The 57,671-nt window shown below is 40.7% G+C and carries 56 protein-coding genes (2 of these 56 only partly in view); 32 read left to right on the top strand and 24 right to left on the bottom strand.

What is annotated here, in order from left to right; all coding sequences use genetic code 11:
• The 3 genes in view from cobO to ung are tightly spaced (at most 1 nt apart) and all read left to right on the top strand, a layout consistent with a single transcriptional unit that may run on beyond the window.
• On the top strand, positions 1–487 hold the 3' portion of the coding sequence (gene cobO / locus NH454_RS02445) for a cob(I)yrinic acid a,c-diamide adenosyltransferase (RefSeq protein ID WP_135923708.1). Its footprint begins 113 nt before the window's first position; only the last 487 of its 600 coding nucleotides appear in the window; the start codon falls outside the window, past its left edge; it ends in the stop codon at positions 485–487.
• A gap of 1 nt (position 488) precedes the next feature.
• Positions 489–1,346 carry a cobalamin-binding protein gene (locus NH454_RS02440; RefSeq protein ID WP_253038126.1) on the top strand — a complete coding sequence of 286 codons (858 nt, stop codon included), beginning with the start codon at positions 489–491 and terminating at the stop codon, positions 1,344–1,346.
• A complete protein-coding gene (ung, locus tag NH454_RS02435; RefSeq protein ID WP_199526182.1) occupies positions 1,343–2,017 on the top strand; it encodes a uracil-DNA glycosylase in 675 nt (224 codons plus the stop codon). Before NH454_RS02440 ends, ung begins: the two co-directional genes overlap by 4 nt.
• 36 nt (positions 2,018–2,053) lie before the next feature.
• Here the strand turns inward: ung and NH454_RS02430 are convergent, their stop codons facing one another.
• Together NH454_RS02430 and tal are read right to left on the bottom strand one after the other, a co-directional pair.
• Positions 2,054–2,245 (bottom strand): DUF3545 family protein, encoded by a 192-nt coding sequence (locus NH454_RS02430; RefSeq protein ID WP_135923711.1) that lies wholly within the window; start codon positions 2,243–2,245, stop codon positions 2,054–2,056.
• A gap of 186 nt (positions 2,246–2,431) precedes the next feature.
• Positions 2,432–3,382, bottom strand: a complete 951-nt coding sequence (tal, locus tag NH454_RS02425; protein WP_135923712.1) for a transaldolase — start codon at positions 3,380–3,382, stop codon at positions 2,432–2,434.
• A gap of 221 nt (positions 3,383–3,603) precedes the next feature.
• Between tal and yaaA the strand changes: the two genes are divergently transcribed.
• Together yaaA and NH454_RS02415 are read left to right on the top strand one after the other, a co-directional pair.
• Positions 3,604–4,383, top strand: coding sequence for a peroxide stress protein YaaA (gene yaaA, locus NH454_RS02420; RefSeq protein ID WP_253038125.1), 780 nt, complete (start codon positions 3,604–3,606; stop codon positions 4,381–4,383).
• Between the two features lie 129 nt (positions 4,384–4,512).
• Positions 4,513–5,448 carry a mechanosensitive ion channel family protein gene (locus NH454_RS02415; RefSeq protein WP_253038124.1) on the top strand — a complete coding sequence of 312 codons (936 nt, stop codon included), beginning with the start codon at positions 4,513–4,515 and terminating at the stop codon, positions 5,446–5,448.
• A 445-nt stretch (positions 5,449–5,893) separates the two neighbouring features.
• On the opposite strand, the gene serA is transcribed toward NH454_RS02415, so the two are convergent.
• The 5 genes from serA to NH454_RS02390 form a co-directional block, all read right to left on the bottom strand.
• The gene (gene serA, locus NH454_RS02410; protein WP_135923716.1) at positions 5,894–7,123 is read right to left on the bottom strand and encodes a phosphoglycerate dehydrogenase; all 1,230 of its coding nucleotides are present in this window, start codon (positions 7,121–7,123) and stop codon (positions 5,894–5,896) included.
• A 14-nt stretch (positions 7,124–7,137) separates the two neighbouring features.
• The gene (gene rpiA / locus NH454_RS02405) at positions 7,138–7,791 is read right to left on the bottom strand and encodes a ribose-5-phosphate isomerase RpiA (protein WP_135923717.1); all 654 of its coding nucleotides are present in this window, start codon (positions 7,789–7,791) and stop codon (positions 7,138–7,140) included.
• A 53-nt stretch (positions 7,792–7,844) separates the two neighbouring features.
• Positions 7,845–8,441, bottom strand: coding sequence for a 5-formyltetrahydrofolate cyclo-ligase (locus NH454_RS02400; RefSeq protein WP_235384140.1), 597 nt, complete (start codon positions 8,439–8,441; stop codon positions 7,845–7,847).
• Between the two features lie 13 nt (positions 8,442–8,454).
• A complete protein-coding gene (locus NH454_RS02395; RefSeq protein ID WP_135923719.1) occupies positions 8,455–9,006 on the bottom strand; it encodes a hypothetical protein in 552 nt (183 codons plus the stop codon).
• Positions 9,007–9,124: 118 nt separating this feature from the next.
• Positions 9,125–10,642, bottom strand: a complete 1,518-nt coding sequence (locus NH454_RS02390; RefSeq protein WP_253038123.1) for a carboxypeptidase — start codon at positions 10,640–10,642, stop codon at positions 9,125–9,127.
• 244 nt (positions 10,643–10,886) lie between these two features.
• On the opposite strand from NH454_RS02390, the gene NH454_RS02385 reads away from it, so the two are divergent.
• The 4 genes from NH454_RS02385 to NH454_RS02370 all read left to right on the top strand — a co-directional run bounded on the left by NH454_RS02385 (position 10,887) and on the right by NH454_RS02370 (position 14,197).
• Positions 10,887–12,116, top strand: coding sequence for a response regulator (locus NH454_RS02385; protein ID WP_253038122.1), 1,230 nt, complete (start codon positions 10,887–10,889; stop codon positions 12,114–12,116).
• A gap of 181 nt (positions 12,117–12,297) precedes the next feature.
• A complete protein-coding gene (locus NH454_RS02380; protein ID WP_054554260.1) occupies positions 12,298–12,636 on the top strand; it encodes a P-II family nitrogen regulator in 339 nt (112 codons plus the stop codon).
• 9 nt (positions 12,637–12,645) lie between these two features.
• Positions 12,646–13,875, top strand: a complete 1,230-nt coding sequence (locus tag NH454_RS02375) for an ammonium transporter (protein WP_135923722.1) — start codon at positions 12,646–12,648, stop codon at positions 13,873–13,875.
• Positions 13,876–14,035: 160 nt separating this feature from the next.
• Positions 14,036–14,197: a YqaE/Pmp3 family membrane protein gene (locus NH454_RS02370; protein ID WP_135923723.1), complete on the top strand. Its 162-nt coding sequence runs from the start codon at positions 14,036–14,038 to the stop codon at positions 14,195–14,197.
• On the opposite strand, the gene NH454_RS02365 is transcribed toward NH454_RS02370, so the two are convergent.
• A complete protein-coding gene (locus tag NH454_RS02365; RefSeq protein WP_253038141.1) occupies positions 14,154–14,444 on the bottom strand; it encodes a hypothetical protein in 291 nt (96 codons plus the stop codon). The genes NH454_RS02370 and NH454_RS02365 overlap by 44 nt on opposite strands.
• A gap of 4 nt (positions 14,445–14,448) precedes the next feature.
• On the opposite strand from NH454_RS02365, the gene mrcB reads away from it, so the two are divergent.
• A complete protein-coding gene (gene mrcB, locus NH454_RS02360) occupies positions 14,449–16,605 on the top strand; it encodes a penicillin-binding protein 1B (RefSeq protein WP_253038139.1) in 2,157 nt (718 codons plus the stop codon).
• Between the two features lie 402 nt (positions 16,606–17,007).
• Here mrcB and NH454_RS02355 read toward each other — a convergent pair whose 3' ends face one another.
• The 7 genes from NH454_RS02355 to NH454_RS02325 form a co-directional block, all read right to left on the bottom strand.
• The gene (locus NH454_RS02355) at positions 17,008–19,935 is read right to left on the bottom strand and encodes a TonB-dependent receptor (RefSeq protein WP_135923725.1); all 2,928 of its coding nucleotides are present in this window, start codon (positions 19,933–19,935) and stop codon (positions 17,008–17,010) included.
• A gap of 501 nt (positions 19,936–20,436) precedes the next feature.
• On the bottom strand, positions 20,437–21,717 hold the full coding sequence (hemL, locus tag NH454_RS02350; RefSeq protein ID WP_138557275.1) for a glutamate-1-semialdehyde 2,1-aminomutase: 1,281 nt from the start codon (positions 21,715–21,717) through the stop codon (positions 20,437–20,439).
• A gap of 72 nt (positions 21,718–21,789) precedes the next feature.
• A complete protein-coding gene (locus NH454_RS02345) occupies positions 21,790–22,806 on the bottom strand; it encodes an aspartate carbamoyltransferase (RefSeq protein WP_138557276.1) in 1,017 nt (338 codons plus the stop codon).
• A gap of 104 nt (positions 22,807–22,910) precedes the next feature.
• Entirely contained in the window at positions 22,911–23,345 is a 435-nt protein-coding gene (locus NH454_RS02340) for a CopD family protein (protein WP_135923727.1), read from the bottom strand.
• A 20-nt stretch (positions 23,346–23,365) separates the two neighbouring features.
• Positions 23,366–25,048: a chloride channel protein gene (locus NH454_RS02335; protein WP_235383911.1), complete on the bottom strand. Its 1,683-nt coding sequence runs from the start codon at positions 25,046–25,048 to the stop codon at positions 23,366–23,368.
• An 88-nt stretch (positions 25,049–25,136) separates the two neighbouring features.
• Positions 25,137–25,700, bottom strand: a complete 564-nt coding sequence (locus NH454_RS02330; RefSeq protein ID WP_253038120.1) for a hypothetical protein — start codon at positions 25,698–25,700, stop codon at positions 25,137–25,139.
• A gap of 288 nt (positions 25,701–25,988) precedes the next feature.
• Positions 25,989–26,477, bottom strand: a complete 489-nt coding sequence (locus tag NH454_RS02325; RefSeq protein ID WP_253038119.1) for a hypothetical protein — start codon at positions 26,475–26,477, stop codon at positions 25,989–25,991.
• A 234-nt stretch (positions 26,478–26,711) separates the two neighbouring features.
• Here NH454_RS02325 and erpA point away from each other — a divergent pair, with 234 nt between their 5' ends.
• Positions 26,712–27,050 (top strand): iron-sulfur cluster insertion protein ErpA, encoded by a 339-nt coding sequence (erpA, locus tag NH454_RS02320; RefSeq protein WP_135923730.1) that lies wholly within the window; start codon positions 26,712–26,714, stop codon positions 27,048–27,050.
• Between the two features lie 1,002 nt (positions 27,051–28,052).
• Complete coding sequence (locus tag NH454_RS02315) at positions 28,053–28,292, top strand: helix-turn-helix transcriptional regulator (protein WP_054562310.1); 240 nt, start codon at positions 28,053–28,055, stop codon at positions 28,290–28,292.
• Between the two features lie 109 nt (positions 28,293–28,401).
• Here the strand turns inward: NH454_RS02315 and NH454_RS02310 are convergent, their stop codons facing one another.
• Genes NH454_RS02310 through NH454_RS02295 form a run of 4 tightly spaced genes read right to left on the bottom strand, consistent with a single transcriptional unit; the run spans position 28,402 to position 32,147 of the window.
• A complete protein-coding gene (locus NH454_RS02310) occupies positions 28,402–29,790 on the bottom strand; it encodes an MFS transporter (RefSeq protein ID WP_253038117.1) in 1,389 nt (462 codons plus the stop codon).
• A gap of 38 nt (positions 29,791–29,828) precedes the next feature.
• Positions 29,829–30,446 carry a peptidylprolyl isomerase gene (locus tag NH454_RS02305; protein WP_135923732.1) on the bottom strand — a complete coding sequence of 206 codons (618 nt, stop codon included), beginning with the start codon at positions 30,444–30,446 and terminating at the stop codon, positions 29,829–29,831.
• 2 nt (positions 30,447–30,448) lie between these two features.
• Positions 30,449–31,000, bottom strand: coding sequence for a YajG family lipoprotein (locus NH454_RS02300; protein WP_235383914.1), 552 nt, complete (start codon positions 30,998–31,000; stop codon positions 30,449–30,451).
• Between the two features lie 13 nt (positions 31,001–31,013).
• Positions 31,014–32,147 (bottom strand): methyltransferase, encoded by a 1,134-nt coding sequence (locus NH454_RS02295; RefSeq protein WP_199526190.1) that lies wholly within the window; start codon positions 32,145–32,147, stop codon positions 31,014–31,016.
• Between the two features lie 42 nt (positions 32,148–32,189).
• Between NH454_RS02295 and NH454_RS02290 the strand changes: the two genes are divergently transcribed.
• The 11 genes from NH454_RS02290 (at position 32,190) to nqrM (ending at position 42,364) form a co-directional block, all read left to right on the top strand.
• Complete coding sequence (locus tag NH454_RS02290; protein WP_235383915.1) at positions 32,190–32,777, top strand: alpha-ketoglutarate-dependent dioxygenase AlkB; 588 nt, start codon at positions 32,190–32,192, stop codon at positions 32,775–32,777.
• 73 nt (positions 32,778–32,850) lie between these two features.
• Positions 32,851–33,162 carry a BolA/IbaG family iron-sulfur metabolism protein gene (locus NH454_RS02285; protein WP_135923735.1) on the top strand — a complete coding sequence of 104 codons (312 nt, stop codon included), beginning with the start codon at positions 32,851–32,853 and terminating at the stop codon, positions 33,160–33,162.
• A 167-nt stretch (positions 33,163–33,329) separates the two neighbouring features.
• On the top strand, positions 33,330–34,523 hold the full coding sequence (gene fabV / locus NH454_RS02280; protein ID WP_138557282.1) for an enoyl-ACP reductase FabV: 1,194 nt from the start codon (positions 33,330–33,332) through the stop codon (positions 34,521–34,523).
• A gap of 349 nt (positions 34,524–34,872) precedes the next feature.
• Positions 34,873–36,216, top strand: coding sequence for a Na(+)-translocating NADH-quinone reductase subunit A (locus tag NH454_RS02275; RefSeq protein WP_135923737.1), 1,344 nt, complete (start codon positions 34,873–34,875; stop codon positions 36,214–36,216).
• Between the two features lie 4 nt (positions 36,217–36,220).
• Positions 36,221–37,423, top strand: a complete 1,203-nt coding sequence (locus tag NH454_RS02270; RefSeq protein WP_235383917.1) for an NADH:ubiquinone reductase (Na(+)-transporting) subunit B — start codon at positions 36,221–36,223, stop codon at positions 37,421–37,423.
• Positions 37,416–38,168 carry a Na(+)-translocating NADH-quinone reductase subunit C gene (locus tag NH454_RS02265; protein ID WP_138557283.1) on the top strand — a complete coding sequence of 251 codons (753 nt, stop codon included), beginning with the start codon at positions 37,416–37,418 and terminating at the stop codon, positions 38,166–38,168. Before NH454_RS02270 ends, NH454_RS02265 begins: the two co-directional genes overlap by 8 nt.
• Positions 38,168–38,800 (top strand): NADH:ubiquinone reductase (Na(+)-transporting) subunit D, encoded by a 633-nt coding sequence (locus tag NH454_RS02260; RefSeq protein ID WP_054554281.1) that lies wholly within the window; start codon positions 38,168–38,170, stop codon positions 38,798–38,800. Before NH454_RS02265 ends, NH454_RS02260 begins: the two co-directional genes overlap by 1 nt.
• A gap of 10 nt (positions 38,801–38,810) precedes the next feature.
• Entirely contained in the window at positions 38,811–39,419 is a 609-nt protein-coding gene (gene nqrE / locus NH454_RS02255; protein ID WP_016708692.1) for an NADH:ubiquinone reductase (Na(+)-transporting) subunit E, read from the top strand.
• A gap of 19 nt (positions 39,420–39,438) precedes the next feature.
• Positions 39,439–40,665, top strand: coding sequence for an NADH:ubiquinone reductase (Na(+)-transporting) subunit F (gene nqrF / locus NH454_RS02250; RefSeq protein ID WP_135923740.1), 1,227 nt, complete (start codon positions 39,439–39,441; stop codon positions 40,663–40,665).
• Positions 40,666–40,778: 113 nt separating this feature from the next.
• Positions 40,779–41,810, top strand: coding sequence for an FAD:protein FMN transferase (locus tag NH454_RS02245; protein ID WP_138557284.1), 1,032 nt, complete (start codon positions 40,779–40,781; stop codon positions 41,808–41,810).
• 341 nt (positions 41,811–42,151) lie between these two features.
• Positions 42,152–42,364: a (Na+)-NQR maturation NqrM gene (nqrM, locus tag NH454_RS02240; protein WP_036966498.1), complete on the top strand. Its 213-nt coding sequence runs from the start codon at positions 42,152–42,154 to the stop codon at positions 42,362–42,364.
• A 117-nt stretch (positions 42,365–42,481) separates the two neighbouring features.
• On the opposite strand, the gene NH454_RS02235 is transcribed toward nqrM, so the two are convergent.
• A complete protein-coding gene (locus NH454_RS02235; protein WP_235383918.1) occupies positions 42,482–43,825 on the bottom strand; it encodes an alpha-L-fucosidase in 1,344 nt (447 codons plus the stop codon).
• 245 nt (positions 43,826–44,070) lie between these two features.
• On the opposite strand from NH454_RS02235, the gene NH454_RS02230 reads away from it, so the two are divergent.
• Complete coding sequence (locus tag NH454_RS02230; protein ID WP_235383919.1) at positions 44,071–45,048, top strand: transposase; 978 nt, start codon at positions 44,071–44,073, stop codon at positions 45,046–45,048.
• Positions 45,049–45,261: 213 nt separating this feature from the next.
• Here NH454_RS02230 and NH454_RS02225 read toward each other — a convergent pair whose 3' ends face one another.
• On the bottom strand, positions 45,262–46,617 hold the full coding sequence (locus NH454_RS02225) for a M14 family zinc carboxypeptidase (protein ID WP_253038115.1): 1,356 nt from the start codon (positions 46,615–46,617) through the stop codon (positions 45,262–45,264).
• A 415-nt stretch (positions 46,618–47,032) separates the two neighbouring features.
• On the opposite strand from NH454_RS02225, the gene NH454_RS02220 reads away from it, so the two are divergent.
• The 6 genes from NH454_RS02220 (at position 47,033) to cyoE (ending at position 52,612) form a co-directional block, all read left to right on the top strand.
• The gene (locus NH454_RS02220; RefSeq protein ID WP_135923745.1) at positions 47,033–47,452 is read left to right on the top strand and encodes a hypothetical protein; all 420 of its coding nucleotides are present in this window, start codon (positions 47,033–47,035) and stop codon (positions 47,450–47,452) included.
• Positions 47,453–47,688: 236 nt separating this feature from the next.
• A complete protein-coding gene (cyoA, locus tag NH454_RS02215) occupies positions 47,689–48,603 on the top strand; it encodes a ubiquinol oxidase subunit II (protein ID WP_054562298.1) in 915 nt (304 codons plus the stop codon).
• 2 nt (positions 48,604–48,605) lie between these two features.
• Positions 48,606–50,594: a cytochrome o ubiquinol oxidase subunit I gene (cyoB, locus tag NH454_RS02210; protein ID WP_054554289.1), complete on the top strand. Its 1,989-nt coding sequence runs from the start codon at positions 48,606–48,608 to the stop codon at positions 50,592–50,594.
• Positions 50,591–51,226: a cytochrome o ubiquinol oxidase subunit III gene (gene cyoC / locus NH454_RS02205; protein WP_054554290.1), complete on the top strand. Its 636-nt coding sequence runs from the start codon at positions 50,591–50,593 to the stop codon at positions 51,224–51,226. The genes cyoB and cyoC overlap by 4 nt, the downstream gene beginning before the upstream one ends.
• Positions 51,226–51,585: a cytochrome o ubiquinol oxidase subunit IV gene (cyoD, locus tag NH454_RS02200; protein ID WP_175080008.1), complete on the top strand. Its 360-nt coding sequence runs from the start codon at positions 51,226–51,228 to the stop codon at positions 51,583–51,585. The genes cyoC and cyoD overlap by 1 nt, the downstream gene beginning before the upstream one ends.
• A gap of 142 nt (positions 51,586–51,727) precedes the next feature.
• The gene (cyoE, locus tag NH454_RS02195; protein WP_054554292.1) at positions 51,728–52,612 is read left to right on the top strand and encodes a heme o synthase; all 885 of its coding nucleotides are present in this window, start codon (positions 51,728–51,730) and stop codon (positions 52,610–52,612) included.
• Between the two features lie 80 nt (positions 52,613–52,692).
• On the opposite strand, the gene NH454_RS02190 is transcribed toward cyoE, so the two are convergent.
• The 3 genes from NH454_RS02190 to ettA all read right to left on the bottom strand — a co-directional run bounded on the left by NH454_RS02190 (position 52,693) and on the right by ettA (position 55,831).
• On the bottom strand, positions 52,693–53,601 hold the full coding sequence (locus NH454_RS02190) for a histone deacetylase (RefSeq protein ID WP_235382510.1): 909 nt from the start codon (positions 53,599–53,601) through the stop codon (positions 52,693–52,695).
• A 53-nt stretch (positions 53,602–53,654) separates the two neighbouring features.
• Positions 53,655–54,020, bottom strand: coding sequence for a PilZ domain-containing protein (locus tag NH454_RS02185; protein WP_135923750.1), 366 nt, complete (start codon positions 54,018–54,020; stop codon positions 53,655–53,657).
• A gap of 137 nt (positions 54,021–54,157) precedes the next feature.
• Positions 54,158–55,831 (bottom strand): energy-dependent translational throttle protein EttA, encoded by a 1,674-nt coding sequence (gene ettA / locus NH454_RS02180; protein WP_135923751.1) that lies wholly within the window; start codon positions 55,829–55,831, stop codon positions 54,158–54,160.
• A 246-nt stretch (positions 55,832–56,077) separates the two neighbouring features.
• On the opposite strand from ettA, the gene metA reads away from it, so the two are divergent.
• Together metA and NH454_RS02170 are read left to right on the top strand one after the other, a co-directional pair.
• On the top strand, positions 56,078–57,025 hold the full coding sequence (metA, locus tag NH454_RS02175; protein ID WP_135923752.1) for a homoserine O-succinyltransferase: 948 nt from the start codon (positions 56,078–56,080) through the stop codon (positions 57,023–57,025).
• Positions 57,015–57,671, top strand: partial view of a homocysteine S-methyltransferase family protein gene (locus NH454_RS02170; RefSeq protein WP_235382511.1) — the 5' portion only. The gene runs 411 nt beyond the window's last position; 657 of the gene's 1,068 nt are visible here — the first part of the coding sequence; the start codon lies at positions 57,015–57,017; the stop codon falls past the right edge of the window. Before metA ends, NH454_RS02170 begins: the two co-directional genes overlap by 11 nt.

Below are 57,671 nucleotides of genomic sequence, written 5' to 3'. Positions count from 1 at the left end.
TGGTAATGGTAAGGGCAAATCTACCTCTGGATTTGGTACTGTCGCACGCGCTGTTGGTCACGGAATGAAAGCAGCTGTGTGTCAGTTTATTAAAGGGACTTGGGAGTGCGGTGAGCGTAACCTACTCGAAAAAGCAGGGGTTGAATTTGTTATTATGAACACCGGTTTTACCTGGGAGACACAAAACAAAGAGTCAGACACCGCAGCTGCACAAGTGACATGGCAAGAAGCGAAAAGAATGCTCAAGGATGAGTCGATTAACCTCGTTATGCTAGACGAAATAACCTATATGATCACCTACGGCTATATTGACTTAGACGAAGTACTAGAGGCAGTAAGCTCTCGACCAGCCATGCAATCGGTCATTATTACAGGACGTGGTGCACACCGAAAATTGACCGACTTGGCTGACACAGTCAGTGAAGTTAGAAATGTAAAACATGCTTTTGATGCTGGCATTAAAGCGCAAAAAGGGTTCGATTATTAACATGAAAACCATCAAGTTTGCACTCTTAGGTTTTTTATTAAATTTACCCGCACTTGCACACGCTCATGAAATTAAAGAGCCACAGCGTATTGTTGCTTTAGCACCGCACATTGTTGAAAACCTGTTTGCGATAGGTGCTGGCGATCGTATCGTTGGTACGGTTGATTTTGCTGATTACCCAGCACAAGCGAATGATATTGAACGTGTTGGAGGGTATTACGGCGTCAATATGGAAAAGTTACTGTCACTTAAGCCAGATCTTGTTTTAGCGTGGAAGACAGGAAATAAAGCTGATGACCTCGCTTATATCGAAAAGCTAGGCATTCCTGTTGTTTATAGTAATCCGGATCAAGTTGATAATGTTGCTGATGAATTACGTAAGCTCGGCACGCTTACGCATTTACAAACTAAGGCAGATAAGGTGGCCAATGAGTTTGCAGCTAAACTCAATGCAATTCGTGCCTCTCAGCAAGGTAAAAAAGCCGTGCCTGTTTTTTATCAATTATGGCCAGAGCCGATGATGACAATTGGCGGAAATACCTGGATCAATCAGCTTTTAACTATTTGCCATGCTGAGAATGTGTTTGCTAATAGCGATACTGATTACCCGCGCATTAGTATTGAAAATGTATTGGTTGCTAAACCTGAGGCGATTATTATTCCAGACGAAAAAACTAAAAAGCCGCAACCGAAGATAGACTGGCGTCAATGGCCTGAACTGCCGGCAGTGCAGCATAACCAGTTTATTAGTGTGAACGCAGATCTATTGCATCGTTTTACAACCCGTATGCTAGATGGTTTAAGCGATATGTGTGGTAAAATAGACATTTCTCGTCAGCAAATACAGGCTTCAAAATGATCGATTGGCAAACATTTCTAGATACCGAGCTTGCTAAACCCTACATGCAAGAAACCTTGCAATATGTAGCTGATAGACGCGCAGCAGGTGTGACCGTTTATCCAAAAGATGAGCAGGTATTCTCAGCTTTTGATGCCACACCACTGAGCGAAGTCAAAGTGGTTATTTTAGGGCAAGACCCTTATCACGGAGAAGGCCAAGCCCATGGTTTGTGTTTTTCGGTATTGCCGCAGGTTAAAAAACTACCGCCATCATTAAAGAATATATACAAGGAACTAGCCACAGATATTGATGGGTTTGAGATACCCCACCACGGTTACTTGCAAAGTTGGGCAGAGCAAGGGGTGTTTTTACTTAATACCGTACTTACTGTTGAACAAGGGCAGGCTCATTCTCATAAGCAGCTTGGCTGGGAGCAATTTACCGATGCAGTGATTGCGCTTATTAATCAACACTGTGAAGGTGTGGTGTTTATTTTATGGGGCGCACATGCACAGAAAAAAGGTAAACACATTGATACCTCGCGTCATCATGTGATCCAAGGTCCGCATCCGTCACCGCTTTCTGCTCATCGAGGTTTTTTTGGTTGTCAGCACTTTTCTAAGACAAACCAAATGCTTATTGATCAAAACAAAAAACCGATCAATTGGTCATTACCACAAATTTTATAACAAAAACGTAAAAGGCCCATAATAAGGGCCTTTATTTTACAAAAAATCTAATTCGTCTATGTCAATACTATCAGTAAAGTAATCAAGCTCCTTTAGTTCTTTACGTAATCTGTGTTTATCTTTTAACGCTTCGATTTCGCGCCATTTTCTTTTTTTATTTTTTGTGGAGGTCTTTTTTGTTTTACCAGGACCTTCTAATATTTCTAAAATATCGTCTAGGCTATCCATGAACTTCTCCCATTTATTTTTTGAACCTCGGAAATACGTATACCATAGGCAAGGTAAAAATAGAACAAAAAAGTGACGATAATGTTACAGAACTGTGATTGATAGATGAATCGATCAAGGAATTAGTTATTTCAGAAACAAAAACGCCACCGGGAGGTGGCGTTTTAAAAAATGCTGTAATTTGAATTACATTGCTTTAAAACGAGCTTCTAATTCAATTTGTGCTTCTGCGAACGAGCGAATACCTTCAGCGAGCTTTTCTGTTGCCATTGCATCTTGGTTATGTAACCAACGGAACTGGCTTTCAGTCAGTGGTGCTGGTTTTTCTTCAACAGTAAAGTCGTTATCTAGCAGGTATTCTTGTGCATCAGTTAGTTGACCTAGCTCTTCTAAAAGTGCAGGGCTAATGGTTAACTTATCACAACCTGTAAGCGCGATGATTTCGCCTGTATTACGGAAGCTTGCGCCCATTACCACTGTTTTGTAATCGTGACGTTTGTAGAATTCGTAGATACTACGAACCGATTGCACACCAGGATCGTTCAGTGGATCAGTTGGCTTTTCCATACCGTTAGCAACATGCCAGTCTAGGATACGGCCAACGAATGGTGAAATTAAAAATACGTTCGCATCGGCACATGCGCGAGCTTGTGCTTCAGAGAATAACAGCGTTAAGTTACACTTAGTGCCTTCTTTCTCTAATTGCTCAGCGGCTTTGATGCCTTCCCACGTTGATGCAACTTTGATCAGGATTTTATCTTTGCTCACACCTTCTTTTTCGTACAGGCTCAATAAAGTGTGGGCTTTATCGATTGTCGCTTGCGTATCAAATGATAAACGCGCATCTACTTCTGTTGAGATATAACCTGGAACAATTTCACTGATTTCTTTACCAATTAAAACAGCAAAGTAATCACAAGCTAGCTCAAGTTGTTTAGCTGCATCTTGCTCGGTTTCTTTGGCATATTGCCACGCTTTATCTAAATAAGGCTTGTACGCTTCAATTTCACTGGCTTTTAAAAGTAAAGACGGATTAGTTGTCGCATCTTCTGGTTGGTGCTTTTTGATAGCTTCGATATCACCTGTATCTGCAACAATAGATGAATGCTGTTTAAGCCTTTGTAGTGCTGAAGTCATTTGCTTTCCTCATTCCAAGCAAGTTAAAAGAATATCCATTATAGCCACCTTTATGCTGCAACACTATGACAGTGTTTAATAGGTCAAATGTCCTTAATATAGAAAACTAGAACATTATGTATGAAAGAGCAGCGGATAAAGGCAGGACGAAACAAAACGTGCATTTTGATTCAATTAATGTTGAAATTGACATCAAATAAATTACAAGTCAATAGCTAAGTATGATCACTGTTATTTCACCTGCAAAGAATTTAGATTACGAAACCCCAGCCACGACCGATAAATTCACTCAACCTGAATTACTCGAGCATAGCGAAGAGTTAATGTCAGTTTGCCGTGATTTAACACCAGCGCAAATTGGTAGCCTAATGAAAATCAGCGATAAATTAGCTGGTTTAAACGCAGCACGATTCTCTGAGTGGTCGCAGCCATTCACGCAAGATAACGCAAAACAAGCCGTGTTGGCTTTTAATGGCGATGTGTACGGTGGTTTAGATGCACAATCATTAACCAGTTCAGACCTCGATTACGCGCAGTCACACTTACGTATCTTGTCTGGCCTTTACGGTGTGCTGAAGCCGTTAGATTTAATGCAGCCTTACCGTCTTGAGATGGGTACTAAACTTGAAAACCCACGTGGTAAAAACTTGTATCAGTTTTGGGGCAGTGTCATCGCCGAAAAGCTTAATACGGTACTTGCTGAGCAAGATAGTAAGTATTTAGTAAACCTTGCTTCGAACGAGTATTTTAAAGCAGTTGATAAAAAAGCGTTAAATGTGCAAATCATTACGCCGCATTTTAAAGACTGTAAAAACGGCCAATATAAAGTGATCAGCTTTTATGCGAAAAAAGCCCGCGGCATGATGGCGCGTTACATCATTGAAAATAAAATTACCCAATTGAGTGATTTAAAAGATTTCACCGTTGCAGGTTATTACTTTAGTAGCGATGCAACAGCAAAAGAATTAGAGCCTGTTTTCTTACGCGAAGAGCAGAACTAATTTTTAGCAAAATGAATTAGAGAAGCCGTGCTTAGCACGGCTTTTTTTATGGTTTTAATACACCCAATTAGAAATGGCGCTTATCTTGCAAAATACCCTGTTGTGTAATTAATTCATCAAGGTATAAAAATGTTAAAAATTCCGACAGTAAGTGAAGCTGAAAAGCTAATAGAAGAAAAACTCGGTGGCTGGATTGATATCATCATAAGCCATATTCCAAACTTTATTGTCGCAGTAGTTATCACCATTGTATTTTCATTGCTGGCGCGTCTTGTTGGTTCAATGCTCAGAAAGCTATTACGTCGCTCATTAGAGTCTTCGCAAATAGCAGACTTAATGTCATCAATAGCAAAGGTTATTGTGCTATGTGTAGGCTTATTTGTAGCCCTTGATTTCTTGGGTCTCAGAGGCACAGTCACCTCTTTACTTGCTGGTGCTGGTATTGTTGGTCTTGCGATTGGTTTTGCCTTTCAGGACATGACAGAGAACCTTATAGCGGGTATTGCTATGGGTATTCGCAAACCATTTAAAACTGGCGATGTTATTCGCACCGAAAGCGTGTTTGGTACTGTACGGGCGATTAACCTTAGAAACACCCTCATTGAGAACTTTTATGGGCAACTTATCTTAGTCCCTAACAAGATTTTATTTAGGAACATACTCAGTAACTACAGCACCTTAGGTGTGCGTCGTATCGAGGTGCCTGTGGGTATTTCATATGCCGACGATCCCGAGCAAGCCGCTGAGGCGATTGTTAAAAAAATCAATGAGTTTGATTTTGTTATTAAGCAAGAAGAAACCGCCGTTTACGCCGAAAGCTTTGGTGATAGCAGCGTCAACTTACTGGTTTGGTTTTGGATTAAATACCCCGGCGAAGCGGATTTCATGACCGTTCGTCACAAGGCTGTTGTGGCAGTTAGAAACGCCCTAAGCGAAGCTGACATGACCATCCCATTCCCAATCCGCACATTAGATTTTGGCATCAAAGGCGGTGAGAAATTAAACGCCATGATAAGCGAAAAACAGCAGAATAAAGACACTGAAAAACCGCAAACCGATGAGTAAAATTTACTGACTCATCGGCGTGATTTACACAGGGAAGTGTGGTTGTGAGAAGGAGAGAAAAGAGGACTCTCAGATCAATCACCAAGTCAAATGTTAGCTAGTTTAAAGGAAGAAGCGAGTAAGGATGGGAAATTATAAACTTAATATTCAAGCCGAGGCTGATTTGAGCATAGTGATGCATTATGTCGATATCTGAGAATTAACATAAATAACCTGAACCTGTTAAATAATTTAAAGGAGGTTGGGAGTGTAAATTCGCGCGAAATAAATTTTACGCCTACGGTAAGCTATTTATGGCTTAGAGCTTGAAATTTACGGTTTAAAGCTGGGTTCCCGTGTTGGGTTTCGCAGCGCTCAAACCAACCTACCTTAAAGTTTTGTCCTACAAAAAAAGCGCAAGCAGTTTAACTGGTTGCGCTTTTTTATTTATTCGATATGCCAACGATTAGTGAAGGATACGTGCTCTGATTGTACCTTCAACAGCACTTAGCTCTTTAAGAGCGACTTCTGATTGGTCTGTATCGACATCAATTACTACGTAACCAATCGCTTCGTCAGTTTGTAAGTACTGGGCTGCGATGTTGATACCGTGCTGTGCGAACGCTTGGTTAATTTGCGTTAGAACACCTGGGCGGTTGTGGTGTACGTGTAACAAACGGCTGCGGTTTGCAAGTTCAGGCAGTGATACTTCAGGGAAGTTAACTGCAGTAATGGTTGAACCATTATCTGAGTATTTAGCAAGTTTGCCCGCTACTTCAATACCGATATTTTCTTGTGCTTCTTGTGTTGAACCACCAATGTGTGGTGTCAAAATCACGTTATCGAACTCGCGTAACGGTGATACAAACTCTTCATCATTTGATTTTGGCTCTACAGGGAATACATCGATTGCAGCACCGCTTAGCTTGTTTTCACGAAGTGATTCAGCCAGTGCATCAATATCAACAACTGTTCCGCGAGAAGCGTTAATTAGAATTGCGCCTTGCTTCATTACTTCAAGCTCTGCCATACCAATTAGGTTCTTCGTTTGCGGTGTTTCTGGTACGTGTAAGCTAATAACATCAGCACGCTGTAATAACTGAGTTAGGTTATGAACTTGCGTTGCGTTACCGAGTGTTAGTTTGTCTTCAATATCATAAAACTCAACGTTCATACCGATATTTTCTGCCATGATACCTAGCTGTGTACCAATGTGGCCGTAACCAATAATACCTAAGGTTTTACCACGCGCTTCAAATGAACCGTTGGCTGATTTTAACCAACCGCCACGGTGTGCAAGGGCATTACGCTGTGGAATACCACGAAGTAATAATAAGATTTCACCAAGTACTAATTCTGCAACAGAACGAGTGTTTGAGAATGGTGCGTTAAATACCGCAATACCACGCTCACGGGCACCTTGCAGGTCGACTTGGTTAGTACCGATACAGAAGCAGCCGATAGCGACTAGCTTTTCAGCTGCTTCTAATACCGCTTCACTAATATGAGTGCGAGAACGAAGGCCTACAAAGTGCACATCTTTAATGCGCTCGATGAGCTCGTCTTCAGGTAAGGAAGTTTTTACGTAATCAATATTACTGTAGCCATTACGTTTAAGCGTTTCTACAGCACTTTGGTGCACGCCTTCCAGCAAGAGAATTTTAATTTTGTCTTTTGCTAACGATACCTTACTCATATCCTCATTCCTATTTACTTTATTTGCGGCCCATTTTTGGTGCCGATAATGACTTTATCTGCACCGCGATGGGCAAATAAGCCGTTTGTTACTACACCAACAATCTGGTTGATTGTTAGCTCTAATTCTTTGGCATTGCTGATGTCTAAATTGTGCACATCTAAAATGACGTTGCCGTTATCAGTTACAACACCTTCACGGTAAACTGGATCTCCACCTAGTTTTACAAGCTCGCGGGCTACATAACTGCGTGCCATTGGGATCACTTCAACCGGAAGTGGAAATGCGCCTAATGTTGCAACTTCTTTTGATTCATCAACAATACAAACAAATTGTTTTGCTACCGCTGAAACGATTTTCTCGCGTGTTAGCGCAGCACCACCGCCTTTGATCATTTCGTTATGTGGGTTGATTTCGTCTGCGCCATCAACATACACATCAAGGCTTGATACGTCGTTTAACTCAAACACTTCAATACCGAGTGCTTTTAACTTTTCAGTAGAAGCTTCAGAGCTTGAAACTGCACCAACAATGGTGTCTTTTACTGTACCAAGTGCATCAATAAAATGATTCACTGTAGAGCCTGTACCTACACCAACAATGGTGTTTTCATTTACAAACTCGAGTGCTGCCCAGGCAGCGGCTTTTTTTAATTCATCTTGCGTCATAATTATGTGCTCAGTTAGCTATCAGAGAGGTCTATAGTATACAAAGAGTTTGCTTACCATTGGTAGATTTTCTCTGGGGTTATAATGTGTTTTAACGGTACATCCCACGATTCAATAGGTAATGCAGCTACATGCTGACATTGATGCGCAAGACCGATTAATATCGGTTTTTGCCAATTTTCTTGGTAATACCGAGCCAACGTTTTGTCATAAAACCCACCGCCCATTCCTAAACGGTTACCTTGATCGTCAAATGCCACTAATGGCATAAGTAAAATATCAAGCTTGTCTAAAGGACATATTTGACTGCAATTCAACTTGGGCTCCAAGATACCATAGCGATTAACAGTCATGGGTGAATTTTCTTCATACCTCTGAAAGTATAAAGTTGTACCGTTGAAGGGATGAATAATAGGTAGGTATAAAGAGTGTTTTTTTTGCCATAAATCTTTAATTAACAATGATGTGTCAAGCTCTCCATCATTGCTGAAATAGATGCCTATACGCGCTTTTTGAGGAGTTTCTAATGATTTTATGTGTTGAGTAAATTTCATTTTAAGCGTAATTGCTGCATTTTTTTGCTGCTCTTCGGTCAGTGAATTACGCTTTTTTCGGATGGATTGTCTAATTTCTGTTCGTGTGTTGCTCATGTCAATATATACATCAACTTTCTAAGAAAGAGAAAAGCTCTGGGAATAACTCCACAATACCAAGAATGATCAATAAAACAATCACCATCGCAATCAAAGAGTAGAGTAGGGTATTTGAGCGTTTTTTTACAGGTTCAGCGAGTTCTTCATCAAGTAGAAGCTCATCATCTTGCCAGCTTTCATCTTGATCGCTATTACTGCTCTTTTCAACATCAGGTAAACGTTGTTCTAAGTCATCGAGCTTTTCTTCTAGGCGGATCAAACTACTAGTGATGTAATCAAGCGCATCAAATATACGTTCATCACGTTGCTTTGCATCTAGGCTGCTAGTGGATTGCGATTGGCTAAGAGGTTGTAGCTTTGCTTTTATACCTACACTGGCTAATAGCTTCGCTTGCTTAAGAGCCTTTTCTTGCTCGCAAGGAGCGAATATTGGCTTATGCTCGAAAAATCCAGCTACTTTGTTTGTGCTGGTTTTAAGCTTGCTAGCTAGTTGCTCTGTGGCATGTGTTTGATCAATACCAGCCTCAAGTCCTGCAAACATCACACGAAATTTGTCTGCCATCTTTTAGTTATCCTAATCCTTAATGTAGATAACAAAAGTATAAACCTAAATAGATCAATGGATAAACAAAAGCCCGTACAAAACGGGCTTTTTCTTTATAAATGAACAAAATATTTATTTAGTATTTTGCTGCTTTGCCTTCAGCTGGCAACGAGTTAAGGATAAACTCGCGTAGATCATTATTTGAAGACTCAAGATCTGCATGACGTAAATACATCATGTGTCCGCTGCGATAACCCTTAAAGCTTAGGCGATCTTTCATTTTACCACTTGGGTCTAATTGCCACATTGTGTACTTAGCATCAAAGTAGTTAGTTGCACCATCATAGTAACCTGATTGAATCATTACATTTAAGTAAGGGTTTTGCGCCATTGCTAAACGTAAGTTTTCACCGGTATTGTTGCCGCTGCGATCCCACGGGTGAACATTACCAAATAGGTTATATTTGATATCTGTTTTGTAGTTAAGCTCTTCACGTAGGTAATAGTTAATTGCTGGCGTGAATGAGTGTAACCATGAGGTAAGCTCAGCCCAGTAATCTGGTGACTCACCAGCATCACGTTTATCAATACCTAGATAACGAGAGTCTAAACGGCCCACAGTTTGGCCGCGCTCGCGTAATAGCTCTTTCCAAAAGAAGTTAGTTGGAATATCAAGGTTGTTTTGTTCAACAAACTTCTCTGATAAGCCTGCGTATTTTGCTGCTTGTTTGATAATTGCACGCTTTTCATCTGCAGGTAAAAAGCCACCTTTAGCAATTGCTGGTAAGAACTTATTCACGGTGAATTGTTCTACTTCAGGAAGTAACTCGTCTAAGTCTTTTGCTTGTAAATCTGCGCTGAGGGCTTTGTGGTACCAAGCTGTTGCTGCAAAGTAAGGTAGGCGGTTAGCTGCTTCTACCGGGCCTTCACGTTTAATACCAATCTCAGTTGGTGAAACTAAAATAACGCCGTTGATATACATCCATTGGCGGTTTTGTAATTCGTGCGCAAGACCTGATACACGTGTTGTACCATAGCTCTCACCAATTAAAAACTTAGGTGAGCGCCAGCGCTCGTTGCGAGAAACAAAGGTATTTAGCCACTCTGCTAAGTATTTGATGTCAGCGTTAACACCAAAAAACATTTTTTGTTGTTCAGATTTACTAGGCAGCTCACCCTTTTCGTTTTCAAGTACACGTGAATAGCCGGTATTAACCGGGTTGATATAAACAATATCTGCTACGTCTAAAATTGAATAAGGGTTATCTTTTACGCCATAAGGTTGAACAGGGTAGCCTTCGTCATCAATTTTTAATACACGTGGTCCAGTATAAGCAAGGTGCATCCACACTGATGCAGAACCTGGGCCACCGTTGAACGAAAATACCAGAGGGCGTTTTGTTCTATCGTCTACTTTGTCACGGGTATAATAAGTATATTGCAACGTTGCAACGGCATTGCCTTGCTCATCCCAAACGGGTTGCGTACCAGTGGCGGCGGTATATGAAAAGCGCTCGCCGTTAATGCGTGCTTTATGCTCTGTGACTACTTTGCTGTCGACATCAATGCGACGTGCGTTATCTGCAAAGCTAGGAGTGCTAAAGGTCAGTGTCAGTGCTGTTACCGATAAGCCAATAAAACTAACTAGTTTCATGTTGATTCCTTATTATTCGATTTATAGCTATTAAAAATTAAAGCTAACTCGATGACAAACTAATGAGACTAGTGACCAATATTCGCTGTTGAAGTGGAAATTAACCGAAAATCATGAGCAAATAACAAAAAAATCCTTTTTTTTACTAAAGATAATTTGCTTAATTATTTAGCTAGATTGAAAAATGGCGTATATTTAGCGTGTTTATAATCTGTGCACGTGCGCTTAGAAAAGAGAAGTTATAATGCAAAGAGTGTTAGTTGTTGAAGACAGTAAGGTGGTGCAGCAAGTGTTACGTCACTTGGCTGCTCACTATCTCGATGTCGCTGTCGACTTTGCGTGGTCCCTAAAAGAAGGGATAAATTTAATTGCTGAACACGATTATACTTTAGCATTGGTCGATTTAACCTTGCCAGATGCAATGAATGGTGAAGTGGCTAAGTACACGCTTTCAAAGAATATTCCGACCGTTGTTCTGACTTCTAAAATTGATGAGTACATCCGCCAACAAATGTTAGAGCTTGGTGTGGTTGATTATGTCGTTAAAGATAATCGTGATTCGTACCATTACGCAATAAAGTTAGTTGCACAATTACTCAGAAACGATGGTAGTAAAGCGCTGGTGGCCGATGACTCAGTATTGAGCCGCACTTTAATGAAGCAAATGCTCGAAAAGCAATTATTTGCAGTGAGTGATGCCCAAGACGGTGAGCAAGCGTTGCAAATGCTCAAAGACGACCCAGAAATTAAATTGTTACTTACTGACTATGCAATGCCAACAATGGATGGTTTTGAGTTGGTTAAAGCGGTGCGTAATTTCCGCGGCCGCGATGACTTAGCCATTATTGGTTTGTCGGGGGCTGGTAAGCATGGTTTATCGGCGCGCTTTATTAAATACGGCGCAAATGACTTTTTAACAAAGCCATTTATGAATGAAGAGTTTCATTGCCGTGTTATGCAAACCATGGAACAACTCGCTCTAATAGCCGATATTAAAGAAAGTGCATATCGCGACCATTTAACAGGCTTACACAATAGACGCTATTTTTATCAATACGCCGAAAAAATATTAAAGAATGTTGAACAAGAGAATGTTTTAGCCTTGCTTGATATTGATTACTTCAAGAATGTTAATGATCAATTTGGTCACGAAGCGGGTGATCAGGCGCTTAAGCAAGTCGCATCATTCTTAAAAGCAAAGTTTGATGATTTTACCGTGGCACGTATTGGTGGTGAAGAGTTTGCAGTTGTGCTCAATAATATGGATCTAAAAAAGGCAGAGCAGCGATTAAATATATTCAGAGAGCAGTTAGCCAGCCATGCCTTTTCTATTAATGGTGAGCCTTATTCATTGACCATGAGTATTGGTATGACTCCATTTCAAAAAGTGTCGTTAACAGCTGCTATGCGTATTGCAGATAAAGCGCTATATCAAGCCAAGCAACAACAGCGAAATTGCTTAGTTATTCAATAATTGAGTAAATTGCACCAGCTCAGGTTAATTGTTAAGAAAATGCACCATATGGGTGCATTTTTTTTGTTTAAAAACCAATATTAAAATATAAATCATTGAATATTAATAATAAAAAATAGTGGCACAAAGGTTGGATTACATACACCAACAGGATAACAATAAGCGTCCGAAGGGGGCCACTATGAAAATGATTAGTGCAATAATAAAGCCATTCAAACTTGATGATGTGCGTGAAGCACTGGCTGATTTAGGCATTGAGGGGATGACAGTTGTCGACGTTAAAGGCTTTGGCCGTCAACGTGGTCACACTGAACTATATCGTGGAGCTGAATACCAAGTCGATTTTATTCCAAAAATCAAACTTGAAATTGCAACTCGTAGCGAAAATTGTCAACGCGTTGTTGAAACCATCACAAAAATTGCTTCAACAGGCAAAATTGGTGACGGCAAAATTTTTGTTTACGACCTAGACCAAATCGTCCGTATTCGTACAGGCGAACTTGATGAAGAAGCAATTTAAGGGGGAATTATGGAAAACACGATTGTAGAGTTGAAGTTCTCGCTCGACACATTTTACTTTTTGATGTCGGGTGTTTTAGTAATGTGGATGGCGGCTGGTTTCGCTATGCTAGAAGCAGGTTTAGTGCGTGCAAAAAATACAACAGAAATACTAACCAAAAACGTAGCACTATTCTCTATTGCCTGCACTATGTTTTTATTAGTGGGTTACAACATCATGTATGTTGATAACGCAGAAGGTGGTTTTATCCCTTCATTTGGTGCATTAATTGGCACTCAAGCTGCTGATGCAGATCACTCTTTAGAGTCTGATTTCTTCTTCCAAGTTGTGTTCGTAGCAACGGCTATGTCAATCGTATCTGGTGCGGTTGCTGAGCGTATGAAGTTATGGGCATTCTTAATTTTCACTGTTGTTTTAACTGGTTTCATTTACCCAATCGAAGGTTACTGGACTTGGGGCGCAGGCTTCTTATCTGAAATGGGCTTTGTTGACTTTGCTGGTTCTGCAATTGTTCATGGCGCAGGTGCAGCAGCCGCTCTTGCAGGTGTGCTTTTCCTAGGTGCTCGTAAAGGTAAATATGGCAAAAACGGTGAAATCTACCCAATTCCTGGTTCTAACCTACCGTTAGCAACACTAGGTACATTAATCCTTTGGATGGGTTGGTTTGGCTTCAACGGTGGTTCACAACTGCTTATCTCTGACGCTGAAAATGCAACAGCAGTAGGTAAAATCTTCGTTAATACTAACGCTGCCGCTGCGTGTGGTGCAATTGCTGCACTTATGGTGTGTAAAGTACTTTGGGGCAAAGCTGATCTAACTATGGTGCTTAATGGTGCATTAGCTGGTCTGGTAACTATTACTGCTGAACCTGCATCACCAACACCGTTACTTGCTTGTTTACTTGGTCTTCTTGGTGGTTCTTTGGTTGTATTTAGCATCGTTGCACTTGATAAAGCTAAAATCGATGACCCTGTAGGTGCTATTTCTGTACACGGTGTATGTGGTGCTTTAGGTATTATGTTAGTACCACTTTCAAACTCAGATGCAACCTTCGTTAATCAGTTGATTGGCTTAGTATGTATCTTAGGATTTGTGTTCATCGCGTCATCAATCGTATGGGCAATTCTAAAAAATACTATGGGTATCCGCGTTACCGAAGAAGAAGAACTAAACGGTATGGATCAACATGACTGTGGTATTGATGCGTACCCTGAGTTTGTATCAGTTCGCAGTAACTAATCTTTGTGCGTGTTTTTACACGCACAAAAACAAATCATTGTGTGTTCAAATCAAAGCTCTACTTAGGTAGGGCTTTTTTGCAATTAAATAAGTCTTTTCTGATAGGCGATTTAGTCAATTATTAGCTATGCTTTAGGTTCCAATCTAACAAGGAAAAATTATGGATAACAAACTGTTGCTTATTATTATCTCGCTATTTTTACCGCCTGTTGCGGTATTTTTAAAAGCGGGAGCAGGTAAAGATTTAATCATTAACATTATTTTATGTTTTATCTTTTTTATTCCTGCCGTAATTCACTCGCTATGGTTGTGCACACGCTAACCGAGTTTAAGTGACTGTTAATTTTACAGGTGTTAATATTGCCTAGCTTGTCCTGTAAAATTAACTGATCAATAGCGAACTCAATGGCTGATAAAAAAACACCTGCAAAAAAGTCGTCATCAAAAACTAAAGCGGCATCTTCACGCTCTTCTTCTAAGCGTAAAAATTCACCTAAAAATGCTACTAAAGCGGGGATACTAAGAAAGCTTTGGTCAATATTTTGGAAGCTTTCTTTAGCAGTTGTCATTGCTATGACACTGTACCTTATTTACCTTGATGCCAAAATTACCCGCCAATTTGAGGGGAATAAGTGGCAGTTACCAGCCCAAGTCTATGCGCGTGCAATGAGTTTTTATCCTGGGCAATATTTATCCCAGCAAGAAGTTATTTGGGAGTTAAACCGCTTAAATTACTCTTCAGTAAATAAACTCAGCCGTACAGGTCAGTATGTTAAATCTGCTAACAGCATTAAAGTGTATCGCCGTGAATTTGAATTTTATGACGGCCTTGAAGATGCACACGTTATTGAGTTGCGTTTTTCGGGACAAAAGTTAGCAACCATTAAAGATAAATTTGGTCGCCGTTTGAATAGCGCACGGTTAGAGCCAGTACAAATTGCACGTATCGGCAATGACTCAAAGCAAGATCGTGAGTTTGTACCGCTTGATAAATTTCCGCCAATGCTAAAAGACACCTTGCTGGTGGTTGAAGACCGTTATTTCTATGACCATCACGGCGTATCGGTGTGGTCAATTATGCGTGCTTTGTATAGCAATATCAAAGCAGGGCGTACCGTACAGGGCGGCAGTACTTTAACTCAGCAGTTAGCAAAAAATATCTACTTAACTCGTGAGCGCTCTTTGGTACGTAAATTTAATGAGGCGCTAATTGCCTTAATTCTAGATTACCGCTACAGCAAAGATGAAATTTTAGAGGCCTACCTCAATGAAGTGTATTTAGGTCAGTCTTACAATCAAGGTGTTCATGGTATGGGCCTAGCCGCTGAGTTTTATTTCTCAAAACCTGTGGATGAACTTGAATACGACCAAATTGCGTTGTTAGTTGCTATGGTAAAAGGGCCATCGTATTACAATCCGCGCCGTTATAGTGAGCGCGCAATGGAGCGCCGTGATTTAGTGCTGCGATTAATGGTTGAAAACAAGCTTATTGATACACGTGAATATCGCGCGGCATTAAAGCGTCCTATTGATATTGCACCAATGAAAGACAGCCTGCAAAAGTCGTATCCGGGTTACTTAGAATTAGTTAACCGAGAATTAAAGCGCCTACTACCAGATCAGCAAGTGTTAGATGCCGGAGTACGTGTCTTTACCTATTTTGACTTACAAAAGCAAACGGCTATGGAAGAGTCGATTGAAGCAAGCTTGCCGTATCTTGAAAAACGCCCTAAAACAGAAGAGCTTGAGGCAGCGATGATCTCTGTTAATGTTGAAAAAGGTGGAGTGTCGGCGCTAGTTGCAGGCCGTGACGTACGTTATTTTGGCTTTAACCGTGTACTAGATACCAAACGTAATATTGGCTCATTAGTTAAGCCAGCAGTTTATTTAACGGCATTTGAAAGTGGTCAGTTTAATGTTGCCACTTTAGTAGATGACTCACCGCTGCAAGTGACTAACGAACAGGGCAAAGTATGGCAACCAGAGAACTTCGATAAGCAGTTCCGCGGACCAATGCCACTATACAAAGCATTTAGTAACAGTATAAATATTCCTGCGGTTAACACGGGTCTTGATGTTGGTGTAGATAAAGTGGCTGATACTTTGAAGCGTTTAGGTGTAGAAGGGCGTATTGATCAATATCCATCATTACTTTTAGGTGCACTTGAGCTTTCTAGCTTTGAAGTCGCGCAGCTTTATACAACGCTTGCTGCAGATGGTCAGTACCGCGAGTTAACGTCTATTTCAGCACTGACAGACTCAGTAGGTAAAGTGCTTTATAAACATGATGTCACCTCACAAAAACGCTTTGACGATGCATCAATCTACATGACCAAATATGCAATGAAACGAGTGACCAAAGACGGTACAGCAAAGCGTTTAAATGCCCACTTTCCATCAATTCAGCTTGCTGGTAAAACAGGCACCAGTAATGACTTGCGCGATAGTTGGTTTGCAGGTTTTGACCAAAACACAGTTACTGTTGCATGGATTGGTCGCGACGATAACAAGAGCACTGGTTTAACAGGCAGTGTTGGTGCACTAGAAGCCTATATTCGCTACCTTAAACCACTCAATCCTGAAGCTATAGCTGATACACGCCCAGCTTCTATTCGTTGGGCCTTTATTAACGAAGAAACCGGCCTGCAAGCGCCTCCTGGATGCGGCAAGGTTGTACAGCTCCCCATTCGTGCCAGCGAGTTTGAGCCAAGGCCTAATTGTCAGCGTTAAACTTGGCCCTGAAACTATTTAGCTCAATGTATAATTGAGCTAAATTTTGTATGTTGTAGATTGCCATGAATGCACTTCCTTCAGTGTTTCTGGCAAGCGAACTGACGTTTATAGAGTTTGAATTGCAGTACTTTATTGGATGACTTGTAGAATAATTAATTATTCTTGTATGCCTAAATCAGACATTGATGCTGTGAAAGCTATTAACCTACCATTAGTATGATTTTATTTTGAAGTCTTGCTCCTTCCTCATGCTTTCACTTGTATTTTATAAGGTTGCTTGATTTACTTCAGATAAATATCGACTAATTATTGCAGCACTACTAGTTGTAAATATTAAAAAATAAAAGCCTCATAATGAGGCTTTTAGAATCGTTGCTTATCTTACTAATTTAATCGAAATTAAAAGTCATAAGAAGCAGATAGTTGGACTCGACGAGGAGATTGATAACTTTCCGCTAAACCAAATGTTGCACTGTCATCACCAGCCGCTATTTCAGCAACTTCGTCATAACGAGTTGCTGTAGCTGCATCAAATACATTGAAAATATCTAATGCGAAGCGTACTTTTTGGTCATTAAAATGCAGGTTGTACGTAAAGTTAAGATCTAATCGCGCTGTCCAGGGAGTTGTTCCCATGCTGCCGCGAGGGTAGCGTTTATCACCAACATAATAAGTATCGCCATAATCATATAAGTCTGGGTTTGGTGTATAGCCCGCACCTAATGCTGTCCAAGGACGACCAGAAGCAACATTTAGATTTGCGCCTACTAAGAAGTTTTCAGTAACTGCGTATGCACCGTAAACTTTAATATTGTGACGACGGTCTGCTGGTAAGTTACCGTTAGCACCATCCATAAGATAAGGGTAATCCCAGTCTTGTGTTAAACCAGCATCATCTTGACCATTATCAGATTTAACAAAACCTTCTGTGTTACCGTAGTTATGTGACCAAGTGTATAGTGCTTTTAAAGACCAAACCTCATCCCAACTTTTCTCAATTGAAAGGTCAACGGCAGCGTAACGACGTTTAGCTTCAGGATAACCTAGCTCTTCAGCTGTGAAGCTATACTCTTCAGTTACACCGTCACCATCTAAGTCAAAATTAAATGTTGCGCCATTACCTGGGTTGAATAAGAACCAGTTTTCACCAAGATATTCACCATTTTCATCTCTAAAGATGTATGAGCCATCATCAATTTGATTACCAAGTGTGCGGTATGTACCTTTGATGCTCCAAGACCAGTCATCATTAATCGCTGCTTGATAACCTACAATGATTTCATCATTATACATAGGCTCAAGGTCTTTATCTGCTAGGGTGTTTGAAGGTTTTGCAGTTCCGTCACCACCATTTGAAATAGCGATATCACCTAATTGATTGCTCAAACCTACAGGAGTACCGTCAGCATTAAGACCCTCATACTCATACCAAGTGTGGATATAAGTTTCGGCACCTGCAAGGCGAATGTTCGTATTTGCAGCAACAGGTAAGTAATATCGACCTGCGGTAATAAATAATTTACTGTCACCGTCACCATTGATATCCCAAGATGCACCTAATCTTGGCGCAATTTGGTTATCAATAGATACAAATTCATCACCATCAGCATTGTAGTTTGTGAAACTGTCATTACGTAGACCTAAAGTTAACGTTAAGTTATCTGTAACAGCCCATTGATCTTCGATATAAATCGCCCAGTTTTCAACTTCAAATGCACCACCATTCTTATAGTTACGTACACGAGTTGTTTTCATTTCTTCTGGAAGAATATAACCGTTTGGAAGGCGAGCACCTTCTTCGTATGTTCTGTAGTAGTAGTAAATACCACCAGAGTTAATCGTAGTTGCATCTGATGTATTGGTTTCTGAGTCATAACCAAATCTTAATGTATGCTCATCATTTAAGTACCAATCAAAGTCAACGCGCAATTGCTCGCGCTTATCTTCATTGGCGCCTACAGTGAAGTTTACATAACAGGTAGTATCAACACCTAAGTCTGCGTCATAGCCAGTAGGGCAGTCATCAAAGTCAGAATAATCAGTTTCTGAGAATTTAACTTCACCATACATAGCAGACATGCTTAAGTCATCAGTTAGGTTACCTGTATAACGTACTGCAAAACTTTCACCACCGCGTTTGTGATAAGCTGTACCACCATCTACTGTGTAGTTCCCAACGCCATTAGGATCTTCGATTGTGCTTTCTGAGTATGTGCGTTCATCGCTAAAACCCCAAAGCATTAATTGATGATCATCATTAATGTTCCAGTCAATACGCGCTAGATAGTAAGGGTCATCATCTTTTTCTTTTGTTAGAGAGGTTTGAGAAGCGTTACCGTACTCTTCTTCGATATCACGGAATGTATAAATTCCGTAGAAGAAAAGCGTATCTTCAATTAGTGCACCTGAAGCATAAATATTTGTTTCAAATGAGTTTACATAGTCATCTTGGTTGTTAACAAATAAATCACCAATACAGTGACCATCAGCAGCCTCACAACGATCATTTTGTAAGTAAACTGAATTTGGTGCTTGTTCTCTTAATGAATCAGGAGAGTAAATTGACTCAACACCAAAGTGAAAGTCATTCGTACCTGATTTTGTTACTGCAGAGATCAGGCCACCAGTTGTTCGACCAAACTCAGACGAATAACCACCAGTCTTAATTTGGAAGCTATCATATGCTGAGAATGGAATGGTTGCGCCACCTAAACCGTTACGGAAGTTAGTCATATTAAGACCATTTACGTAATATGCGTTTTCTGCGACAGATGAGCCACCGAATGATGCTTGATCACCAAAGCGACTATCACCTTCAGTTGCACCAGGGGCTAGTAAAGCAACTGATGTTAATGAACGAGCAACTGGTAATAATTCAAGTTCTTCTGAACTAATGTTCAATGATGATTCCGTAACCGAAACGTCAACAGCACGAACTGCGCCACCAACAACTGCAATACGTTCTATATTACCTTCAACCAATGGAATCTCGAGTAGTGCAGTTTTACCAACACCGATAATTACATCGTTGATCTGTGCTTTTTCAAAACCAGCTTGTGACACTGTTACATTATATTTACCAACAGGTACTTGGTTAAGATTAAACTGGCCATTTGCATCTGCAATGAGAGTTTTTTCATAACCTTTTGACTTATCGGTAATGGTGATTGTTGCACCAGCTAAAGAAACACCAGACTGAGTAATGATGTTACCTTTGATTGCACCATTAACATTGTCAGCCATAGCAGGCATTGCTGCACTTAAGGTCATAGCAACAGCTGCAGCTGTGAATGAACGCTTAAATGTTTTTGAAAAGTTGTTTTTCATTGAGCTTTCCCTGTGAAATTTTAGATTTTTGATTTGTTATTGTTTGTTAATAACTATCACGCTTTGTTTTTTATTTATTTGGAGTTTTAACCATTAAATAAAGCGTGAAACAAATTGGTAACACATTAGGGACATACAGATCAATTTTTTATATTACAAATACGATAAACTTACAAAAAAACGCCTTGGAACGATCTAAAGTTGATATTTTTTGCTTGTTTATACAAAAAATACACAGATGTAACTTGATGTAATTGCGTTAAGTAAATTTTAATTCTACTTTTAATTCTTATAAAACAGTTTGTTGGGAATTTTATGTCGTTTTCGTTACATTTTAAAATATAAATGCAGGAAAAAATCATTTGGTTTGTATAAATGATGTTTTAATTATAATATTTTTGGTTTTAAATTTTCGAAAATAATCTGATCTATTATTTTCTGAGGGGGTAAACGTTTGGAAGTATAGGCCACCGATTAAAGTGACCTATTTTATTTTTTAGATTAAAGCTTCGCGAATGCGCGCTCTGCGGCTGCAATGGTGTCGTTGATCTCTTTTTCAGAGTGCTCAGCACACACAAAGCCAGCTTCGAAAGCAGAAGGAGCTAGGTAAACGCCTTCTTCAAGCATTAAGTGGAAGAACTTTTTAAAACGCTCTAAATCACACTCAGTCGCTTGTTGATAGCTAGTTACTTTTTCTTTATCAGTAAAGAAGAAGCCGTACATTCCACCTGCGTAGTTTGTTGTAAGTGCAATGCCTGCTTTTTTCGCAGCGGCTTCAAAGCCTTCACAAATTGCTTTACTTTTAGCTTCTAGTTCATCGTGTAGACCTTCAGCGCATAATAATTCAAGCGATTTTAAGCCTGCTGCCATGGCAATTGGGTTACCTGATAATGTACCCGCTTGATAAACAGGGCCGACAGGTGCGATGTAATCCATGATTTCTTTCTTACCACCAAATGCACCCACTGGCATACCGCCGCCTATTACTTTACCTAAGCAAGTAAGGTCTGGTTTGATATTGTAGTAAGCTTGTGCGCCACCTAAAGCAACACGGAAACCTGTCATTACTTCATCAAAAATAAGCACAGATTTGTATTCATCACACACCTCACGTAAACCTTCTAAGAAGCCTGGTACAGGTGGAATACAGTTCATGTTGCCAGCAACTGGCTCAACGATGATACAAGCGATTTCGTCAGCGTATTTTGCGAAAATGGCTTTTACTTCATCAAGATTGTTAAACGACACCGTTAATGTGTGCTTAGCGAAGTCTTCAGGAATACCTGGTGAGTTAGGTACACCCATAGTCAGCGCGCCTGAGCCTGCTTTTACAAGTAGTGAGTCAGCATGACCATGGTAACAGCCTTCAAACTTTAAGATTTTGTCACGACCAGTGAAACCACGTGCTAAGCGAATCGCACTCATGGTTGCTTCAGTACCTGAGCTTACCATACGTACTTTTTCGATTGATGGTACCAGCTCTTTTACTTTCTCGGCCATTAAGATTTCAGTTTCGGTTGGTGCACCATAGCTTAAGCCATTTTCAACGGCTTCTAATACCGCTTGTTTAATAGCAGGGTGGTTATGACCCATGATCATTGGTCCCCATGAACCAACGTAATCGATATAACGGTTACCATCAGCATCAAAGGTAAAAGGACCTTCTGCTTTAGTGATGAATAAAGGAGTACCGCCAACGCCATTGAAGGCACGAACTGGTGAGTTTACACCGCCTGGGATTGATTCTTGCGCGCGATTAAAAAGATCTTGGCTAATTGTCATGAATAGTCCTATTGGGTTGTCACGTTAAATGAGTTGGTTTGTAAGGGCTCAAAGAGCCCAAAACGAAGCGAGTTAACTATTACGTTTACGGCTAAACCAAGGCACGTCGACTTCATATTGCTCAACTTTGTCGGCAACATCTAAGGTTAGAGCAAACAACGCCATGCGGATTAACACGCCATTTTGAACTTGGCGGAAAATTGCTAGGTTGTCGTTGCTATTTAAATCGTTATCAAGCTCGTTTGCTTCTAAACGGCTATCACGAGGCAGTGGGTGCATCAGTACTGAGTTTGGTTTACAGTGTGCATTGTAAATTGCTTGGCTGATACGAAAACCACCACGGTATTTGTTCGCTTCTTCTTGTGAAGGGAAGCGCTCTTCTTGAATGCGGGTTTGATATACAATATCAGCCGCTAAGTTGCCTTCCATTTTATCTACTAGTTGAATTTTATGACCGGCGTTATCAACAGCATCTAAAATGTAGTCTGGCATTTGTAAGCCATCAGGTGCCACCATAGAGAATTTTACGTCTTTATAATGACACAGTAACTTAGATAAAGAGTGCACAGTACGGCCGTATTTTAAATCACCCACAAGGGCAATGTGCATACCGTCGATACTTTGGTTGAAACGGCCAAGTTCACGTTCAATCGTTAGTAAGTCAAGTAGGGCTTGAGTTGGGTGCTCATTTGGGCCGTCACCGCCATTGATTACTGGTACATCACACCCAGTGGCAAACTCAGCAACGGAGCCTGCATCAGGGTGGCGCATTGCGACTGCATCTGCATACGCAGAGATAACACGAGCGGTGTCATATAACGATTCACCTTTTGCTAGCGCAGAGCTTTGCATGCCTGTTGTTTCGCGGACTAAGCCACCTAGTAAGTTAAATGCGGTACCAAAGCTTACGCGAGTACGCGTGCTTGGTTCAAAGAACAAGTTCGCTAAAATTGCGCCCTCTAAAACATTGGTGCGCTTTTGCTTTTTAGCATAAGGCTCCATTTTCTTAGCAACTGCAAAAATACGTTCAATACAATCTCGATCAAGCTGATTGACCGACAGGATATTTTCACCTTGGAAACTTAGCATGGGGTTTGTTCCTAATCACATTTATAGGGCGCTGGCACTCGGTATGGGAGGCCGCATAAATTTGCGCAGTACTATAGCAAATTTTTAGCGTACACAGCAGCAAATTATAAGTTAGGTTTAATAATTGCCAGTGCCACTATAGCTAAAAGGATGAGTACCGGAACTTCATTAAAAATACGGTAAAAGCGATCGCTACGTTTATTGCGATCATGCTTAAAATCAGCCAGTAATTTAAAGCAGTAGCCATGATAGATATAAAGAATAATCACTAATACCAGTTTGTAGTGCAGCCACATGCTGTATCTAAACCAATCACGACCATATTCAAAAATCGTTAATACGCCAAACACGAGTGTTAATACGGCAAACGGCGTAACGAAATAAAGTAAACGTCGCTCCATGACTTTTAGCATTGAGTTACAGGCTTTTTCTTCACTCATTGCGTGGTAAACGAATAGCCGAGGCAGGTAAAAAATACCGGCAAACCAAGCGATCATAAAGAACACATGAAACGTTTTATAAACTAATAGCGCAGTCATTTAAGTATCCATTTTAATTGTTATAACAAACTGTTGCGTATGGTAAGGATATGCCTGATTTGATCCCAACGCAAAAGACCCATAATTTGTTGGTTATCAAGTAGGTTGTATATATACACCGCACCGCTGCGTTTATCTTTCAGTAAATCAAAGGCATCGGCTAACGTTGCTTGGCTACTTAGCCCAGTAAGGTTGACGTATTTGATATTACTATTTTGATCAGACATTAGACTTAAATCATATTCAGCAAGACGATAGCCGTTTTCTTCATCATGCACAATAAGCGGCGTTTGGCTATCAAGGGCATCAAGCGATTCTTTGATTTGCTGTTTGTCATCACTGTAAAGTAACTTGAATTGTTCATCCATTTCAGCCATTACTCCGACTTTTTGTAACGCTTCGGTAGCTGGCGATATTTGATACTCAAGCCCTTGGAAATCAAGTTGCTGCATAAAAATAGAGCGGTTACCAAAAAACTGCAGTGCCGTGACATAAGCCGTTGAGATCACCAGCATGGCTGGCACAATAATCTCTGGACTTGAGGTTAACTCCATAACCGTAGTGAGTGCAGCAAGTGGTGCGTGCAATGTAGCTGCCAATAATCCTGCCATGCCAAGCATGCTGTAGGTACCAGTAATATCAACTCCCGGGCTAATAAACTGAGCAAAAAAAGCCATTAAAGTGCCCATTAATACCCCAAGCCCAATTACAGGACCGATGATCCCGCCAGGAATACCCAAGCCAATAGCAAATAAGGTGGCGAGTAATTTGGCAATCAAGATGGTAGTTAAAAACTGCACATCATCTGGTGATTCAATGGCAATAGTGATAGCGCTCATACCTGAGCCCATTGCATGGGGAACCATATAAGCAATTAAGCCTGCGATTAAACCTGCCAGTAATAGGCGAGGGAACATGCTTAGCGGTTTAAAAGTGCGGATTATAAGCATCAAGTTTTGGTTAAATGCATAAGCAACAGCACCAAGTGCCATACCAAAGATGATTAAAAATGGGTAATGCCAACCACTCAATGGATTCATAGTAATAAGTGCAAGCTCAGAAGCGTCACCAAATACAAATTGAGTCGCTAATGCGCCAGTTACCGCAGCGAGCATGATGGGCACGAAAATATGCACTTTATATTCTCTAAGCACCACCTCCATTACGAAAATAACGGCTGCAAGCGGGGTGTTAAATGAGGCGGCGATACCGGCTGCAACACCACACCCTGTTAGGGTACGCATTGCATTGTGTGGAAGGTGTAATTTATCGGCCAGTAAGCTGGCGCCCGTTGCACCCATATGTACCGAAGGGCCTTCTCGACCTACCGAAAAACCACTTATCAGGGCTAATGCTCCACCGACAAATTGGTTCACCGTGTTGTAAAGCGGCATATGACCATAATGTTTTTTAATGCGGTGTATTACAAATGGAATGCCAAGGCGATAATGCTTAAAGCCAGTTAGAGCTGCAAATAGAGCAATTAATAAGGCGGCACTGACCGGAAGAAGAACTCGTTCAAGAGTGGGTAGTGTTGAGAAGTCATCAGGCTTCTCAAGAAATAAACTCTGGAAAAACATGATAGTGAGGCGAAAAAGAATGATTAAAACTGCCGCAATTAACCCTGCACTTACACCAAGTAAGCACAACTGCACAGATGTTTTAGGCTTTGCTAAACGACGTCTTAGTCTTTCAAGCCACATGCATATTTCCTCACAGCACTTTTGAGCCGCAGTTTAGCAAATCAAATTCACTAAGTCCTTGTGATTTTGAAATTAATAAGTAATTTACTCAATGAAGGTTATCGGTACGGTTACTATTCAGCTGATCCGTAAGAGAAGGTAAATGTGCTTTAATTGCATGAGATAGTTCGGGGACGAGCCCAGCATGTTTTTTATGTACAACAGTATTGACTGTCATTTGTCTAAGTACAACAACTTCAAATTCTTTTCGCAAGTTATGAATATCAATTTCAAGTGCAGGGTAGAGCACATTGTCAACTCGGCCTTTCTTTAGCATTCTTAATATATGGTTTAAATCTTCATTTAGAATTACACGCGCTTGAATATTAAACTCCTTGAGCAATTCAAGGTCTCCCATCGAGCTCATAATACTAATGTTTTTATCGTCTAAGTTAGTACGGTTACATGTTTCAGATTTACGACATATTAAGACAATATTTACGGTACCTAAGCTTGGTTCAACGACGATAATATCATCGAACTTACTTAGGTTGCTTTTTGAACGAACTATATCCCCATCGACTATCCCAGCATTAAGTAATAGCACGCCTCTGCGTGAGGGCACGGCTTGAAGTTGAGTTTTGATATTTAATTCATCATAAACAGTTTCCATAAACTGTTTGAATGGCGCTATATGAGGGATATCTATATAGGTAAATAATAACTTTTTGGGTTTTATATAGTGTGTTGTCGATTGTGAATTGTCATCAAATAAGCTCTGTAGTTGAGCTAGTTTGCTTTGATTCTCTGGTGTGTTTTTAATACCAATAACGAGTGGGAAATCTGTAAATTGTCTGACTATTTTCGGTTCAGGTAACCCCTTTTCAATAGCAAAATAACCTAAAATCTCAGGAGCTGAAATGACAAACTTAACCTGATTAGTCGTTAATAAGATGAATAACTACTCATCGGTGGCGACTCGAATGATGCTGTCATCATAAGCTTGAATTATGTTCTCAATATATCCAGGATAGACATAAGAGTCGACTACAGCCACTTTATTATCATTAAAGAGCTTTTCTAAATTATCAAATGCTTGTTCATTCTGTTGATTTGTTAACACAGCAAGTTGTGAGTTAAAAATAGTAGGAGAAGCGATAAAGCCTGGTTTTATTTCCGAGAGCCAAGCTGGGTAGTAACCTAGATACCCCGGTTGTTCGGCCTTTTCGATTGCATCTTGCCATGGTAAGTATTCAACATTAAGCTCAATTCCTTGTTTTGCAAGTGTGTTTCTCAATGAAGCAATCGCATTACCGCCATTTGCCATTTTACTGCTGGCATAGGGAGGAACTTCTAAAGATGTAATTTTCCATGTTTCATTATCAGCAGCAGTGACACTACCCGACATACCCAGCATTAATAGGATGAGTGGCAACAAATAGGTTCGCATAAAACAATATCATCATTGATCGTTCAGTAATTATACGCCTAAATTACAACCTTTTTGTATTTTTATTGGTCTTTTTAGCTAAAACTCGGGCAATCCTATTATCTAAGATGATGAGTTTAAAGTGTATAGCCTACCCGTGCTGTTATTAAGTACGGATATTGCTCCCTTGAGATACTTGATTAAAACACTCGGGTATTAGATAATCGCCACATTATAGGTTTTGAGGGTCTCGGTATGTCTGATGAGTTGCCAATTAAGTTCAGCGATGCAGCAGCTGTTCGTGTTAAACAGTTAATCGAAGAAGAAGAGAATCCGGATCTAAAGCTACGTGTTTATGTAACAGGTGGTGGTTGTTCTGGGTTTCAGTACGGTTTTACTTTTGATGAAAAAGCCAACCCTGGCGATTTAGAGATTGAAAAAAACGGTGTTACCTTAGTGGTCGACCCGATGAGTATTCAATACTTAGTCGATGGTACGGTAGATTATACTGAAGGGTTAGAGGGCGCACGTTTCTTCGTTAACAACCCTAACGCAACAACAACTTGTGGTTGCGGAGCTAGCTTTAGCGTTTAAAAATTTTTTGAAAAAGCCACTTTATGTGGCTTTTTTATTGTTCATACTCTCTTAATCCCTTCATTAATGCACTCACGCATCAGCAGAAGTAAGTTTTAGCTTCTGAGTTTAAGAATAACAAAAGAATAGAAACCTTAGTTGTTAGCAGTTTTATCGTAACGGTAATTTAGTTGCTTTCGGGTAATACCAAGTAATCAGCAGCTAGCTGAAAATACACATCAATCAACCTGTTCAGATCGCATTGCCAAAGTTAAGGGCTGAGTTTGAAAGCTTGGTTGTTGAGTAAGAACTTATAAAAGGAATAGGTTCATTTTGAGGTTCTAGGCATGCATCTATATAAGGGTATTGTGTTGTGGTTCAGTCAGTAAACGTCGTTGCTGCAATTAGTTATTGCAGTAATTGGCAGATTGGTATTCGAGACCATACGACACAGTTCTCCTTGCTTATTAGTGCTAAGAAAACGAAATCGTTAGCTCGTTTAGGTAACTTCGTTGCGCCTTGATTAATAATAAGTGACTCTAGTGTTGAGTCACTTTAATCATCAGTAAAAAAAAGCCCAAAACGAATACAGAGGCGATTAATATATATACAAATCCTTTTTTCCCCTGCTTAATTGGTACACGATTGTGTCTAAGAAACAGGTACCACGCTACACAGAGTACAATTGGCAACAAAAATAATATACGAAACATTTCTTAACCTTTTTCAGTATTTACATACACTTTAAGCATAAATTTACAGTTTATAAAGCGATAATTTAAGTGTGATAAGGTTTCAATTGATTAATTTTTTGGTACAGTTAACAACTGGCAATAGAGCACATGCTTTAATTTTAGCTACAATTAAGTTTGTTTAACTATGCGGTCCATTCCTAAAAGAAGGACATTTGTATAATTATTCATCCAAAGCATAAGTTATTAGTATATAATGTGTTCAGGAGTGAGACGGGCAAAATTTCACTCTAAATTTTTAATTTAAATCATCTAGTAGGAGATGTATTTTATGATGGGTAAAACAGTTTCTTCTGAAGAAAACTCAAAATTAACGAAATGGCTTAAGACGAAGCGCCATGAGAAAGGTCACACAATGCGCAGTCTTGCACAAGTGTTAGGTACGCCTCACTCTTTTATTGGTAAAATTGAAAACCAAGAGCGTCGTTTAGATGTTATTGAGTTTATGCGTTATTGTGATGCGCTAGAAGTTGACCCATACGAAGGTCTTAACTTATTAAAAGACGCATAATTGTTGACTACCCAGAAGTTTTTAACTTCTAGCATATAGTATGAATAGTGCATGGATGCACTATTTAAGCCCCGCTATTGTAATCCCTATACTTTATTTACATACGTTTTTATTTTGTTAATTTTTTTTTGTGGTAGTTGTTTTCTAACGCATAAAGCTTATGGCGAATTAAGAACAAAAATACCAATGATGGAATAACCATAAGTGCTGTTAGCACAAAAAACATGGCCCAGTTACCATCTAACCAATCATCAATTACAACGCCGCTGTAACTTGAAAGCAAAGTTCTACCTAAATTACCTAACGAGGCAAGAAGCGCGTAGTGCGTTGCACTAAATGCTCTGTCGCAGAGCATAGATATAAATGCCACCATAGCAACGAGAGACCATGCTTGGGTAAAGCCATCAACGATAATGGCAAAGGCATACAGACTCAATTTAGGGCCCGCAATAGCAATCCAAGCAAAAGCTAAGTTTGAAGCAGCCATCGCAATACCACTAATAAACAAGCCCTTTACAATGCCATAGCGTTGATTAAATAGACTCCCTAAGAATGTGAAAGCGATGGTAAGCACTGCAGTGCCCACTTTCGAGAAGGTGGCAATGTCACTATTCGAAAAGCCTACTTCTTTATAGAACACAATAGACATTCGTCCTAAAAAGGCTTCACCAATTTTAAATAAGAAGATAAAAGCTAATAATGCGAGTGCTGTTTTAACACCATTACGCGCAAAGAAGGTTTTGAATGGATCAATAACAGTTACAGCAAGCCATGCGATTATTTTTGTCAGTTTGCTTTGTTTGGCACCAGCTAACTTTTGTTGGTAAGTGCGTTCAAGTTCAGCTTGCACAAGTTCGCGGTTAGAATCAGGCTCTTTTGCCCAAAAAACACTGCTCATCAGTAATAACATGACAACAGATAAGAAAAAATAAACTTCAGGCCAGTCAATTGATGGAATGTCAGCTAAATAAAAAGGCATGGCACCAAGTAAAGCATAGCCACTCCACCAACCTGATGTTGCCATCGCTGCTGCAGCGGTAGCTTTATGGCTTTCATTCTCGGCTAAGGTATCAATACGAAATGCATCAATAGCAATATCTTGGGTCGCAGATGCAATAGCAATGACTAAACAAATTGCCGCTGCAAACCAGAGGTTAGCTTTAATATCTAAACCTGCAAGTGCAAAGGTGCCAATAAAAATGACTGACTGACACAATAAAATCCAGCTGCGGCGCTGACCAAGCCAATTGAATAAGAATGGTAACTTGACGCGGTCAACTAATGGAGACCATAAAAAGTTAATACTGTAAGCACCGAAAACTATACCAAATAAGCCGATCATGCTTCGGCTTAGGCCCTCATCTTTTAACCATGCCGACAAAACAGAGCCAATCAACACCCATGGAAAGCCACTGCTGATACCAAAGATAAAAATGTTGATTAAACGTTTGTCTTTGAAATACGAAAAGTACTCTGAAATTGAAAGAGGGTTTGTCATAGTATTGCCAATTGATGGGGCTAAGAAGCCCCTAATTATTATTGATTAGCGTCAAGCACTTTAACGTTTAAAATAACGATAGGTGTTTTTGGTACAAAGCTGTAACCAATTTTTTCGTTGTATGCGGTTTCTGTACGCATAATTTTATCAAGTGTTTCATAGCCATCCATAACCATACCAAAAACGGCAAAGCCCCAATCGCGGCCCGGGTTTAAATGGTCATTGTCGTCCATGTTAAAAAAGAATTGGCGAGTGCCTGAGTGCGGCTTACGGTCTTGGTACGCCATAGCGATACTGTACATATCATTTTTTAAGCCATTACCACTTTCGTTAAAAATAGGGTCGTATTCGTGCAAGCCATCGTAGTCTTTGTCATAACCCCCGCCTTGGATCACAAAATCGCGTTCGTTATCGTCGTCGCGTTCTACACGGTGAAAAACACTGCCTTGGTAACTGCCATCAGCAACGTAGGTTAAAAAGTTATTCACGGTAATCGGCGCACGAGAGCGGTCCATTTCAACCACGATGCTGCCAAGTGTCGTGACAATTTCAACACGTGGAAACATATTGTCTTTTTGAATAAACTTACCTTCAGTTGCTGCAAATGAACTGTGAGCAAATAATAAAATAAAACTGAGTAAGAGAATGCGCTTCATAGTTACCCCTCTAAATAAGCGATTAATTCTGGGTCAGATACAATGCGGGTAATTATTTGTTCAGTCAACTTATTAAGCTGACTTTCAATTTTCGCACGGTCATGACTTAAAGGCCCTTCTAAATTAGCACCACCTCGATACACCTTACTAAAGTTGCTGTTATTTCTAATCACACGAACACCTAACTCAATACTGGCAACACTTGTGTGTGTCATCAGTTTTTCAGTTACGACGGCTTGTAGTTTATGAATGTCAACTTCAAAGCGAGTTGTTGCAAGGTTAGAAATATTGGCTCCATTTCTACTCAATGCGCTATCGAGGGTACTCTTGAGCGAATCTGCTATTCCTGGGCTGGCTAAAGTCTTCACTTTACCGGATTCAATGATTTTTAGAGTGACATTATCACCTCTTAAATCAATAACACTGGTACTTACGTTGCTATCTATATGGGTGATTTTACCACTTTGATAAACAGGGTTTAAAATTAGTTGATTAGGCTGATTACTACACCCAGCAAGCGCTAATAATGCACATAAAGAAAGTAACTTTCTCATCTAGATTGCTCCATCAATGATTTTTAGTTGCACTAAGTACGACAAACTTTTTGTTAGAACCTAATAGTTTGCAATTGCCGAACATGCGCTTTAGTTTTTCATGGTAGTCGAGGTGGCGATTACCGATAATCCTTAATTCACCACCTTGTTTAAGAGTATGTTTGGCTTGTTTAAACATTTGCCAAGCGATGTGATCAGTCACAGCTTGTGCTTGGTGAAACGGTGGGTTACATAAAACAAGATCAGCACTGTCAGGTTCAAAATCGGTTAAGCAATCGTTTTGTATAAACTCACATTGCTCAAGTTGTTCAGGTAGATTGTGGGTAACATTTAGTTTTGCTGATTCAACGGCCATATACGATTCGTCAACAAAAGTGACATGGGCTTTAGGGCAGCGTTTTAAAGTCATCAAGCCAACTACGCCGTTGCCACAGCCTAAATCAATAATACGACGAGCTTTGCTAGTTTGTGGTAAATAGTTAAAGAAAAAACGTGCGCCAATGTCTAACGAATCTCTAGAAAATACATTCGCATGGTTTTGAATTTCAAATTCACTGCCTTCAAGTGGCCAACTTACAGGGAAGGGGGCTTTTTTATCAAAGCCACTGGTTTTACTGATTACTAAGCGAGACTTTTTAACTGCTAAGCTGGTTGAGGTATCACCAATATACTGATTAAAGGCTTTAATTGTTGAATTATGGATATCTTTGGTCTTACCTGCGGCAATAACTGCAATGTCTTTAGGAAGAGCTGCGCTAATAGCTGCAAGCTGATGCTGTAAATAGCCTAAATTACGGGGCACTTTTAAGATCACTAAATCAACCTGGCTTGGTAAAGCTTGTAATGAATGAAGCTGCTTAACTGAATCAATCGTTAACTCATTGGCTTTTAAATTGTAACGTGTTGCTTGATGACCAATATACGAATCGTTAACTGAATAAACTGTTAATGAACTGAATGCGCAAGCAAGTGCGCCAAAGCTGTCATTCAAAATGAGCACTGAATTTGCGTCAGGATGATGTTCTTGTACATAATTGACAAGGTATTCATCACCAGAATCCCAGGCTTGAAGACTGCGATTTTTTTGATCTAAAGGAAAACGTTCTAGGGTATAGGTGTTATCACCGAGCTGTGCTTGGGTGGTCATCATGATTTTACGATAAGTATTTAAGTATAGGTAAATTCTAACATGCAACAGCCAAACGCCAACCCTAATCATTTACCTGAGGGGTTTTCTTATCAAGCGAAGGCTTTAAGTGCGCAAAAAAGTCTCGATTTATTTTATTACCTACAGCAACATCTTAATTGGCAGCAGCCTTCTATTAAAGTTTATGGAAAAAGTCATGTGATCCCCCGTTTGCAGTGCTTTATTGCTGATCCGAATGTTAATTATGGCTATTCAGGGTCCCAGCTAATTGTTGAACCTTGGCCAGCGGTGCTTGATGCCATGCGTAAACGTTTAACAGCGCAATTGCAGATACCTTTTAATGCATTATTGGTAAATTTATACCGTGATGGTCAAGATTGTATGGGCTGGCACAGCGATGATGAAAAAGAGCTCGGTCAGCAGCCGACTATTGCATCAATATCTCTGGGGGCTGAGCGGAAATTCAAAATAAAGCATAAACACACTAATGTGCAACACGATCTTATTTTACAAAGTGGTAGCTGCTTAATTATGAATGGCCATAGTCAGCGTGATTACCAGCATTGCTTGCCCAAACAACAAAGGTTAAAACATCCTCGAATTAATCTTACCTTTCGCTCAATACGATAAAATCATTGGTAAAATGAGCCACGCCCTTGATATAGTAACGGCCAATTATTTTGCAATTAAAGGTCTATGACACATGTCAATGCAACAACAAATTGAGGAAAAGCTCGCTGCGGGTATCGAATGTAAACACCTGAATGTTGTCAATGAAAGCCATATGCATAGCCGTGGAACAGAATCGCATTTTAAAGTGGTGGTTGTGAGTGAAGAGTTTGCAGGTAAACGCTTACTTGCCCGACATCGTCAAATTAATGAGCTATTAAAAGATGAATTAGCAAACCACATTCATGCATTAGCGATCCACACATTTACTCCTGAAGAGTTTAGTGAACAACAAGGACAGGCACCTGAATCACCTAAATGCTTAGGCGGCTCAAAGTTCGACTAAATTAGCAGGACAGTCACCCAAAGTTAAGTGGACAGTCACTCTAAATGGGTGCTTACCCCAGAAAGATTTCAGTGGGTCTGAACAGTTTTATACTGATCAGACCTGTATTTTAACTATTAGCCTTTAAACTAGCGCTAATTTTTATTGTGATAGATATAGGATGATCAATGGTCATTAAGCCTAAAATTCGTGGATTTATTTGCACTAACGCACACCCGGTAGGCTGTGCTGAGCATGTACAAGAACAAATTAACTATGTGAAAGCGCAAGGACCACTGAGCAACGCACCAAAGAATGTACTCGTTATTGGTGCATCTACTGGGTACGGCCTAGCCTCGCGTATTACTGCTGCGTTTGGTGGCGGTGCGAAAACGTTAGGTATTTTCTTTGAAAAAGAAGGTAGTGATCGTAAAACAGGCTCTGCAGGTTGGTATAATACTGCAGCATTTCAAGCGGCAGCTGAAGAAGCAGGTTTGTGGTCTAAGAATATCAATGGCGATGCGTTTTCTAACGAAATTAAGCAAAAAGCAATTGATACTATCAAAGCTGATCTAGGTAAAGTTGATTTAGTTATCTACAGCCTTGCGTCTCCTCGTCGTACTGATCCAAATACGGGCGAAACTTACTCGTCAACGCTTAAGCCAATTGGTTCTGATATCACAACGAAGAATCTAAACACTTCAAAGCGTGTGATTGATGAAGTAACGGTTGAAGCAGCAAGCCAAGAAGACATCGACAATACAATTAAAGTTATGGGCGGTGAAGATTGGGAAATGTGGATTGACGCATTAAAAGAAGCGGATGTTCTTGCTGATAACTTCAAAACGACTGCCTACACATATATTGGTAAAGAATTAACATGGCCAATTTACGGTCATGCGACAATCGGTAAAGCCAAAGAAGATCTTGACCGTGCAACGCAAGCAATCAAAGAGTCTACGAAAGACTTAAATGGTGAAGCGTATGTGTCTTCATTAAATGCGGTTGTAACACAAGCAAGCTCGGCAATTCCAATTATGCCTTTATATATTTCTGCTTTATTCAAAGTAATGAAAGCAGACGGTACATACGAAGGCACAATAGAGCAAATTCACGCGTTATTTACTGAAAACCTTTACGGTGAGACGCCACGTTTTGATGACGGTGGTCACTTATTCCAAAACTACAAAGAGTTAGAAGATGATGTTCAAGCTCGTGTGCAACATGTTTGGGATACTGTAGATACAGATACTATTGACGAATTAACGGATTACGTGGGTTACCACAACGAATTTTTACGTTTATTCGGTTTTGGTATCGACAGTGTAGATTACGAGCAAGATGTGAATCCTGATGTTGCGATTTCGCAGCTTATCGATTAATCGATAAACAAACTTTATTTTGAAAAGTCGCTTTTTTAAGCGACTTTTTATGTTTGTGGATGAAAATAAATCTGCATCAATAGCACTTTGGTCTATATTGAATTTTATTCAAATGGTTTTTGTAGTCTAAATAATCACATCTGTCGTATAAATTTCATATTTGCTCTCGCATAGTCACCCTGATTGATGTTAAAATTCGGGTAATATATGTGAGGAGTTTACTGCGTTGCTTGTTTGGGGTGTTAAACAGGCTATTCTTTGATATTTAGAATTTAACCTGAGCATATCAAAAGGCGACGTGGTTGGTACGATTTTTCAGTTTCTTTCCGTTAATGTAATGCAAGTGCGTATGATCAACATAAAAAAAGGTCTGGATTTACCGATAGAGGGCGCACCTCAGCAAGTTATTCATGATGGTTCTGCCGTCAAACGTGTAGCTGTGCTAGGTGAAGAATATATTGGTATGCGTCCAACCATGCATGTTCGCGTGGATGACCAAGTCAAAAAAGGCCAGGTACTTTTTGAAGACAAAAAGAACCCAGGCGTCTTATTTACTGCACCAGCTTCTGGGGTAGTAAAAGAAATTAATCGTGGTGCTAAACGTGTGCTGCAATCTGTTGTTATTGAAGTTAATGGCAGTGAGCAAATCACCTTTGACTCTTTCAAGGCCGATGAGCTTTCGAGCTTAGACCGTGAAAAAGTGAAAGAAGTACTGGTTCAGTCAGGTCAATGGACAGCACTACGTGCTCGCCCATTCAGCAAAGTAGCTGCTTTGGATGCAAATCCGAGCTCTATCTTTGTAACGGCTATCGACACTAACCCGCTAGCTGCAGATCCTGCAGTGATCATTGCTGAAAACACTCAAGCATTTGAAGCTGGTTTAGCTGTGGTATCTCGTTTAACTGACGGCAAAGTATTTGTTTGTAAACAAGCTGGTAGCCAAGTGCCTAGTTCATCAATCCCTCAAGTAGAAGTACATGAGTTTGGTGGCAAACATCCGGCTGGCCTTGTTGGTACACACATTCATCACTTAGACCCAGTTTCTGCTAGCAAGCAGGTTTGGCACTTAGGTTACCAAGACGTAATCGCGTTTGGTAATTTGTTCCTGACAGGTGAAATATTCACAGACCGTGTTGTTTCTCTTGCTGGTCCTCGTGTTAAAAACCCACGCTTAGTTAGAACTCAGCTTGGCGCATCTTTAGATGATTTAGTTGCTGGCGAATTAGAAGACGGTGATAACCGTGTAATTTCTGGTTCAGTGTTGTCAGGTGCTATTTCTCAAGGTCCACATGCGTTCTTAGGTCGTTACCATGTTCAAGTATCTGTATTACTTGAAGGTCGCGAAAAAGAGCTATTCGGTTGGATTGCACCAGGTGCTAATAAGTTCTCAGTAACACGTACCTTCTTATCTCACCTAACACCAAGCCGTCTATTTAACATGACGACTTCAACAGGTGGTTCGAAGCGTGCCATGGTTCCAATTGGTAGCTATGAGCGTGTTATGCCTTTAGACATCCTACCTACACTATTATTACGTGATTTAATCGCACGTGATCTTGATGGTGCAATTTCGTTAGGTGCGCTAGAGCTTGATGAAGAAGATTTAGCATTATGTACCTTCGTTTGTCCAGGTAAATACGAGTATGGTTCAATCCTACGCGATTGCTTGACTACGATCGAGAAGGAAGGCTAGAGAGATGGGTTTAAAGAAATTTCTAGAAGATATTGAGCCGCATTTTGAACCGGGTGGTAAACACGAGAAATGGTATGCGCTTTACGAAGCTGCAGCGACTATTTTTTATACGCCTGGTTACGTAAATAAAGGCAAAACACATGTTCGCGATAACATCGACCTAAAACGTATGATGATTTTAGTGTGGATGGCAACGTTCCCTGCAATGTTCTTTGGTATGTTCAACATCGGTCATCAGGCCGCAGGTGCTTTAGCACAAGGTTTTGAACTAGCAAATACATGGCAAGTTGGTCTGTTCCAATTATTCGGTGGTGAGTTAACTGCTGACTCAGGTTGGGGCGCGAAAATGTTTTACGGTGCCTGCTTCTTCCTACCAATATACGCAGTAACGTTTGCTGTGGGTGGTTTCTGGGAAGTGTTATTTGCTTCAGTGCGTAAGCACGAAGTAAATGAAGGTTTCTTCGTAACATCTGTACTATTCGCACTAATCCTACCTGCAACGATTCCTTTATGGCAAGTTGCACTAGGTATTACGTTTGGTGTTGTAATCGCTAAAGAAATCTTTGGTGGTACAGGTCGTAACTTCCTTAACCCTGCTCTTGCCGGTCGTGCGTTCTTATTCTTCGCATACCCAGCGCAAATTTCAGGTGACACAGTATGGACTGCAGTAGATTCATTCTCTGGTGCAACTATGCTTGGTCAAGCAGTGGTTGGTTCACTTGATTACAGCAACATGGAACTATGGTGGAATGCGTTCTACGGTTTCATTCAAGGTTCTGTAGGTGAAACGTCAACACTAGCACTATTAATCGGTGGTTTATTCCTAATTTACGTGCGTATCGCTTCATGGCGTATCGTACTAGGTGTATTCCTAGGTATGGTTGCAACGTCATTCTTACTGAATACAGTTGGTTCAGAAACTAACGCAGTATTTGCTATGCCTTGGCACTGGCACTTAGTTCTTGGTGGTTTTGCATTTGGTATGTTCTTCATGGCAACAGACCCAGTATCTGCATCATTCACTGACAAGGGTAAGTTCGCTTACGGTGCGTTAATCGGCTTTATGGTTGTAATGATCCGTGTTGTTAACCCGGCATTCCCAGAAGGTATGATGCTAGCAATCTTATTTGCTAACTTATTTGCACCATTATTCGATCACTTTGTAGTGCAAGCTAATATCAAGCGGAGGTTGGCACGTAATGTCTAGTAATAACGAATCAATCGGCAAAACGCTAACCGTTGTTGTTGCACTATGTTTAGTGTGTGCAATCATCGTATCGTTTGCTTCAGTTCAGCTTCGTCCTTTACAGCAAGCTAATAAAACACAAGATATTCAACGTAATATCTTAGCTGCGGCTGATATTGAAGTGTCAGGTACTGTATCTGATACGTTCAATTCTAGAATCGAAGCACGTGTAGTAGATATGAACACTGGTGAATTTGTTGAAGGTGTTGATCCTAACTCATTCGATTTCGAGAAAACTAAGTTTGACCAAGCACGTAGCTTTGCGTTAAAAGCAGAAGGAATTAAAGACATCGCTGGTATTCAGCGTATGACAAAAAATTCACCTGTTTATATCTCGAAAAAACCAGACGACTCAGTTGATGCAATCATTCTACCTATCCAAGGTTACGGCCTTTGGGGGGTTATGTATGGCTTCTTAGCGCTTGAAAGCGATGGTGAAACTGTTAAGAACATCAATTTCTTCAAGCACAACGAAACGCCAGGTCTGGGTGGTGAAATTCAAAATCCACAATGGACTGCTAAATGGCAAGGTAAAGAGTTACCAATCAATATCATGAAGAGCGGTGCAAAGAACGAACATCAAATTGATGGTCTTTCTGGTGCAACATTAACTTCAAACGGTGTTGATCACACAGTTGACTTTTGGACTGGCGAAAACGGTTTTGGTCCTTTCCTTGCGAAAGTACGTGAAGGAGCGTTGAAATAATGGCTGATACTAAAGAAATGAAGTCGGTCCTATTTGGTCCGGTATTCGCAAATAACCCGATCGCACTACAAGTACTTGGTATTTGTTCTGCACTAGCGGTTACTTCAAGCTTAAAAAATGCACTTATCATGTCAATCGCATTGACGCTAGTAACTGCATTCTCTAGCTTGTTTATTTCGTCAATTCGTAACCATATCCCATCATCTGTACGTATCATCGTGCAAATGACGATCATCGCATCACTTGTAATCGTTGTTGACCAAGTACTGCAAGCATTCTCTTATGCAACAGCTAAAGAGCTTTCTGTATTCGTTGGTCTAATCATTACAAACTGTATCGTAATGGGTCGTGCTGAAGCATACGCAATGAAGTCACCACCGCTAATGTCTTTCCTAGACGGTATCGGTAACGGTTTAGGCTACTCAGTAGTGCTATTAACTGTTGGTTTCATCCGTGAGTTATTCGGTAAAGGTTCACTATTCGGTGTTGATATTATCCCACTAGTACAAAACGGTGGCTGGTATCAACCAATGGGTCTATTGATTTTACCACCGAGTGCATTCTTCATTATTGGTTTATTTATTTGGGTACTTCGTACCTTCAAGAAAGACCAAGTAGAAGCAAAAGCGTAAGGGGCGAGCAGTGGAACATTATATTAGTTTATTTGTAAAAGCAGTTTTCATTGAAAACTTAGCTTTAGCCTTCTTCCTAGGTATGTGTACTTTCCTTGCTGTATCAAAGAAAGTAACAACGTCAATCGGCCTAGGTGTGGCAGTTATCGTGGTACTAGGTATCTCAGTACCAGTAAATAACTTGGTTTATCACGCTGTTCTTGCACCAGGTGCATTAGAGTGGCTTGGCTACCCAGAAGCAGACCTTAGCTTCTTACGTTTCTTGACTTTCATCGGTGTTATTGCAGCACTTGTACAAATTCTTGAAATGGCATTAGATAAGTTCTTCCCTGCACTTTACAACGCGTTAGGTATCTTCTTACCACTGATCACAGTTAACTGTGCAATCTTCGGTGCGGTATCTTTCATGGTTGAGCGTAACTATAACTTCGGCGAATCTGTTGTTTATGGTATCGGTTCAGGTGTGGGCTGGGCACTAGCAATTACTTTACTTGCTGGTATCCGTGAAAAAATGAAGTACTCAGACGTTCCTGATGGCTTACGTGGTTTAGGTATTACTTTCATCACTGTTGGTCTTATGGGTCTTGGCTTTATGTCATTCTCTGGTATTTCACTTTAATAGGTAGCGAGGATAAATCATGAATGAGATTTTCTTAGGCGTTGGTGTTTTCATCGCTATCGTTGTTATTTTAGTTTTAGTTATCATTGGTGCTAAATCTAAATTAGTAGCAAGCGGCGATATCACCATCGGTATTAATGGCGACCCAGAAAAAGCTATTACAACATCAGCAGGTAGCAAGCTATTAGGCGCGCTAGCTGATTCAGGTATCTTCGTTTCATCTGCGTGTGGTGGCGGTGGCTCTTGTGGTCAGTGTCGTGTACACATCAAAGAAGGTGGCGGTGATATCTTACCAACAGAACTTGATCACATCTCTAAAGGTGAAGCTCGTGAAGGCTGCCGTTTAGCGTGTCAGGTAAATGTTAAAAACGACATGGAAATTGAACTTGAAGAGTCAATTTTCGGTGTTAAAAAGTGGGATTGTACGGTTATCTCTAACGATAACAAAGCGACATTCATCAAGGAACTTAAACTACAAATTCCTGATGGTGAGTCTGTACCATTCCGTGCAGGTGGTTATATTCAAATTGAAGCACCAGCGCACCACGTTAAATATGCTGACTTCGATATTCCTGAAGAGTATCGTGGCGACTGGAACCACTTCGGTTTCTTCGATCTGGAGTCTAAAGTAGACGAAGAAACAATTCGTGCATACTCAATGGCTAACTACCCAGAAGAAGAAGGCATCATCATGCTTAACGTGCGTATCGCTACGCCGCCGCCAAGAGACCTAAGCCTTCCATGTGGTAAAATGTCTTCGTACATTTGGTCACTTAAAGCAGGTGATAAAGTGACTATTTCTGGTCCATTCGGTGAGTTCTTCGCGAAAGACACTGATGCAGAAATGGTATTCGTAGGTGGTGGTGCAGGTATGGCACCAATGCGTTCACATATTTTTGACCAACTTAAGCGTTTAAAATCTAAGCGTAAGATGAGTTTCTGGTATGGTGCACGTTCTAAGCGTGAAATGTTCTACGTAGAAGATTTTGATGGCTTAGCTGCAGAAAACGATAACTTCGTATGGCACACAGCACTGTCTGATCCACAACCAGAAGATAACTGGGAAGGTTACACAGGCTTCATCCATAACGTACTTTATGAAAACTACTTGAAAGATCATGAAGCGCCTGAAGATTGTGAGTTCTACATGTGTGGTCCTCCAATGATGAACGCGGCTGTTATCAACATGCTAAAAGATCTTGGTGTAGAAGACGAAAACATCTTATTAGATGACTTCGGTGGCTAACACCATACACAAAACAATAAGTTTTGGTTAGAATACAGGCCTCGTAGCACACAGTGTTACGAGGCTTTTTTATTTCTATACCTACATTGCGTGGTATCCAAAAGGTGAATGCTATGAATAGAGTGTTTTATCGCCAAGGTTTGATGGCCTTTTTTCTACTAACTATTACTTTACTCATGGCTGGTTGCAGCCAAGCAGATAAGGTCGAAGAGCTTTATTTTGAAGGTAAGACAATGGGTACCACCTATCACATAAAGGTGTACGCTGAGTCTTCAAAAATTGCAGGCATTGATTTACATCCTGAAATTAAGCAAGTGCTTAAAGATGTAAATCAATCTATGTCGACTTACATTCCAGATTCAGAAATTAACCAGTTTAACCAGTTACCAGCAGGGCAGGTGATGCCAATTAGCGCTGATTTTAGAAACGTGGTAGCTGAATCAATCCGCCTTGGTGAATCAACAAAAACGTTAGATGTCACTATGGGGCCACTTATTGACTTGTGGGGTTTTGGCCCAGATAAAAAGCCAACTAAACGCCCAAGTGATGAAGCATTGGCTGCAATGGTTGCCAAGATTGGTGTTGATAAGCTCGAACTTACTGATGCAGGTTTGATGAAAACAATAGATGGTTTAGAGCTATCGTTTTCCGCTACAGCCAAAGGCTATGGTATTGATAAAGTCGCTGAAGTGATAGAAAGCCATGGTCTGACAAATTATATGGTTGAGATTGGTGGTGAGCTTCGTGTATCGGGTATTAAGCCTGACAACATCACGTGGAAAATTGCAATTGAACAGCCTGATGCTGAGCCAGGCGTTCGTAAAGTGCATAAAGTGATTGAGCCTGGTACCAATGGTATTGCGACATCAGGTGATTACCGAATTTTTTACGAAATGGATGGTGTCACATATAGCCACCTAATTGATCCTGTAACAGGTATGCCTAGTCGTCATGACTTAGTATCAGTTACAGTGTTGCACCCATCAGCAATGACTGCAGATGGCCTAGCCACAGCGCTTACAGTAATGGGCATGGAGCGCGCGCAAAAATATGCTGAAGAACATGCTTTGCCAGTGTATTTAATTGGTAAGTCAGACAATGGCTTAGTAACTTATTCAAGCCCTGCATTTAAACCTTATTTGTAGCAGGGCAAGAAGCAGTGCATACCCAAGCCATCTCAAGATGCAGAATTCAGCGTTTCACAGGTGTTTAATATCAAGGCGTTACTTTGCAACAATGGCAGTCCCTTTTAAGAAGTAACAACGATGAGACTAAGCGCCTGTGAAGCGCCCAAAGGGTTGGTTTAAAAGCGATTTATACTGCGTTATTGATTTTAACAATAGAACCACTATTGCTTGCAATCAATGCCTTGCCTAAATCGCTTTTAATTCCAACTGAAACTCGCACCTTGAGGTGGTTTGGGTATATAATACATACAGCCCAACAGGTTGGGCTTGATTTAATTGCTGACGATAGGGGCAAAGCAATGTCACTTTTTCTTCTTACATTTGGTCTACTTATTTTAATTGTGGCAGCGATGGCTGTCGGCATGATTGTGCAAAAGAAATCTATGGCCAGTAGTTGTGGTGGTCTAGGCGCTGTTGGTATCGACAAAGCTTGCGACTGCGACGACCCATGTGACAAGCGTAAAAAGCGCATGGCTAAAGAACAAGCTTGGAAAGAGAATCAAATTCTTTAACCACAAAAAAGCGCCTTGAGGCGCTTTTTTAATGCCTAAATTTTACAAGGACAGTCACTGTTAAATATATTTTACTTAGACAGTCATACTTGATTTTAAGCCTTAGTTTTTAAGAAGTTAATCATTTAACTTTAACTCGATGACTTGAACGTACTCTTCATTATCAAACTGCAAATCTTCTAAAGTAATTGCGCCCTCAAATTGTTTAAAGTTAACTGGTTTTGAAGTTCTTAAATTAGTTGCATACTTGATGGGAGTTGCAAGCTCAATGCTTAATGTATCTGCTTGCCAGTTAAGAATATGAATAAAAATACTCTCATTATTATGGGTACTAACTCCCCAGTTTTGCGGGGAAATAGGGCCGCCTCGAGTACCGTATATACTTTTACCGAACACCTTGAGCCACTGGCCGATTTCTGCAAAAGTTTTTAGGTTTTCTGGTTGGATTTTGCCGTTAGGCATAGGCCCAGTATTTAGTAAATAATTAGAGTTTCTTCCTGCGGCACTTACTAAGGTTTGTACGAGCTCTTTAGTCGTCTTGTAATTATCATCAGTTAAACTGAACCCCCAGCTACCGTTCATTGTTTGTGCCATTTCTAAAGGTAATTCACCTAATCGTTCTTGATTAGTAGGCAGCTGTTGTTCAAAGCCCTGATAATCCTCTCCCGGAACAGTAAATCTGTGATGGTTATTTACGATTAAGGTTGCTGGTTGTAATTCATGGATCATTTTATAAGTGCGTTGCAGTTGCCAGTTATCCCAATTGTTAGAGTCTTCTTGGTCCCACCAACCATCAAACCAAATACCACCAATGGGCCCATATTGAGTTAAAAGCTCTTTTAGTTGTGCATCTTGAAATTGCAGGTATTTTTCCCAGTCTCCACTTTTTTCTCGCTTAGTGTAATGACCTGTTCGGCCCCATGGGTAGTAATCTGGGTGATGCCAATCAAGCTGAGAGTAGTAAAAGAAAAGTTGTAAACCATGTTTATGAGCTGAATTAGCTAGCTCTTTTATAGGGTCTTTTTTATAAGGTGTACTATCTACTATATCAAAATTAGATACTTTACTATCGTACATAGCAAACCCATCATGATGCTTTGAAGTAATAACAATATACTTTGCTCCAGCATCTTTAAACGCCTTAACCCACTGTTCTGCATCGAAACCAGTTGGGTTAAAAAACTCAGCCAAACGCTGATACTTAGGGCCTGAAATACGTAAATCTTCCATGATCCACTCGGCTCCATAGGGGCTTCCTACACCACCAAGCTGACTGTACAGTCCCCAGTGCAAAAAGATGCCAAACTTATTATCTTGAAAACGTTCTCGAGCTTTTAAGTTTTCAGGGGCGGGAGTGTACGCTTGGGCTTTACTAGGGTCAATTGCGACGCCTGTCCCAGCATGCCCTACACTTGAAAATACAAGCAGTACTAATATCAGCAAGCAATTTAATTTATTCACTGTATACCTCATAAACTAGGTTCTTTACTTAAAGGTAGCAGGAAATCATTTAGCGAAAAGTAAAGCAATTATGCATATTCGAAGGTTTTATATATGCAAAAGCATAGGATTACGACGTTAAAAGTAAAACTCATTTACACGGACAGTCACTTTTATCTATTAACTTATTCTTGCGGCAAAAAAGATTTTGTCTACACTTTAGTTACAGCTAATGCATTTCAAATTATCAGTTCAAGGAGTGGACGATGGCTTTAGCAAGGAAGCGGCAAATCTGTTTGTCGAATACTAAGTATTATCACTGTGTATCCCGTTGTGTTAGACGCGCTTACCTTTGTGGAGAAGACGCACTCACTGGTAAATCATATGAACACCGCCGAGGATGGGTCGAAGATCGCCTGCTTGTTCTCGCAAAGGTATTTTGTATTGATGTGTGTGCTTATGCCGTAATGAGTAATCATACTCATGTATTGCTTTATGTTGATGATAAAAAAGCAAATAGGTTATCTGATAAGGCTATTCTTTTACGCTGGTATAAGCTCAGTAAAATGACGCCTTTAGGTCAAAAATTTCTTCATGGTGAGCCGTTAAGTGACGGCCAACAAGTCTTCTTAAGTAGAGAGGTTGCAGAATACAGAGCGCGCCTTTCGAGCATTAGTTGGTTTATGCGAATGCTTAATGAGTATATTGCCAGACGTGCAAATAAAGAAGATGAGTGTACAGGGCACTTTTGGGAAGGGCGTTTTAAGAGCCAAGCATTACTTGATGAATCAGCGCTTTTAGCATGTATGGCCTATGTTGATTTAAACCCCGTTCGTGCAAAAGCTGCGAGCACCCCAGAGCAATCTGATTATACTAGTATTAAAAAACGATGCCAAAGCGTGAAGGAATCAAAGCAGCCTAAGCTACTTGCTCGTTTTGTTGGTGGAATGAACAAGTATAAATCAAAGGGAATACCTTTTGAGTTAAAGTCATACCTGTTGCTTGTGGAGCAAACTGGGCGTTGTATTGGTACGGATAAGCCCGGATATATAAAACATCATTTACCTTCTATCCTTAAAAGGCTGAATTTCGAACCGGAAAACTGGTTAACGTTAACAACTCAGTTTGAAAACTTATTTCATGGAGCTGCAGGTCGAGTAGCTGCTGTTGAAAATTATTGCAGTAAAACTGCTCGTAAGCGACGAAGTAACCTAGCAAATTGTAAGCTATTACTTGCTAGCTAATTTTTAATTTCAATAATTTGTAACTTTTTGCAAATTCTTGCAGCTAACTTGTGCTTTCCATTTTTATAAACCTAAGTCTTTCATCATGACTTTTATTAGTGGAATAAGCTAATAGGGTGCTTTGCCTGCACAGCTATTATTTTAGGTTACAAATTTAAGGTATTTGGAGATTTAACAGGCACTTTTAACAGTGCCTGTCTTTTTAAATCGTGTTTAATCTAAATTAATTAGCTCAGCCCCTAAGACTGCGTACTTATTTTTGCCATTTGCTTGTAAGAAAAAGGCGGCAGGTGCATGAAGTGAAGGTATTGATGTAAATACACTTTTGCATGCGTAAACTGGCCAATTTGTGGCGTTTTCTAGCATATTAATATCGCCAGAAAAGCAACTATACCCTTGTATTAAAAGCTCTTTATATTTGCTTTCTGTAAGCGTTAACGACTCATTTAAAACAAAGCTGTTACCTACTTTAAAGTTCAGGCTGCTTGCATCTAAACTCGTGTAACCTTGGCGGATACTGCTTATATCACCCAATTCTTTAATTATGGGTGACTGTCCTTTGTTATTGACTGCAATATCTATCTGGTAATCACCTAGCTCACTATTTACTGTCACATCGTCTATTAGTAAGTCGACCCAATTGTCTTTAGCGTTAAATGGAATGGCGTGGTACTGGGCTATTTTCGCGTTTTTCCATGCTCCCGTAGTTAACGAATCGATTGCATTCTTATATAAAACACGGTTAACCTTGCGGGCTATTTGTCGGTTTGGATCGTTTGGGTAAGCGCCTGATTCAATTAGTATAGTTCGGATCCCTTTTTCTGAAAAGGTATCGCCAAAACTGCGGAAAGAGTAACTGTCGTTGTACTTTCCTAAGTGCCCAGGGATCATTGTTTTAACCGATTTGGCTAAGTGGGCAATAAACTGCATAGCCTCACCACGACGTTTATTTACTTCTCTTGCTTCATTATAGGCGGGTGCTAGCACTGAAATGGTGGCTTGTTTTCCCATTTTACCTGCACCGTAATAGGCATTCTGATCATGTAAGTTAAAGCCAAAGTCAGGTTTAAATTCATTTGCAACAGCCATGAGTATTTGCCCCTCTTTTGTGCGAAGAGCTTTAGCATCACGATTTAAATCAATACCTTGAGCATTATGACGAGTTTGCATTGCAGCGCCATCTGGATTAACCATGGGAATGATGAGAAGGGTTATTTTCTGTTGCCATTTTTCTAGCCATTGTGCGTTTTCATCGGCAGTTATAAAGCTTAAAAAATCCATTAGTGCGGCAGTAGCTGTGTTTTCGTCGCCGTGCATTTGGCTCCACATCATCACTTTGATTGGGCCTGTGCCGATTTTAAGAGAGTTAAGTGCCTGTCCTTGGAAAGAGGTGCCTAATTGTTTTAGTGTAACGCTTGGGTGCTTTGCTGCGCTTTTTAAGTAAGGTTCTATATCGGCGTAGTAAATAGCAGGTTTGTTCAAGCCGCTCGCTACGGTGTCTTCAATCGTATTTGCGAGTGTACTGGTACTTAATGTTAAAAGGACTGCTGCGAGTGCATGTTGACGCATAATTATCTCTTTTATTCTTTGTTTTGATGATTTGTAGAATATTATATTTAAACTGGTTTGGCTAATCCTTGTTCAGTATTAAAGCTTTGATTGCTACTGAGTAAGTGTGTGTTTAATCCTTGTTTATATGTCATTTTCTTTTTGTTCATTGCTTTTTGCTATATAAAATACACTTTTAATTTTAACTACTTAGCTTTGATAAATTAATTTTTTTACAGCTCATTAGCAATTAGCTAAACAACACTTAACCTTGTGCTGTTAATTTCTACTTGTACCGTCTGTTGACTTTGTTATACTCCACATCGAAATTTCAGTAATTACTGAAACTTTATTGATGAAGATCATGTTACCGCATTTAAAAATAGGGTAAGCCGCTTACCCAAAATGCAGTAAAAGCGATAAAAAGGCGTGAGTTTTGCGAGCAATTAGTCAGTCACAAGGTGTCAAACAGTCTAGCTTAGCTAGATTGCAATTGGCTGCGCGTGCGTTTTTTGCTGGTAAAGAGCTAATGTCAGTTTTAGCCTTGTTGCTGATTAATTCAGCCATGCTAATCAACGGCACAGTAGAAGATGCTCAAGGGCTTAGAAGCTTATTAAGCGAAGGTGCTTTATACGAAACACCGTTGCTTAATGTGTTGAGTTTTTTAGCTTACCCTGTTGTGTCTTGCCAATTACTTATTGGTTTATGCTGGTTGGTCTTCCATTTCTTCCCTGCGCGTCGTGCAGGTGTCATTTTACGTAAAGCGGCTTTCGCTGCGCGTGAAACGATAAAGTCTTTAGTAGTACACAGCGCTCATGGCTGTCGTGCTCCTCCTCGTGTAAGTGGTTGTCTGTAAATAAGCTTTGTTGCTTAAGTTCAGCCATTTTAGTTGTTTTCTAAGTTGTCTTTACTAAGCACCTAGTGGGTTTTTAACGCCCAAATTTCAGTCAGCCAACCTAAACTCCCTCACTTTTTAGCGTGCCGATTTGTCGTGCTCGTTAGTCAGCCGAGGGATATCTGTAGCATCTGTTGCAGAAAAGCGTCGTGTTCTTATTTCGACAAGTGTTAACTTTTAGGTTGTAGGATATTCCTTTGTCAATTCGAAACCTTTGTAATATTGCTCTAGCGTCTTTAGTGCTGGCTTTGTCTGGCTGTAAAGGCGGGGTACTCGATCCAAAAGGTCAAATTGGTGTCGACGAGAAGTATTTAATTATCGTAGCTACGGTGTTAATGCTGATTGTTGTGATTCCAGTTATTGCCATGACAATTTATTTTGCATGGAAATACCGTGATGGACGAGATCAAGAAATTTACGCTCCAAAGTGGGCGCACTCTAATAAGATTGAAGCTGTAGTTTGGACCATTCCTATCATCATCGTTGCGATTTTAGGTGTGATCACGTGGCAGTCAACGCAACAACTTGACCCATATAAACCACTTGAGGGTAAAGGTAAGCACCTTACTGTTGAGGTTGTTTCTTTGAACTGGAAATGGTTATTCATTTATCCAGAACAAGGCATCGCCACAGTGAATGAGCTTGTTTTTCCTGCCAATGTGCCAGTGCAGTACAAAATCACCTCAGAAAGCACCATGAACTCGTTTTTCATTCCACAGCTTGGTAGCCAAATTTACTCAATGGCCGGTATGGAAACAAAGCTTCACTTAATCGCTGATGAGCCGGGTACTTTTAAAGGCTTTTCTGCTAACTACAGTGGTGCAGGTTTCACTGGTATGAAGTTCGATGCCATTGCAACAGCCACAGAAGCTGATTTCGATGCTTGGGTAAACAAAGTAAAAAATACCGGTTCTGCATTGACTAAGCAAAGCTATGTTGAACTTGCAAAACCAAGTGAATACGACCCAGTTAAATACTATGCCAGCGTAGATAAAGATATGTTCCATTCAATCGTAATGAAATATATGCAAGCGCATGGCTCTCACGGTGCAATGCAACACGCTATGCCAGAGCACTCAGCTCATAAGAAGCACAGCGAGGACGAGGAATAATCATGTCGTTGTTAGGTAAATTAACATTAGACGCAATCCCGTTTCATGAACCAATTATCATGGTTACCATGACGGTTGTTGCTGTCTTAGGTCTGTTAGTGGCAGGCTTAGTAACAAAATATAAAAAGTGGGGCGTGATTTGGCACGACTGGATCACCTCAATTGACCATAAGCGTTTAGGTGTTATGTACATCATTCTTGCGCTTATCATGCTTTTCCGTGGTTTCGCGGATGCCATTATGATGCGACTGCAATTGGCAATGGCTACCGGCGGTGCAAGTGGTTACTTACCACCAGAGCACTATGACCAAATCTTTACGGCACACGGGGTGATCATGATCATCTTTATGGCGATGCCGTTTATGATTGGTTTAATGAACATCATCTTACCGTTGCAAATTGGTGCTCGTGATGTTGCATTCCCATTCTTAAATAACCTTAGCTTTTGGTTAACTGCTGGCGGTGCAATCCTAATCAATATCTCATTATTCTTCGGTGAGTTTGCTAAAACAGGTTGGGTTGCGTATCCACCGTTGTCAGAGTTGTCATTCAGTCCGGGTGTTGGGGTCGACTATTATATATGGGCCTTGCAGATATCCGGCTTGGGTACCTTATTAACATCGGTAAACTTCTTAGCGACTGTATTTAAAATGCGTGCACCAGGCATGACATTAATGAAAATGCCTATTTTTACTTGGGCATGTACGTGGGCAAATATCTTAATTGCAGCATCGTTCCCAATTTTAACTGCTGTACTGGCAATGCTGACGCTTGATCGTTATCTCGATTTCCACTTCTTCACGAATGAATTAGGTGGTAACGCGATGATGTACATCAACTTATTCTGGGCATGGGGTCACCCTGAAGTTTACATTCTGATCTTACCTGCGTTTGGTATTTTCTCAGAAGTTATCTCAACGTTTGCTGGTAAACGCCTGTTTGGTTATAAGTCGATGGTTTACGCAAGTGGTGCAATTTCAATTTTAGGTTTCATCGTTTGGCTTCACCACTTCTTTACGATGGGCTCAAGCGCTAACGTTAATGCCTTCTTTGGTGTTATGACCATGGTTATTGCGGTGCCGACCGGGGTTAAGTTGTTTAACTGGTTATTCACAATGTATCGTGGTCGTTTACGTATTACTGTGCCTGTCCTTTGGACTTTAGGTTTTATGGTGACGTTCACTATCGGTGGTATGACGGGTGTTCTACTTGCGATTCCAGGTGCTGACTACGTATTACATAACAGCTTATTCTTAATCGCTCACTTCCATAACACCATCATTGGTGGTGCGGTATTTGGTTATTTAGCTGGTTTTGCGTTTTGGTTCCCTAAAGCAATGGGCTTCAAACTTGACGAGAGCTGGGGCAGAAGATCTTTCTGGTGCTGGTTAATTGGTTTCTTCGTGGCATTTATGCCGTTATACGTACTTGGTTTCTTAGGTATGACACGTCGCTTAAACCACACAAACAACCCTGATTGGAACATTTGGTTATACATTGCAGCTGGCGGTGCGGTGATCATTATGTTCGGTATCTTGTTCCAAGTTGTGCAACTTGTAGTGAGCTTCAAAAACCGCGAGCAACTTGATGATACAACGGGCGATCCGTGGAATGGTCATACTCTTGAGTGGGCATCTGCTTCACCTCCGCAGTACTACAACTTTGCGAAAATCCCTCATGTTGATGACATCGATGCGTGGACAGACATGAAAGAGAAAGGCTTAGCTTACAAGCAAGAAGCCTCTTATAGCCCAATTCATATGCCAAAAAATACATCGGCAGGTGTATTAATGAGCGCAGCTTTAACAACCTTCTGTTTTGCCATGATCTGGCACATTTGGTGGCTTGCGGCCTTTGGTTTACTGGGTGCTATCGTGGTGTTCATTAAACGTTGTTACACCAGCGATGTTGATTACTACGTGCAACCAGATGAAATTGTTGAACTAGAAACGGCTCACAATACAGCCGCTACGAAGGAGGTGAATGCATGAGTAGCATTTCTGCAGGACTCGACACCTTAAACGGCGCACACGGTCATGTCGATGCACATGACCATGAGCACCACGATACAGGTGGTAACACCGTATTTGGTTTCTGGCTTTACCTTATGACTGACTGCCTGTTGTTTGCATCATTCTTTGCAACCTACGCAGTATTGTTCATGAATACCGCTGGCGGTGTGTCGGGTAAAGACATTTTTGAACTTGATTTTGTTGCGGTTGAAACCGCAGCACTACTACTCAGTAGTATCACTTTTGGTTTTGCGATGATCTCTGCTCACGGGCAGAAAAAAGCGGCTACGTTAACTTGGTTGCTGGTTACCTTTGCCTTTGGTGCTGTGTTTATTGGTATGGAAGTATATGAATTCCATCACCTAATTGCGCACGGTAATGGCCCTCAGCAAAGTGCCTTTTTAACATCGTTCTTCTCTTTAGTGGGCTTACATGGTCTTCACGTTACAGCTGGTCTTATTTGGATGACTGTCCTGATGATTGAAGTTGTGCGCCGTGGTTTAAACCCACAAACAGTGACACGCCTAAGTTGTTTAAGCCTATTCTGGCACTTCTTAGATGTGGTGTGGATCTGTGTATTTACCGTTGTTTATTTAATGGGAGCAATGTAATGAGTCACAGTGAATCACATGTAATGAATAACTTAGAAGTTCATGCACAAAATGAACAATCACATGGCAGCGTTAAAGACTATTTAATTGGTTTTGTATTGTCAGTGGTTTTAACGGCTATTCCATTTTGGGCTGTGATGAGTGGTTCTTTTTCTAAAACGACCACTGCATGGTGCATCGTGAGCATGGCTATTGTGCAAATTTGGGTGCATTTGAAATATTTCTTACACCTAAACTTCAAAACTGAAGACGGCAAGGCAAGTTCATTGTCGTTTATCTTTAGTGCTTTAATCATTGTAATGGTGGTTGGTTTGTCGGTGTGGATCATCTACGAATCGAACGCCATGATGATGTACTAATAACAATTACTTTGTAATTGGTAAAAAGATTTACGAAAGGAGCTGGTTAGTCTGAGGTTGTGTCTCCAGTTCTTACAGTCTGTTACTAACTAGTTTCTTTCGTAATATTGCGTTTGTGCTGAAAATTAGAGGAGTCGAGGAAGTGTTTCGACGTTATTTAAATGTCACTAAACCTGGCATTATCATGGGCAATTTGATCTCTGTCGCGGGGGGATTCTTGCTAGCCTCTCGCGGTGATATTGACCCATGGTTAATGATCGCAACCTTGCTAGGGTTATCTTTAGTAGTGGCATCAGGATGCGCGATCAATAACGTGATTGATCGTGATATTGATGTTGCTATGGCGCGCACTCGCAAACGCGTCACAGTAACTGGCGAAATGTCAGCAAAGGCGGCTATGGCACATGGCATCGTGCTTGGTGTTATTGGTTTCGGTTTATTAGCTGTGTATACCAACGTAGTGGCACTCTTATTTGCTACTTTTGGTTACGTCATTTACGTCGGTGTGTACAGCTTATATATGAAACGTCGTTCTGTGTACGGCACCTTTGTCGGAAGTTTATCTGGCGCAGTACCACCTGTAGTGGGGTACTGCGCCGTAACTGGGCAGTTTGATGCTGGTGCTGTGATTTTATTGGTCATGTTTAGTCTATGGCAAATGCCTCATTCATATGCAATTGCAATCTTTCGTTATAACGACTACCAAGCGGCCAGAATTCCTGTGTTACCAGTAGCGCAGGGGATCGAGAAGGCAAAGCATCACATTGTTTTATATATCGCCGTGTATGCGTTGGTTGTGATGTTATTAACCATTAGTGGTTATACAGGTTTAGCCTTTATGGCTGTAGCTTGTACAACGAGTTTTTGGTGGTTGCTAATGGCGCTTCGTGGCTATCGTCGCAATATTGATGTTAGCGGCTGGGCGCGCCAAGTGTTTGCTTTTTCAATTGTAAATATCACGGTTTTGAGCATAGCTATGGCTTTAGATTACCATTCGGTAGCTCCACAGCTACTTGTTTTAACTTAGAAAAAAGTTGCTAACATATCCCAATGTTACAGTAGCAAAGGCCCGGTTTTTTCTCCCCGGGCCTTTTTTCATTGCTGATATTAAAAACGAGCAGCTTGCTCAACTACAATGCCATGGCGAGCCGCTAAACGACGATGGTCTTTATCATAGCCACCACCAATTACGGTTGCGACAGGTACATTGTGCTCAAGGCAACGCTTGAGAACTAAATGGTCCCGTTGCGCTATCCCTTGCCAGCTTATATCAAGTTTTCCTAAGCCATCTTGCTGCCACACATCAACACCGGCATCATAAAGCACTAAGTCTGGGTTTAAGGTGTTTAATAAATAACTCAGAGTATCGTCAACAACGCCTAGGTATTCACTATCAGCGACATTCGGTGCTAAACCAATATCTAAATCGCTGGCCGATTTTCGAAACGGAAAGTTCTTTTCACAGTGAATAGAGCAGGTATAAGCATAAGGCTGATGTGCGAGCATTGCTGCGGTGCCATCACCTTGATGAACGTCTAAGTCAAAAATAAGTATATTGGTCACTTCACCACTTTTTATAAGGGTTTCACTGGTGAACGCTAGGTCGTTTACCATGCAATAACCTGAGCCAAAATCAGTATGAGCATGATGAGTGCCACCGGCTAAGTGACAAGCGATGTCATGTTTCAGCGCTAAGCGTGCTGTTTGTAAGGTGCCAAGTGGGGCGGTAAAGGTACGTGCCATTAGCTCTTTTGACCAAGGTAAGCCAATGCGACGCATCGCTTTTTCATCTAAACGATTATGCCAAAGGTCGTGGATGTAGTTTTCACAATGTACTAACTCAAGGGGCTCAGGCGTGCCAAGCATCGGCTGAGTTAGGTTGTCATTTATTAATCCAAGGTTTTGTACATGCTCATATAAATAAGCAAACTTACTCATTACAAAGCGGTGGTTTGGATCGAAGCTAAACGAATAATTAGGATGATAAACCAAAGGTAAATGGGGATTTAACTGCATAGCTCATTGAATAGCTGAATTTGCTACAGCATAGCGAATTTCTGAGCAGATGTTTACTCTGGAGCGTGAATTAAATGCGCTAGTTCTCGATGCAATAGAGCTTCATCACCTAGGTTTAGCTCAATGAGTCGCTTAAGGTGGCTAATACTATCTATATCAATATGTTCGCAGCGAAGCCCAGCATGCTGATGTTCAACATGACACAGTTCAACTTGCATTTTTATCTCAATACTTGATTCGGGTAGGGTGAAAATTAAATCGGCTTTAGAATGTATAGGTATTAAAAATGAATCACTTTTAGTGATAAGTGCACCTTGTAATGATAAATCAAGTAACTGACAGTGATAGTCGTTACCTTCTATATGAAGGACAGCTGGGCAAGAAAATAGCACCCTAGAAAACTCTCTGCGTTCATTCATGTCTCTATTCTCCATACTTTTTAGCCTAAACAGTATAGTTCAATATGAAATGAATGAGAGAAAACAGCTGATAATTACTGATGAAAGTTAATAGTTATAGAAAAGCCCCTTAATAGGGGCTTTTTAATATCAGCTAATTAGCCAATTTTTTTGTATTTAATACGCTTAGGTTGTGCTGCTTCGGCGCCTAAGGTTTTCTTCAACCACTCTTCGTATTCTGTGTAGTTACCATCGAAGAAGTTAATTTGGCCTTCGTCACGGTAATCAAGAATATGTGTAGCAATACGGTCAAGGAACCAACGGTCATGCGAGATACACATTACACAGCCAGGGAACTCTAAAATAGCGTTCTCAAGTGCACGTAGTGTTTCAACGTCTAGGTCATTGGTTGGCTCATCCAGAAGTAATACGTTACCACCAGCTTTTAACAGCTTAGCTAGGTGTAAACGGTTGCGCTCACCACCTGATAGATCTTTAACGAATTTTTGTTGGTCGTTACCTTTGAAGTTAAAGCGGCCAACATAGGCACGGCTTGGGAATTCAAAGTTACCAATTTTCAAAACGTCTTGGCCGTTTGAGATTTCTTGGAAAACAGTGTTGCTCTCGTCCATGTTGCCACGGAACTGATCAACAGTTGCAAGCTCTACTGTTTCACCAACAATGATCTCACCGCTATCAGGCTTTTCTTCACCGCTTAGCATTTTGAATAGCGTTGATTTACCTGCACCATTGGCACCGATAATACCTACGATAGCGCCTTTAGGCATTGCAAAGTTTAAGTCATCAATTAATACGCGGTCGCCAAAGCTCTTCTTCAGGCCTTTCACTTCGATAACTTGGTCACCTAAGCGTGGACCCGGTGGAATGAATAGCTCATTCGTTTCGTTACGCTTTTGGTAATCATTTTGTTGAAGCTCTGAGAACTGTGCCATACGTGCTTTAGACTTAGCTTGACGGCCTTTCGGGTTTGAACGAACCCATTCAAGTTCTTGTGCGATTGATTTTTGACGTGCTTTTTCAGATTTCTGTTCTTGTTGTAAACGTAAATCTTTTTGCTCAAGCCACGATGAATAGTTACCTTCCCAAGGAATACCTTCACCACGGTCAAGCTCTAAAATCCAACCTGCTACGTTATCTAAGAAGTAACGGTCGTGGGTTACAGCAACCACAGTACCTTCGTAGTCGTGTAAGAAGCGTTCTAACCAAGCAACTGACTCAGCGTCTAAGTGGTTAGTCGGTTCGTCAAGAATAAGCATATCTGGTTTTTCAAGTAGTAAACGGCAGATCGCAACTCGGCGACGCTCACCACCCGAAAGGTGTTCAATTTTTGCATCCCAAGGTGGTAGGCGTAATGCATCAGCTGCACGCTCTAACACGTTATCAATATTGTGACCATCGTGTGCTTGGATGATAGCTTCAAGCTCACCTTGCTCTTTAGCAAGCGCATCGAAGTCTGCACCGTCCATTGCATACTCGTTGTATACTTCATCTAGGCGATTTAATGCATTTTTAACTTCGCTTACCGCTTCTTCTACTGTTTCGCGAACTGTTTTGTTCTCGTCTAGCTGCGGTTCTTGCGGTAAGTAACCGATTTTAGTGCCTGGTTGAGGGCGAGCTTCACCTTCAAAGTCTTGGTCAACACCGGCCATAATGCGCAGTAACGTCGATTTACCTGCACCGTTTAGACCTAGCACACCAATTTTTGCGCCTGGGAAAAAGTGTAAAGAAATATCTTTTAAGATAGTGCGCTTAGGTGGCACAACCTTAGATACTCGACTCATCGAGAATATAAACTTGTCTGGTAACACCATGAAAGAAGCCTTCAATTTATAATAAAAATTAACAGCAAGTATTGTATACCCAAACTACCTCAAAATACAGAATTCAGCGTTTATGATAGGCTTAATATCAAGGTGTTATTTACTCAAAGAGTCATACATTTTAATTAATGACCACTCAGAAATATCACTTCATTTGGACATCTAAACATCTAGAGGTTGAAATTTCTAACTATCCGTTCATAATTAGCACTCTAATATGTATGCTCGGAGCCCGCTATGCCCATTACAGTAAAAGATGAATTGCCAGCTATTGCAAAGTTACGTCAGGAAAACGTGTTTGTAATGCCAAAAAGCCGTGCGAAAACGCAAGAGATTCGCCCAATGCGTTTGGCCATCTTAAACTTAATGCCAAACAAAGTAGAAACCGAGGTGCAGTTTATTCGCTTACTAGCTAACTCACCGCTACAAGTTAATGTTGAGCTGTTGCGCTTAGATACCCACCGCAGCAGTAGTAACTCTGAGCAGCACTTAGATACGTTTTATCGTTATTTTTCTGAGGTAAAAGACAATAACTACGATGCCATGATCATCACGGGTGCGCCGCTTGCACATTTAGAGTATGACGATGTTGTCTATTGGGATGAACTTAAAGTGATTTTAGACTGGGCTGAGCAGCATGTTACCTCTACGCTGTTTTCGTGTTGGGCGGCCCATGCGGGGCTTTATCACCACTATGGTCTTAAGCGTGAACTTAAACCAAATAAGTTAAGTGGTGTATTTACCCACAAAAGCTATTTTGACCACGCAGCACTCACCCGTGGCTTTGATGATACCTTTTTAGTGCCACACTCTCGCTATGGTCATATTGATATTGATAAGATCACTGCCTGTGATGATTTGGTGGTGTTAGCTGGTTCTGAGCGAGTTGGTGCCTATTTAATTAAGAATAAGTCTGGCAGCCAAGTGTATATTACAGGTCATCCAGAGTACGATGCGCATACCTTAAAAGAAGAGTACCTGCGTGATAGCGAGAAGTCTGCAGACGCACCTAAACCAGAAAATTATTTCCCAGATGATAACCCTGATAACGAACCATCGAAAACATGGCAAAGTCATGCCTTTTTATTGTTTTCGAATTGGTTAAACTATTATGTGTACCAAACTACACCGTATGATATTAACTTAGTTAGCCAAGACGTAAGGACTAACAACTATGCCGAGTAATGCAGTGAATAAACGCGAACAATTGACCGAGGCGCTGAAACAGCGAATTTTAATCCTCGATGGCGCGATGGGCACCATGATCCAAGAACATAAATTAGAAGAGCAAGACTATCGCGGTGAGCGCTTTAAAGACTGGCATGTACTTATTAAAGGCAATAATGACTTATTAAGTCTGACTCAGCCAAAGATCATTGCTGATATTCACCGTGCTTACTTAGAAGCCGGTGCCGATATCATCGAAACCAATACCTTTAATGCCACGACTATTTCGATGGAAGATTACGATATGGCGAGTCTTAGTCGCGAAATCAACCTCGAGTCAGCGAAACTTGCGCGCGGCGTGTGTGATGAGTTTGAAGCAAAAGATCCAAGTAAACCGCGTTATGTAGCGGGTGTGCTTGGGCCAACGTCAAAAACCTGCTCTATTTCACCAGATGTAAATGACCCAGGTTATCGCAATATCAATTTTGATAAGCTGGTGGCTGCGTATGTTGAGTCGACACTGGCACTGATGGAAGGTGGCGCAGACCTTATTTTGATTGAAACCATCTTTGATACGCTTAATGCAAAAGCCGCTTCGTTTGCCGTAGAAGAAGCTTTCGAGCAAGCTGGTCGTAGTTTGCCTGTGATGATCTCAGGCACCATT

The sequence above is a fragment of the Pseudoalteromonas sp. Ps84H-4 genome (genome assembly GCF_024124645.1).
In the GTDB taxonomy this organism is placed as follows: domain Bacteria; phylum Pseudomonadota; class Gammaproteobacteria; order Enterobacterales; family Alteromonadaceae; genus Pseudoalteromonas; species Pseudoalteromonas lipolytica_C.
This window is presented reverse-complemented; position numbering and strand designations above follow the sequence as displayed.

Excerpts from the sequence above, each read along its gene's own strand:
- NH454_RS02440 (WP_253038126.1), top strand. The coding sequence starts at position 489 with ATGAAAACCATCAAGTTTGCACTCTTAGGTTTTTTATTAAATTTACCC.
- ung (WP_199526182.1), top strand. The coding sequence starts at position 1,343 with ATGATCGATTGGCAAACATTTCTAGATACCGAGCTTGCTAAACCCTAC.
- NH454_RS02430 (WP_135923711.1), bottom strand. The coding sequence starts at position 2,245 with ATGGATAGCCTAGACGATATTTTAGAAATATTAGAAGGTCCTGGTAAA.
- tal (WP_135923712.1), bottom strand. The coding sequence starts at position 3,382 with ATGACTTCAGCACTACAAAGGCTTAAACAGCATTCATCTATTGTTGCA.
- yaaA (WP_253038125.1), top strand. The coding sequence starts at position 3,604 with ATGATCACTGTTATTTCACCTGCAAAGAATTTAGATTACGAAACCCCA.
- NH454_RS02415 (WP_253038124.1), top strand. The coding sequence starts at position 4,513 with ATGTTAAAAATTCCGACAGTAAGTGAAGCTGAAAAGCTAATAGAAGAA.
- serA (WP_135923716.1), bottom strand. The coding sequence starts at position 7,123 with ATGAGTAAGGTATCGTTAGCAAAAGACAAAATTAAAATTCTCTTGCTG.
- rpiA (WP_135923717.1), bottom strand. The coding sequence starts at position 7,791 with ATGACGCAAGATGAATTAAAAAAAGCCGCTGCCTGGGCAGCACTCGAG.
- NH454_RS02400 (WP_235384140.1), bottom strand. The coding sequence starts at position 8,441 with ATGAGCAACACACGAACAGAAATTAGACAATCCATCCGAAAAAAGCGT.
- NH454_RS02395 (WP_135923719.1), bottom strand. The coding sequence starts at position 9,006 with ATGGCAGACAAATTTCGTGTGATGTTTGCAGGACTTGAGGCTGGTATT.
- NH454_RS02390 (WP_253038123.1), bottom strand. The coding sequence starts at position 10,642 with ATGAAACTAGTTAGTTTTATTGGCTTATCGGTAACAGCACTGACACTG.
- NH454_RS02385 (WP_253038122.1), top strand. The coding sequence starts at position 10,887 with ATGCAAAGAGTGTTAGTTGTTGAAGACAGTAAGGTGGTGCAGCAAGTG.
- NH454_RS02380 (WP_054554260.1), top strand. The coding sequence starts at position 12,298 with ATGAAAATGATTAGTGCAATAATAAAGCCATTCAAACTTGATGATGTG.
- NH454_RS02375 (WP_135923722.1), top strand. The coding sequence starts at position 12,646 with ATGGAAAACACGATTGTAGAGTTGAAGTTCTCGCTCGACACATTTTAC.
- NH454_RS02370 (WP_135923723.1), top strand. The coding sequence starts at position 14,036 with ATGGATAACAAACTGTTGCTTATTATTATCTCGCTATTTTTACCGCCT.
- NH454_RS02365 (WP_253038141.1), bottom strand. The coding sequence starts at position 14,444 with ATGACAACTGCTAAAGAAAGCTTCCAAAATATTGACCAAAGCTTTCTT.
- mrcB (WP_253038139.1), top strand. The coding sequence starts at position 14,449 with ATGACACTGTACCTTATTTACCTTGATGCCAAAATTACCCGCCAATTT.
- NH454_RS02355 (WP_135923725.1), bottom strand. The coding sequence starts at position 19,935 with ATGAAAAACAACTTTTCAAAAACATTTAAGCGTTCATTCACAGCTGCA.
- hemL (WP_138557275.1), bottom strand. The coding sequence starts at position 21,717 with ATGACAATTAGCCAAGATCTTTTTAATCGCGCGCAAGAATCAATCCCA.
- NH454_RS02345 (WP_138557276.1), bottom strand. The coding sequence starts at position 22,806 with ATGCTAAGTTTCCAAGGTGAAAATATCCTGTCGGTCAATCAGCTTGAT.
- NH454_RS02340 (WP_135923727.1), bottom strand. The coding sequence starts at position 23,345 with ATGACTGCGCTATTAGTTTATAAAACGTTTCATGTGTTCTTTATGATC.
- NH454_RS02335 (WP_235383911.1), bottom strand. The coding sequence starts at position 25,048 with ATGTGGCTTGAAAGACTAAGACGTCGTTTAGCAAAGCCTAAAACATCT.
- NH454_RS02330 (WP_253038120.1), bottom strand. The coding sequence starts at position 25,700 with ATGGAAACTGTTTATGATGAATTAAATATCAAAACTCAACTTCAAGCC.
- NH454_RS02325 (WP_253038119.1), bottom strand. The coding sequence starts at position 26,477 with ATGCGAACCTATTTGTTGCCACTCATCCTATTAATGCTGGGTATGTCG.
- erpA (WP_135923730.1), top strand. The coding sequence starts at position 26,712 with ATGTCTGATGAGTTGCCAATTAAGTTCAGCGATGCAGCAGCTGTTCGT.
- NH454_RS02315 (WP_054562310.1), top strand. The coding sequence starts at position 28,053 with ATGATGGGTAAAACAGTTTCTTCTGAAGAAAACTCAAAATTAACGAAA.
- NH454_RS02310 (WP_253038117.1), bottom strand. The coding sequence starts at position 29,790 with ATGACAAACCCTCTTTCAATTTCAGAGTACTTTTCGTATTTCAAAGAC.
- NH454_RS02305 (WP_135923732.1), bottom strand. The coding sequence starts at position 30,446 with ATGAAGCGCATTCTCTTACTCAGTTTTATTTTATTATTTGCTCACAGT.
- NH454_RS02300 (WP_235383914.1), bottom strand. The coding sequence starts at position 31,000 with ATGAGAAAGTTACTTTCTTTATGTGCATTATTAGCGCTTGCTGGGTGT.
- NH454_RS02295 (WP_199526190.1), bottom strand. The coding sequence starts at position 32,147 with ATGACCACCCAAGCACAGCTCGGTGATAACACCTATACCCTAGAACGT.
- NH454_RS02290 (WP_235383915.1), top strand. The coding sequence starts at position 32,190 with ATGCAACAGCCAAACGCCAACCCTAATCATTTACCTGAGGGGTTTTCT.
- NH454_RS02285 (WP_135923735.1), top strand. The coding sequence starts at position 32,851 with ATGTCAATGCAACAACAAATTGAGGAAAAGCTCGCTGCGGGTATCGAA.
- fabV (WP_138557282.1), top strand. The coding sequence starts at position 33,330 with ATGGTCATTAAGCCTAAAATTCGTGGATTTATTTGCACTAACGCACAC.
- NH454_RS02275 (WP_135923737.1), top strand. The coding sequence starts at position 34,873 with ATGATCAACATAAAAAAAGGTCTGGATTTACCGATAGAGGGCGCACCT.
- NH454_RS02270 (WP_235383917.1), top strand. The coding sequence starts at position 36,221 with ATGGGTTTAAAGAAATTTCTAGAAGATATTGAGCCGCATTTTGAACCG.
- NH454_RS02265 (WP_138557283.1), top strand. The coding sequence starts at position 37,416 with ATGTCTAGTAATAACGAATCAATCGGCAAAACGCTAACCGTTGTTGTT.
- NH454_RS02260 (WP_054554281.1), top strand. The coding sequence starts at position 38,168 with ATGGCTGATACTAAAGAAATGAAGTCGGTCCTATTTGGTCCGGTATTC.
- nqrF (WP_135923740.1), top strand. The coding sequence starts at position 39,439 with ATGAATGAGATTTTCTTAGGCGTTGGTGTTTTCATCGCTATCGTTGTT.
- NH454_RS02245 (WP_138557284.1), top strand. The coding sequence starts at position 40,779 with ATGAATAGAGTGTTTTATCGCCAAGGTTTGATGGCCTTTTTTCTACTA.
- nqrM (WP_036966498.1), top strand. The coding sequence starts at position 42,152 with ATGTCACTTTTTCTTCTTACATTTGGTCTACTTATTTTAATTGTGGCA.
- NH454_RS02230 (WP_235383919.1), top strand. The coding sequence starts at position 44,071 with ATGGCTTTAGCAAGGAAGCGGCAAATCTGTTTGTCGAATACTAAGTAT.
- NH454_RS02225 (WP_253038115.1), bottom strand. The coding sequence starts at position 46,617 with ATGCGTCAACATGCACTCGCAGCAGTCCTTTTAACATTAAGTACCAGT.
- cyoB (WP_054554289.1), top strand. The coding sequence starts at position 48,606 with ATGTCGTTGTTAGGTAAATTAACATTAGACGCAATCCCGTTTCATGAA.
- cyoC (WP_054554290.1), top strand. The coding sequence starts at position 50,591 with ATGAGTAGCATTTCTGCAGGACTCGACACCTTAAACGGCGCACACGGT.
- cyoD (WP_175080008.1), top strand. The coding sequence starts at position 51,226 with ATGAGTCACAGTGAATCACATGTAATGAATAACTTAGAAGTTCATGCA.
- NH454_RS02190 (WP_235382510.1), bottom strand. The coding sequence starts at position 53,601 with ATGCAGTTAAATCCCCATTTACCTTTGGTTTATCATCCTAATTATTCG.
- NH454_RS02185 (WP_135923750.1), bottom strand. The coding sequence starts at position 54,020 with ATGAATGAACGCAGAGAGTTTTCTAGGGTGCTATTTTCTTGCCCAGCT.
- ettA (WP_135923751.1), bottom strand. The coding sequence starts at position 55,831 with ATGGTGTTACCAGACAAGTTTATATTCTCGATGAGTCGAGTATCTAAG.
- metA (WP_135923752.1), top strand. The coding sequence starts at position 56,078 with ATGCCCATTACAGTAAAAGATGAATTGCCAGCTATTGCAAAGTTACGT.